The organism is Rhodanobacter sp. K2T2 (genome assembly GCF_013408815.1).
In the GTDB taxonomy this organism is placed as follows: Bacteria; Pseudomonadota; Gammaproteobacteria; order Xanthomonadales; family Rhodanobacteraceae; genus Rhodanobacter.
This window is the reverse complement of sequence record NZ_JACCCA010000011.1, coordinates 115,343-171,673: the sequence shown is the minus strand read 5'-3', so window position 1 is coordinate 171,673 and position 56,331 is coordinate 115,343. Positions and strand designations below refer to the sequence as shown.

52 protein-coding genes, 2 tRNA genes and 1 other RNA gene (1 of these 55 running past the window's edge) are annotated in these 56,331 nt (G+C 63.3%); 31 read left to right on the top strand and 24 right to left on the bottom strand.

Going from position 1 to position 56,331, the window contains the following annotated elements:
* Positions 1-241 precede the first annotated feature (241 nt).
* Positions 242-1,255, bottom strand: coding sequence for an alpha/beta hydrolase (locus HDE78_RS17245; protein WP_179481753.1), 1,014 nt, complete (start codon positions 1,253-1,255; stop codon positions 242-244).
* Between the two features lie 444 nt (positions 1,256-1,699).
* Positions 1,700-2,128, bottom strand: a complete 429-nt coding sequence (locus HDE78_RS17240) for a hypothetical protein (protein WP_179481752.1) — start codon at positions 2,126-2,128, stop codon at positions 1,700-1,702.
* Positions 2,129-2,257: 129 nt separating this feature from the next.
* Between HDE78_RS17240 and HDE78_RS17235 the strand changes: the two genes are divergently transcribed.
* Genes HDE78_RS17235 through HDE78_RS17220 form a run of 4 tightly spaced genes read left to right on the top strand, consistent with a single transcriptional unit; the run spans position 2,258 to position 6,401 of the window.
* Complete coding sequence (locus tag HDE78_RS17235; RefSeq protein WP_179481750.1) at positions 2,258-2,998, top strand: DUF3348 domain-containing protein; 741 nt, start codon at positions 2,258-2,260, stop codon at positions 2,996-2,998.
* A 13-nt stretch (positions 2,999-3,011) separates the two neighbouring features.
* Positions 3,012-5,108, top strand: coding sequence for a DUF802 domain-containing protein (locus HDE78_RS17230; protein ID WP_179481748.1), 2,097 nt, complete (start codon positions 3,012-3,014; stop codon positions 5,106-5,108).
* The gene (locus HDE78_RS17225) at positions 5,105-5,752 is read left to right on the top strand and encodes an OmpA family protein (protein ID WP_179481746.1); all 648 of its coding nucleotides are present in this window, start codon (positions 5,105-5,107) and stop codon (positions 5,750-5,752) included. Before HDE78_RS17230 ends, HDE78_RS17225 begins: the two co-directional genes overlap by 4 nt.
* Complete coding sequence (locus tag HDE78_RS17220; RefSeq protein ID WP_179481744.1) at positions 5,745-6,401, top strand: DUF2894 domain-containing protein; 657 nt, start codon at positions 5,745-5,747, stop codon at positions 6,399-6,401. The genes HDE78_RS17225 and HDE78_RS17220 overlap by 8 nt, the downstream gene beginning before the upstream one ends.
* Before the next feature lie 18 nt (positions 6,402-6,419).
* On the opposite strand, the gene HDE78_RS17215 is transcribed toward HDE78_RS17220, so the two are convergent.
* The 4 genes from HDE78_RS17215 to HDE78_RS17200 form a co-directional block, all read right to left on the bottom strand.
* The gene (locus tag HDE78_RS17215; RefSeq protein ID WP_179481742.1) at positions 6,420-7,460 is read right to left on the bottom strand and encodes a C13 family peptidase; all 1,041 of its coding nucleotides are present in this window, start codon (positions 7,458-7,460) and stop codon (positions 6,420-6,422) included.
* 23 nt (positions 7,461-7,483) lie between these two features.
* Positions 7,484-8,170 (bottom strand): acireductone synthase, encoded by a 687-nt coding sequence (gene mtnC / locus HDE78_RS17210; RefSeq protein ID WP_179481740.1) that lies wholly within the window; start codon positions 8,168-8,170, stop codon positions 7,484-7,486.
* Between the two features lie 97 nt (positions 8,171-8,267).
* Positions 8,268-8,831, bottom strand: coding sequence for an acireductone dioxygenase (locus HDE78_RS17205; RefSeq protein ID WP_179481738.1), 564 nt, complete (start codon positions 8,829-8,831; stop codon positions 8,268-8,270).
* Positions 8,828-9,478, bottom strand: a complete 651-nt coding sequence (locus HDE78_RS17200; protein ID WP_179481736.1) for a methylthioribulose 1-phosphate dehydratase — start codon at positions 9,476-9,478, stop codon at positions 8,828-8,830. The genes HDE78_RS17205 and HDE78_RS17200 overlap by 4 nt, the downstream gene beginning before the upstream one ends.
* 161 nt (positions 9,479-9,639) lie before the next feature.
* On the opposite strand from HDE78_RS17200, the gene HDE78_RS17195 reads away from it, so the two are divergent.
* Positions 9,640-9,972, top strand: a complete 333-nt coding sequence (locus tag HDE78_RS17195; protein WP_179481734.1) for a high-potential iron-sulfur protein — start codon at positions 9,640-9,642, stop codon at positions 9,970-9,972.
* Between the two features lie 441 nt (positions 9,973-10,413).
* Here the strand turns inward: HDE78_RS17195 and HDE78_RS17190 are convergent, their stop codons facing one another.
* Positions 10,414-11,874: an amino acid permease gene (locus HDE78_RS17190; RefSeq protein WP_179481732.1), complete on the bottom strand. Its 1,461-nt coding sequence runs from the start codon at positions 11,872-11,874 to the stop codon at positions 10,414-10,416.
* An 88-nt stretch (positions 11,875-11,962) separates the two neighbouring features.
* On the bottom strand, positions 11,963-13,462 hold the full coding sequence (locus HDE78_RS17185; protein ID WP_179481730.1) for an amino acid permease: 1,500 nt from the start codon (positions 13,460-13,462) through the stop codon (positions 11,963-11,965).
* 161 nt (positions 13,463-13,623) lie between these two features.
* Here HDE78_RS17185 and HDE78_RS17180 point away from each other — a divergent pair, with 161 nt between their 5' ends.
* Positions 13,624-14,175, top strand: coding sequence for an NUDIX hydrolase (locus tag HDE78_RS17180; RefSeq protein ID WP_179481728.1), 552 nt, complete (start codon positions 13,624-13,626; stop codon positions 14,173-14,175).
* A gap of 48 nt (positions 14,176-14,223) precedes the next feature.
* Here the strand turns inward: HDE78_RS17180 and HDE78_RS17175 are convergent, their stop codons facing one another.
* The 9 genes from HDE78_RS17175 to HDE78_RS17135 form a co-directional block, all read right to left on the bottom strand.
* Positions 14,224-14,745, bottom strand: coding sequence for a 3-hydroxyanthranilate 3,4-dioxygenase (locus HDE78_RS17175; protein WP_179481726.1), 522 nt, complete (start codon positions 14,743-14,745; stop codon positions 14,224-14,226).
* 120 nt (positions 14,746-14,865) lie between these two features.
* Positions 14,866-15,384: a fasciclin domain-containing protein gene (locus HDE78_RS17170; RefSeq protein ID WP_218862493.1), complete on the bottom strand. Its 519-nt coding sequence runs from the start codon at positions 15,382-15,384 to the stop codon at positions 14,866-14,868.
* Positions 15,385-15,710: 326 nt separating this feature from the next.
* Positions 15,711-17,600 (bottom strand): DNA topoisomerase IV subunit B, encoded by a 1,890-nt coding sequence (parE, locus tag HDE78_RS17165; protein ID WP_179481722.1) that lies wholly within the window; start codon positions 17,598-17,600, stop codon positions 15,711-15,713.
* Positions 17,601-17,687: 87 nt separating this feature from the next.
* A complete protein-coding gene (locus HDE78_RS17160) occupies positions 17,688-19,538 on the bottom strand; it encodes an ABC transporter ATP-binding protein (protein WP_343205660.1) in 1,851 nt (616 codons plus the stop codon).
* 105 nt (positions 19,539-19,643) lie between these two features.
* Positions 19,644-20,357, bottom strand: a complete 714-nt coding sequence (gene msrA / locus HDE78_RS17155; protein ID WP_179481720.1) for a peptide-methionine (S)-S-oxide reductase MsrA — start codon at positions 20,355-20,357, stop codon at positions 19,644-19,646.
* A 208-nt stretch (positions 20,358-20,565) separates the two neighbouring features.
* The gene (locus HDE78_RS17150) at positions 20,566-20,790 is read right to left on the bottom strand and encodes an RNA-binding S4 domain-containing protein (RefSeq protein WP_179481718.1); all 225 of its coding nucleotides are present in this window, start codon (positions 20,788-20,790) and stop codon (positions 20,566-20,568) included.
* 76 nt (positions 20,791-20,866) lie between these two features.
* Entirely contained in the window at positions 20,867-21,319 is a 453-nt protein-coding gene (locus HDE78_RS17145) for a barstar family protein (protein WP_179481716.1), read from the bottom strand.
* Complete coding sequence (locus HDE78_RS17140; RefSeq protein WP_179481714.1) at positions 21,316-21,726, bottom strand: ribonuclease domain-containing protein; 411 nt, start codon at positions 21,724-21,726, stop codon at positions 21,316-21,318. The genes HDE78_RS17145 and HDE78_RS17140 overlap by 4 nt, the downstream gene beginning before the upstream one ends.
* An 84-nt stretch (positions 21,727-21,810) precedes the next feature.
* The gene (locus tag HDE78_RS17135) at positions 21,811-22,659 is read right to left on the bottom strand and encodes a DUF72 domain-containing protein (protein ID WP_179481712.1); all 849 of its coding nucleotides are present in this window, start codon (positions 22,657-22,659) and stop codon (positions 21,811-21,813) included.
* A 151-nt stretch (positions 22,660-22,810) separates the two neighbouring features.
* On the opposite strand from HDE78_RS17135, the gene HDE78_RS17130 reads away from it, so the two are divergent.
* The 3 genes from HDE78_RS17130 (at position 22,811) to HDE78_RS17120 (ending at position 28,027) form a co-directional block, all read left to right on the top strand.
* The gene (locus tag HDE78_RS17130; RefSeq protein ID WP_179481710.1) at positions 22,811-24,505 is read left to right on the top strand and encodes a serine hydrolase; all 1,695 of its coding nucleotides are present in this window, start codon (positions 22,811-22,813) and stop codon (positions 24,503-24,505) included.
* Positions 24,506-24,575: 70 nt separating this feature from the next.
* Positions 24,576-26,216: an alpha/beta hydrolase-fold protein gene (locus HDE78_RS17125; protein WP_179481708.1), complete on the top strand. Its 1,641-nt coding sequence runs from the start codon at positions 24,576-24,578 to the stop codon at positions 26,214-26,216.
* 194 nt (positions 26,217-26,410) lie between these two features.
* Positions 26,411-28,027 carry an alpha/beta hydrolase-fold protein gene (locus tag HDE78_RS17120; RefSeq protein ID WP_255457875.1) on the top strand — a complete coding sequence of 539 codons (1,617 nt, stop codon included), beginning with the start codon at positions 26,411-26,413 and terminating at the stop codon, positions 28,025-28,027.
* 273 nt (positions 28,028-28,300) lie between these two features.
* On the opposite strand, the gene HDE78_RS17115 is transcribed toward HDE78_RS17120, so the two are convergent.
* Positions 28,301-30,724, bottom strand: a complete 2,424-nt coding sequence (locus HDE78_RS17115) for a DUF3772 domain-containing protein (RefSeq protein WP_179481705.1) — start codon at positions 30,722-30,724, stop codon at positions 28,301-28,303.
* A gap of 103 nt (positions 30,725-30,827) precedes the next feature.
* Here HDE78_RS17115 and nfi point away from each other — a divergent pair, with 103 nt between their 5' ends.
* Positions 30,828-31,577: a deoxyribonuclease V gene (nfi, locus tag HDE78_RS17110; protein WP_179481703.1), complete on the top strand. Its 750-nt coding sequence runs from the start codon at positions 30,828-30,830 to the stop codon at positions 31,575-31,577.
* A gap of 157 nt (positions 31,578-31,734) precedes the next feature.
* A complete protein-coding gene (locus HDE78_RS17105; protein WP_179481779.1) occupies positions 31,735-33,576 on the top strand; it encodes an ABC transporter ATP-binding protein in 1,842 nt (613 codons plus the stop codon).
* A 19-nt stretch (positions 33,577-33,595) separates the two neighbouring features.
* On the opposite strand, the gene HDE78_RS17100 is transcribed toward HDE78_RS17105, so the two are convergent.
* Positions 33,596-34,666, bottom strand: coding sequence for a diguanylate cyclase (locus tag HDE78_RS17100; protein ID WP_179481701.1), 1,071 nt, complete (start codon positions 34,664-34,666; stop codon positions 33,596-33,598).
* A 391-nt stretch (positions 34,667-35,057) separates the two neighbouring features.
* On the opposite strand from HDE78_RS17100, the gene HDE78_RS17095 reads away from it, so the two are divergent.
* From HDE78_RS17095 to HDE78_RS17055, 9 genes are all read left to right on the top strand, one after another.
* Positions 35,058-35,249: a hypothetical protein gene (locus HDE78_RS17095; RefSeq protein WP_179481699.1), complete on the top strand. Its 192-nt coding sequence runs from the start codon at positions 35,058-35,060 to the stop codon at positions 35,247-35,249.
* Between the two features lie 109 nt (positions 35,250-35,358).
* Complete coding sequence (locus HDE78_RS17090) at positions 35,359-35,766, top strand: ketosteroid isomerase-related protein (RefSeq protein ID WP_179481697.1); 408 nt, start codon at positions 35,359-35,361, stop codon at positions 35,764-35,766.
* A 3-nt stretch (positions 35,767-35,769) separates the two neighbouring features.
* On the top strand, positions 35,770-36,387 hold the full coding sequence (locus HDE78_RS17085; RefSeq protein ID WP_179481695.1) for a GNAT family N-acetyltransferase: 618 nt from the start codon (positions 35,770-35,772) through the stop codon (positions 36,385-36,387).
* A 32-nt stretch (positions 36,388-36,419) separates the two neighbouring features.
* On the top strand, positions 36,420-37,748 hold the full coding sequence (gene folC, locus HDE78_RS17080) for a bifunctional tetrahydrofolate synthase/dihydrofolate synthase (protein WP_179481693.1): 1,329 nt from the start codon (positions 36,420-36,422) through the stop codon (positions 37,746-37,748).
* A gap of 70 nt (positions 37,749-37,818) precedes the next feature.
* Positions 37,819-38,886, top strand: coding sequence for an SPOR domain-containing protein (locus HDE78_RS17075; RefSeq protein ID WP_179481691.1), 1,068 nt, complete (start codon positions 37,819-37,821; stop codon positions 38,884-38,886).
* Positions 38,887-38,946: 60 nt separating this feature from the next.
* Complete coding sequence (locus tag HDE78_RS17070; protein ID WP_179481689.1) at positions 38,947-39,612, top strand: CvpA family protein; 666 nt, start codon at positions 38,947-38,949, stop codon at positions 39,610-39,612.
* A gap of 14 nt (positions 39,613-39,626) precedes the next feature.
* Positions 39,627-41,102, top strand: coding sequence for an amidophosphoribosyltransferase (gene purF, locus HDE78_RS17065; protein WP_179481687.1), 1,476 nt, complete (start codon positions 39,627-39,629; stop codon positions 41,100-41,102).
* 58 nt (positions 41,103-41,160) lie between these two features.
* On the top strand, positions 41,161-41,964 hold the full coding sequence (locus tag HDE78_RS17060) for a ferritin-like domain-containing protein (protein ID WP_179481685.1): 804 nt from the start codon (positions 41,161-41,163) through the stop codon (positions 41,962-41,964).
* Positions 41,965-42,138: 174 nt separating this feature from the next.
* Positions 42,139-42,411 carry a DUF4242 domain-containing protein gene (locus HDE78_RS17055; RefSeq protein WP_179481683.1) on the top strand — a complete coding sequence of 91 codons (273 nt, stop codon included), beginning with the start codon at positions 42,139-42,141 and terminating at the stop codon, positions 42,409-42,411.
* 64 nt (positions 42,412-42,475) lie between these two features.
* Here the strand turns inward: HDE78_RS17055 and HDE78_RS17050 are convergent.
* A tRNA-Pro gene (locus HDE78_RS17050) sits at positions 42,476-42,552 on the bottom strand.
* A gap of 163 nt (positions 42,553-42,715) precedes the next feature.
* Here HDE78_RS17050 and hisS point away from each other — a divergent pair.
* From hisS to HDE78_RS17035, 3 genes are all read left to right on the top strand, one after another.
* A complete protein-coding gene (gene hisS / locus HDE78_RS17045) occupies positions 42,716-44,098 on the top strand; it encodes a histidine--tRNA ligase (RefSeq protein WP_179481681.1) in 1,383 nt (460 codons plus the stop codon).
* Between the two features lie 198 nt (positions 44,099-44,296).
* Positions 44,297-46,213, top strand: a complete 1,917-nt coding sequence (locus HDE78_RS17040) for an aromatic amino acid ammonia-lyase (RefSeq protein ID WP_179481679.1) — start codon at positions 44,297-44,299, stop codon at positions 46,211-46,213.
* 22 nt (positions 46,214-46,235) lie between these two features.
* Complete coding sequence (locus tag HDE78_RS17035) at positions 46,236-46,634, top strand: DUF6165 family protein (RefSeq protein ID WP_179481677.1); 399 nt, start codon at positions 46,236-46,238, stop codon at positions 46,632-46,634.
* A gap of 21 nt (positions 46,635-46,655) precedes the next feature.
* Here the strand turns inward: HDE78_RS17035 and HDE78_RS17030 are convergent, their stop codons facing one another.
* Entirely contained in the window at positions 46,656-47,717 is a 1,062-nt protein-coding gene (locus tag HDE78_RS17030; RefSeq protein ID WP_179481676.1) for a glycosyltransferase family 9 protein, read from the bottom strand.
* Positions 47,718-47,808: 91 nt separating this feature from the next.
* Between HDE78_RS17030 and HDE78_RS17025 the strand changes: the two genes are divergently transcribed.
* The 8 genes from HDE78_RS17025 (at position 47,809) to HDE78_RS16990 (ending at position 53,043) form a co-directional block, all read left to right on the top strand.
* Positions 47,809-48,534, top strand: a complete 726-nt coding sequence (locus tag HDE78_RS17025; RefSeq protein ID WP_179481674.1) for a 3-deoxy-D-manno-octulosonic acid kinase — start codon at positions 47,809-47,811, stop codon at positions 48,532-48,534.
* The gene (locus HDE78_RS17020; protein WP_179481672.1) at positions 48,531-49,289 is read left to right on the top strand and encodes an MBL fold metallo-hydrolase; all 759 of its coding nucleotides are present in this window, start codon (positions 48,531-48,533) and stop codon (positions 49,287-49,289) included. Before HDE78_RS17025 ends, HDE78_RS17020 begins: the two co-directional genes overlap by 4 nt.
* A 285-nt stretch (positions 49,290-49,574) precedes the next feature.
* Positions 49,575-49,664: transfer RNA gene (locus tag HDE78_RS17015), tRNA-Ser, on the top strand.
* A 68-nt stretch (positions 49,665-49,732) separates the two neighbouring features.
* An RNA gene (gene ffs, locus HDE78_RS17010) (signal recognition particle sRNA small type) lies at positions 49,733-49,829 on the top strand.
* A 132-nt stretch (positions 49,830-49,961) separates the two neighbouring features.
* Entirely contained in the window at positions 49,962-51,662 is a 1,701-nt protein-coding gene (dnaX, locus tag HDE78_RS17005; protein WP_179481670.1) for a DNA polymerase III subunit gamma/tau, read from the top strand.
* Positions 51,663-51,685: 23 nt separating this feature from the next.
* Entirely contained in the window at positions 51,686-52,009 is a 324-nt protein-coding gene (locus tag HDE78_RS17000; protein WP_179481668.1) for a YbaB/EbfC family nucleoid-associated protein, read from the top strand.
* Positions 52,010-52,084: 75 nt separating this feature from the next.
* Entirely contained in the window at positions 52,085-52,678 is a 594-nt protein-coding gene (recR, locus tag HDE78_RS16995) for a recombination mediator RecR (RefSeq protein WP_179481666.1), read from the top strand.
* A gap of 20 nt (positions 52,679-52,698) precedes the next feature.
* Positions 52,699-53,043, top strand: coding sequence for a histidine triad nucleotide-binding protein (locus HDE78_RS16990; RefSeq protein ID WP_179481665.1), 345 nt, complete (start codon positions 52,699-52,701; stop codon positions 53,041-53,043).
* A gap of 129 nt (positions 53,044-53,172) precedes the next feature.
* Here HDE78_RS16990 and HDE78_RS16985 read toward each other — a convergent pair whose 3' ends face one another.
* The 3 genes in view from HDE78_RS16985 to HDE78_RS16975 are tightly spaced (at most 45 nt apart) and all read right to left on the bottom strand, a layout consistent with a single transcriptional unit that may run on beyond the window.
* Positions 53,173-53,760: a Slp family lipoprotein gene (locus tag HDE78_RS16985; RefSeq protein WP_179481663.1), complete on the bottom strand. Its 588-nt coding sequence runs from the start codon at positions 53,758-53,760 to the stop codon at positions 53,173-53,175.
* A 45-nt stretch (positions 53,761-53,805) separates the two neighbouring features.
* Complete coding sequence (locus tag HDE78_RS16980) at positions 53,806-55,803, bottom strand: DUF3488 and transglutaminase-like domain-containing protein (RefSeq protein ID WP_255457871.1); 1,998 nt, start codon at positions 55,801-55,803, stop codon at positions 53,806-53,808.
* Positions 55,800-56,331, bottom strand: the 3' portion of a protein-coding gene (locus tag HDE78_RS16975; protein ID WP_179481661.1) for a DUF58 domain-containing protein. Its footprint extends 422 nt past the window's final position; the window shows 532 of its 954 coding nt (coding positions 423-954); the start codon falls outside the window, past its right edge — the gene reads right to left on this strand; it ends in the stop codon at positions 55,800-55,802. Before HDE78_RS16975 ends, HDE78_RS16980 begins: the two co-directional genes overlap by 4 nt.

Sequence of the window (56,331 nt, the reverse complement as noted above, 5' to 3'; positions counted from 1 at the left end):
TTCGGCCCCTCCTCACACCGCAAGCGGGGCCACGCCTAGATCTGCGCAAAAAGCGCGGCTTGCAATCTGGCCACCAGCCCTCCCGAAAACGGACGCTCGCGACCGACTCAAATGGGTCGAAAGCAGACTATTTCCACCAATTAGCACGCAACTTACAGGGTTGCCCAATCTCAGTGCGTAGCCGCGCAGTCAATATGTGGACTGCAACGCGCCTCGTCGATAACGTCATGAATAGCCTGCGCTACCAGCTCCGGCCTTTCCTGGTGGATGTAATGGGTACTGCCGTCAACAATGATTCGGCGACCGCGGGTAGAGGAGGCGCAATAGCAGCATCTTGGGCTTGCCACATCGCAAGCAGGAGGCGATCTTGCAGATCTTGCCCATAGTCAAACTGTTCATGCGTAGCATCCAGAATGATCAGCGGCTTGTTGCCCATCTTCCGTGGCGTTTGTATCGCCAGCTTTTCTGCAGGTGAAATGCCGCCCTCAGCGGGTGGATAGGTATCCAGCAGCTGGCTCAGATTGGCGGCCGCTTCGCCCGGTCGCGCCATTTGCTCGTCGAGCAAGCGATGTAATGCGGGATCGGGATTGGCCGGTTCGTCCAAGCAGTCCCGATGTTTTTGGGGCTGGTGCCTTAATTCTTCGGACTGGGCTAGCGCGAGGCACTTCCTCGCTTGCGCGATGTCGTTTTGATCGTCGGCCAACCAGGCTTTGAGCTGAGAGGGCGTAAGAACGCGTTCGGCATTTTCTTCTGCGCCAACTTGAAAGGGATCAATCAGCACCATCCCGGCGAAGTCATCCGGCCAGCGCGATGCGTACATGCTGACGTAAAGACCACCATCGGAGTGGCCGACCAGCACGATAGGCAGTGGAATGTCGGCTTGGCGCAATAGTTCATGCAAATCCTGAAGCACGTACTCCGCGCTACTAGGATGAGACGAAGGATCGCTGAAGCCCATGCCCGCGCGGTCATAGCTACACACGCGAGTGAAGTGAGCGACGTGCGCCTGCAGGATGCGATAGGTAAGGCTGTCGTCGCCGCCCCCAGCTTCAAGGACTACGGTAGGCGAGCCCTGTCCGATGCACAGTAAATTTACGCGTCGACCATCAGTCAGTCGCACCAACTTTTGCGCTTGTTCGTATGCACTTAAAGGTATTTGCTCGGCAGTCGTAGCTACCGACAATGGCGAAGCAAAGACGCCGATCAAGAGAGCGGTGATTAAGCGATTGCAGCACACCTCAAACCAGCCTTTCATGGCAATACCTCGCTCTCGCAGCAGCCGGCACTTGTTGGCTCAGCGCCGCACAGAAACGACTCTTAGTAGCCTCGGGGTAGAACGCAGACCTCACTTATCAGATCGACGGAGAGGCGACTTTGTCGCTCGAACTTCGCTACGCAACAGAGGATCCGACCCAGACAACAACTTTGGATACGACAACTGACTTGTACCAAGCGGTCCCGTAGATATCGAAAACCTTCGGAAACGGGCCGACTTCGTGGTTTCCAGTCGTCACCTCGACGCAAACGGCTCCGCGCTGAGATTTTGGACAGTCGATCAATCGAACCGAGTCGATTTTATCTAACTTAAGCCACTTGAGATCGTCTCGGCCTTCAGCGCATCTGCCAGTGCACTCGTAAGTGAAATTTTGATTTGAAAATGGACCGTTACCCGCTATTGCATCCACATATAGAGCGACGCTCAACGCGGTTTGCGCATCAGGCGAGGGATAGTAGTTTTTGTTGACTTAACAGAAGCGCAAAGTTTTCTGGAATCGTCCTGCGGTTCGGGCGGATGATACATATCACCCGCTACGCCGTACCGACGCTCGGCCGATAGCGACTCTATGGTTTGTTTCTCATTGAACCCGACTGTGACCCAATCTGCTGCGCAGAGACCGAATTGCGAGCCAGTAGCCATTGCGTGGGTGTAAAACCTAATGGGGTCATCTTCCAAGTTACTCAAACGCGGGCGATCGACGTCGATCATGATTGCGCCCGATTCGCCCAAAAGTCTGTGAGCAAGCTTAGGCAAAGACATCGTTCTAGCCTGATCCGACGTGATTCCTGCAATACAAAATGCAGGAACTAGAACAACTAATAAAAATATTGAGGACGCTAAGCGCTTCATGATCCCTCCTGTACCGATCCATTGATGATGCCCATGAGTTGGCAGGCTGTTGTGGCCTTTGCCCGCGCGCTGACACCCAACCGCCTCCAAGCGGTTAGCGTGTAAAATAACGGTTTTTCAGCCAGAAATATGCCGCAAGCTACTCACCGGACCAGTGTCCGTGGCCCCACGTTTATTCGCTTGCTTGCCCGCCTGACGGACGTTGACGTTCGACCGTCCAGACAATCGTTGTCGGATCGGTTGGGTCAGTGGCTTGACTGGACGCATGCGGTGGCGCTGTCGACGACGATTGATGGCAAGCCGTCCGAGGTGGACGTGGATGCGCCAACCTTTGGCAGCGCGGAAGAGGACGAGTGCGCCCGCGTGCGTCGCTCGTTGGTCAGTGCCATTGTTGGCGATGGCACCTTTGCCATATCGCGCCAGCGCGGGCTTGAACACGTGCTGGCCGAGGACGATGGCGCGCCTGAAACGGTCGATTACTCGGTGTTTCGTCAGCGTTATCTGGCCATTCAGCGGTCGATGCAGGCGGCTACTGGTAATCTGCGCGGCCGTTTGCGCGACATGCTTGCGCAGCAGTCGGTCGACATGGCGCGGCTGGCCGACGTCGATGCAGTCATGGAGCGTGTGCTGAGTCCGCGCGAGCAGGCGTTGCTGGCTCGCGTGCCCGTGCTGCTCGGCGATCGTTTCGAACGCTTGCGTCAGGCCGAGCAGAAGGCGCTGGCCGAGGCGCAGGTGTCGGAAGTTGTCCCGGCGACAACGCCTGGCGCATGGCTGGACGTGTTTCGCCAGGATGTGCAGAGCGTGTTGCTCGCCGAATTGGACGTTCGTTTTCATCCGGTGGAAGGCCTGCTCGCAGCGCTTCGCACCTAATTATTGAGGCGTCATGGTCAGAAATCTGCTTCATCTCGCGGTGTTTTTCGTCGGTCTGGCCGCGGTGTGCTGGATCGGCGCCGGCTACGTCGGAGCCAATCCGCTGGCGACCGCCGTTACGCTGGTGATTGGCGTGTGCTATCTGGCGGGCGCTCTGGAGCTGCATCGTTATCGGCAGGCCACGTTCACGCTGACGCGCGCGGTAACGGATCTGTCCTCCGCACCGGCCAGCCTGAGCGACTGGCTCGGCGGTTTGCATCCGAGCCTGCGCAACGCGACGCGCCTGCGCATCGAGGGTGAGCGCGTGGCCTTGCCGGTGCCGGTGCTGACGTCGTATCTGGTGGGCTTGCTCGTGCTGCTCGGCATGCTGGGCACGTTGCTGGGCATGATGGCGACGCTTCGGGGCACCGGCATGGCGCTGGAAAGCGCGACGGATCTGCAGGCGATCCGCGGCTCGCTCGCCGCGCCGGTCAAGGGGCTGGGATTTGCGTTCGGCACCTCGATCGCCGGCGTGGCCAGCTCGGCGATGCTCGGGCTGCTGTCGGCGCTTTGCCGGCGCGAGCGGCTGCAGGCGGTGCAGGTGCTGGACGCGAATATCGCGACGACCTTGCGCATTCATTCGCAGAGCCATCAGCGCGAGGAGTCGTTCAAGTTGCTGCAGCAGCAGACCGAACTGATGCCGGTTCTGGTCGATCGTCTGCAGACGATGATGGCGACCATCGAACAACACAGCGTGGCCACCAGCGAGCGGCAGGTGGCCAGCCATGAAGCCTTCCACGCGAGTTCCGAGGCTACCTATACGCGCCTTGCCAGCGCCGTGCAGGCGTCGTTGCAGGAGAGCGTGGCCGCGAGTGCTGCTGCGGTCGGGACGGCGCTGCAGCCAGCGGTGGAAGCCACCATGGCCGGTCTCGCACGCGAAACGGCATCGCTGCACGAGACGGTGACGCAGGCCGTGGCGCGTCAGTTGGATGGCGTGTCGACCGGCTTGGAGACGACCACCGCGACCATGGCCGCGGTCTGGAACGAGGCACTGGCGCAGCAGCAGCGGACGAACGAGGCGCTGGCCGAGGATTTGCGCCGCTCACTGCAGCAATTCAGCGAGACCTTCGAGCAACGCTCGGCCGGCTTGCTGGAAGGCGTCGCTGCACGCCTCGACGCCACGGCGGACGGCGCGGCGAGCGCGTGGAACGATGCGCTGTCGCGGCAGGATGCCGTCAACGCCGATCTGGCGACCCGCCATCAGCAGGCGTTGAGTGCGGCAGCGGCGACGTTCGATGAACACGCCACGTCGCTGGTCCAGCGCGTGCATCAGTCGCATGCGGACTTGCAGACGTTGCTGGAATCGCGGGACAAGAATCGTTTGACGACCTGGACGGATGCGTTCGCTGCGATGACCGCGGTGCTGAGCAACCAGTGGGAGCAGACGGGCGAGCAGGCCGCAACCCGGCAGCAGGCGATTTGCGACACGCTGGCGAAGACCGCGCACGACATCTCGGCACAGACCCAGGCACACGCCAGCGACACGATCGCCGAAATTTCCCGGCTCGTGCAAGCCGCGTCCGAAGCGCCCAGGGCCGCTGCCGAAGTCGTCGCGGAGATGCGCCAGAAACTCTCCGACAGCATGGTCCGCGATACCGCCATGCTGGAGGAACGTAGCCGCCTGATGGCCACACTCGATACCCTGCTCGATGCGGTGAACCACGCGTCCACCGAGCAACGCGTGGCTGTCGATGCGCTGGTGACCACCTCGGCGGATCTGCTGGATCGTGTCGGCACGCGCTTCACCGACCATATCGAGGCGGAAACCGGCAAGCTCGGTGCCGTCGCTGCGCAGGTCACCGGCAGTGCCGTCGAGGTGGCCAGCCTGGGCGAAGTCTTCGGTGCGGCCGTGCAGACGTTCGGCGAGTCGAACGGCCTGCTGATGGAGCACCTGCAGCGCATCGAAGCGGCGCTGGACAAGTCGCTCGCGCGCAGCGACGAGCAGCTCGCCTATTACGTCGCGCAGGCGAGGGAAGTGATCGATCTGAGCATGCTGTCGCAGAAGCAGATCATCGAGGAAATGCAGCAGCTCGCCGGCCAGCGGGCGCTCGCCGGGGCCGAAGCGACATGAGCGACGAAGTGGATGGCGTCGAGGAGTCGACGGCGCCGATCTGGGCGGCCTTCGGCGACCTGATGTCGGTGCTGCTGGGTGTGTTCGTGCTGATCCTGGTGGGCGTGATCGGCGTGCAGCTGCAGCTGTCGAACAAGCTGGATGAAGCGGTCAAACAGCAGCAGGCCGAGGCGAAGCGCAGCATGACTCTGGAGCAGGCGCTGGCGGTTCCGCTGGCCGCTGGCCGGGTGACCCTCGTCAACGGGCGCATCGGTATCCGCGGCAGCGTGTTGTTCGCGCTGAACTCCGATCAGCTGCAGCCCGAGGGGCATGAGGTATTGAGGAGCCTGGCGGCCCCGCTGGCCGACTACCTCAAGTCGCGCGACGAGATTCTGATGGTTAGCGGTTTCACCGATGACCGGCAAGTGCGCGACGGCAACCGGCAATTCGCCGACAACTGGGAGCTGTCCGCCGAGCGCGCGCTGACCGTGACGCGAGCCTTGATCGCCGATGGTTTGCCGGCCTCGTCGGTCTTTGCCGCGGCGTTCGGTGCCGAGCAGCCGGTAGGCTCGAATGCCGACGACGAGGGACGGGCGAAGAACCGGCGCGTGGAAATTTCGCCGATCCCGAAGCAGCCGACGGCAGCCGTGGCGGCTCATGAGTGATAGCGCATCACGCATCCGCAAGATCCTCGACGCGTGGCGGCAGCAGAACGCCGATCGCCTGAGTCCGTGGCGATTTCATTTCATCGAAGTGCTGGAGCAGCGTGCGGCAGGCCATGACGGTGCGACGCGGCAGCTGCTGGATAAGCGGCTGACCAAGCTTGTCGAGGCGTATGCGGCGGATCTCGACAATGCGGCATCCTGCGCTGGCGATGCCGACGGCGTGTCCGCGCCATCGGCGCCGGCTCGTGGCGCGTTAGGCGAATTGCTCGATGACATCGCCAACCGTGCAGCCACTCGTGTTGACGATCTCGCCACGACTGACGCGACGCCTGGGACCACCGCATTGCCAACGCTGGAGGCGCTAGATGAGTTCAGAAACATCTGGTCCGAGGTGCGCATCGAGAGCCAGATACGCCAGTCGCTGGAGCAGGTGCCTGCCGATGCCGGACCGCTCAACTCGGGCAGCCTGGTGCATCGGTCGCTCACCCTCATGCACGAGCTTTCGCCAGGCTATCTGCAGCATTTTCTGTCCTACATCGACACGCTGTCGTGGATGGAACAGATGAGCGATGGCGGCGCTCCTTCACCCAAGGACGGGGCGCGGGTGCCGTCAAAGCGCACGCGTGCCAAAGCTCCGCGGGCACCGTAAAGCCAAGCGAGCTTCGAGCTACTGCGCCAGCGCCGTCGTGCTGGCTGGCGCCGGCGCCGCCGGCTTGAATGGCACGGCGGGGCCCGGCGTGAAACCCTGGCGCCACAGCGCGAGCTGTTCGGCGATGCCGCTGCCGACATCGATCTGAGGCTCTGATGGCGTGAGTTTGTCGCGCTGCTCCCACTGGCTGATTTCACCGCTGGCCTGTTTGAAGGCGGCGATGAAATCGGGTGTCTGGTTCAGCGCATCCACCAGCCAGGCCTTGCCGAAGTAAGTGGCGTCCGAATCGCTGCCGCAGCCGAACGAGCTGCGGTCGGTGCGGGCCGCGGTGATCACCAGCGTACCGGCGCCGTGCAGGGGCGGCACGAAGCCGCCCGAATAGCAGGCGCTGACCACCAGCACCTTCCATTTGAAGGGCCGTTTGGCCAGGATGCCGGCAAGGTCCGGTGCGCCGATCTGGTCCAGCGCCAGCGGGTCCATATCCACCAGCAGGTTGTGATCCTCGTCGCCGTGGCTGGTGATGTAGAGCATCAGCACGTCCTGATCGGGCTTCATCACTTTGGCCACCCCATCGAGCGCCGCTTCGAGATTGCTCCAGCTGGCCAGCGGGTGGCTGGACAAGGTATCGGGATTGTTCTCCAGCACCAGCGTGTGCGCGGTGGGGCCGAAGCGCTGCGGGAAAAGCTGCGCGGCGTATTCGGCCTCATTGCGGAACACGTCTTCGCCACCGTCGCCGGCAAAGGTCACCAGGTAGAGATTCGTTTTGCCGGCGACGCGCGGGGTGAGTTTGGCCAGCGCATCGGCGACCATCTTCGGCTGCGCATACATCACCTGCTCGGGTGACGGGCCGCTGCTCGGCCAGTCGGCGTCGTTGTTTTCATCCGGGTCGTCGTCGGCCGACGATGATGACGCCGGTTCGCCGCTGCTGGAACCGGTCGCCGTGGCAGTCGTCGAACCGGATTGCCCGTTACCTAAGTTGAGGGCGGAATGACGCGGCAGCCACAGCATCACGAGGACGCCGGCAGCGAACGCGAGGACGGTGATCAGTGCAGTTCGCATGGCAGGGCTCGTACGCGGTGGCGTCAGGGTTGGATGGCGTTGAAATCGCGATACGCCGCATGGCGCGGCGCGTTCGGCCAGGCCAGCGGTTCGCGGATTAGCCACGCGGTCTGCAAGCCGGCCGTCTGCGCGGCGTCGAGCTCTTCCACGATATCCGACAGAAACAGGATCTGATGCGGCGGCAGGCTGATGGCTTCAGCGATCTTCGTGTAAGAGTCGGCCTCGCGCTTGTGGCCGGTTTCGGTGTCGAAGTAGCCGGAAAAGAGCGGCGTCAGATCGCCGGCTTCGCTGAAACCGAACAGCAGCTTCTGCGCCGGCACGGAGCCGGACGAGTAGACGTAGAGCGAAAGGCCGCTGGCCTGCCACGCCCGCAAACGAGCGGCGACTTCGGGGTACATGTGGGACTGGTAATCGCCGGCCTCGTAGCCGTCTTTCCAGATCATGCCCTGCAGCGCCTTGAGCGCGGTCGACTTGCGGTCCTCGTCGACCCAATGGATCAGCAGTTCGATGATCTCTTGCCGGCTGGCCTCGACCAGGCCGGCCTCTTTCGCCGCCTCGTGCAGCCAGTGCTGCACCTCGGGCGTGTCGCCGTGCGTTTCGATGAAGGCGGGCAGGCGCTCGCGGGCATAGGGAAACAGCACATCACGAACGAAGCTGATCGAGCTGGTGGTGCCCTCGATGTCGGTGACGATGGCGCGGATATCGGTCATGGTTTGGCGTTGCCTGGAAAAGGCGCCCAGCATAAACGACCGGGCGATCTGGCCGGTCAACGTTCGGCTTGGCCGTGTCAGCGACGGCGGGTTCTATTCAGCGAGTTGCTGGCGAGTAGGGCTGCATCCGCGGGAAACGCTCGGCAATACCGTCGCCGGTGAAGTTGGCGACCCAGCCTTCCTTGTTGGTGAAGAAGCGAATGGCCACGAAGTAGGGCGCTTCGCTCATGTCGAACCAGTGGCGCGTGCCGTCGGGGACGCCGATCAGGTCGCCGGATTCGCACAGCACGTCGTAGATCTTGCCGTCGATGTGCAGGGTGAACTGGCCGGCGCCGGCGACGAAGAAGCGCACTTCGTCCTCGCTGTGGGTGTGCTCGCTGAGAAACTTCTGCCGCAGCATGGCGCGATCGGGATGATCGGGCGTGAGGCTGATCACATCGACGGCCTGGTAGCCGGTTTCCGCCATCAGCCGATCGATATCCGTTTTATAGGCGGCAATGACCTCGTCCTGGCTGGCGCCGGGCGAAATCGGCTGGCTGGCCTCCCACTGTTCGAAGCGGATGCCGACCTTGCCCAGCTCGCGGGCGATGGCGGCGTAATCGCGGTGCAGCGCGAGCTCGGCGTCGGGATGACTTTCGTCGAAGATGCGTAGTTGGCTCATGATGCCCTCAACCTTTTCAGATCCAGTTCGCAGCCCAGCAGGAATTCGAGTGCTTCCAGATGGCGGTGCGTTTCCTTCATGTCGCGGCCCCAAGTATAGATGCCGTGGCCGTCGATCAAATACGCGTGCAGCGGTTTGCCGCTGTCGATCCAGGCGTCGACCTTATCGACCAGCTCAGGCATGTGCTGGGTGTTGGGGAATACCGGTATCTCCAGCAGGCTTTCGTGCGTGGTGTAGCCGGTAATCGCTTTCTGCAGCTCCCAGCCCTGCAGGCGGATGACGCCATCGTCGGCGTACAGGCGCGAGGCGACGCTCTGCGTGCGCGAGTGCGTATGCAGCACGGCGCCCATCTCGGGCCAGCGACGGTAGATTTGCGTATGCAGCGCGGTCTCTGCGCTCGGTTTCGCATCGGTGCCGACGGCATTGCCGTGCATGTCGATCAACATGATGTCGTCGCGACCGAGCTTGCCCTTGTCGCGGCCGGAGATGGTGATCGCCGCGTAGTCGGCGTCGATGCGGGCGGAAAAATTGCTGCTGGTCGCCGGCGTCCAGCCCAGCGCTGCGAGCTCGCGCGCGGTGTTCGCGATCGAGTCTGCGCGCGCCTCGAACAGGCTGGTCGATATCGTAGCGGGTAGCTGCTGGCTCATGGGATTTGGACGTCCAAATGGAAGATCATCATATCACGCACAAACGCCCGCCCAGTCTTGAATGAGAGCCATTCTCGCCAGTCACGAATGATTGACGAAACAGGCGTACTATCGCCGCAATCCACCGCAAAGGGCGTGGGATACATGACGGAGGCTTGCCCATGTCAAATGAGAAGAACATCGAATCACGGCGTCGTTTTTTGAAGGTTGCTGCCGGTACCACGGCCGCGGTGGCCATCATGGGTGGCCTGCCGCGCTTCGCGCGCGCCGCCGACCTGCCGCCGGTCAGTGTGGACGATCCCACGGCCAAGGCGCTGGGCTATGTGGAAGATGGCAGCAAGGCGACCGATCCGAAACACAAGGCGGGCGACAACTGCTCCAACTGCCAGTTCTACTCCGGCAGTGCGACGGGTCGTGGACCGTGCCAGCTGTTCCCGGGCAAGTCGGTCAACGCGAAGGGCTGGTGCGTTTCGCATAACCCGAAAGCGGGCTGACCTTCGCAACGTATCTTCGATGCGCGCAGGGTAGAGCGTGAAATAAAAAGGCCGGCATCTTGCCGGCCTTTTTGCATGGCGGATCGCGCAAAACACATCGGCGCAAACTCAGCCTGCAGAATTCAGTCATCGCGATAAAAGTGCTGCCCGACGCACCAAGCTGAGGAGCTGACCCCACTCGATGCGCCGGGCGGCGATCCGAAGGCCCACTGCCAAGTGATATCCCCGGACTGGGGATGATACTCCCGAGCAGCACGAATGGGCGGCTGGTACGAAAATTTCTCTCGAAAAAATCTCGTTAAGTACTTTTAAAACAAAGACTTACGAAAAAATTCTCAGTTAGCGTTGAGACTTTCAGCGACTCAGCGTGAGGAAGCATGCGTGGCCAGGAAATGCAATTATCGGCGGCAATTCGGCATTTTTCTAGCCATTCGGCGAAATTCAGGTCTTTGAGCTCAGCGCCTGCTCTTGGCGCAGATGGCTGTGCCGGCGCCCGTAGCCGAAGTAGATGGCCATGCCGACGACCGTCCAGATGCCCAGCAGCAGCCACTGGTACCAGTTCTCCCAGTACAGCAGTGCCAGGCAGCTGAGCACGCCGAGCACGCAGGTCACCGGTGCCCAAGGCACACGGAAGGTACGCGGCAAATCGGGCCGCGTCTTGCGCAGAATCAGCACGCCGGCGCAGACCGCGACGAAGGCGATCAGAGTACCCATGGACACTAGGTCACCGAGCACGTCGAGTGGGAACACCGCCGCCAGCGCGGCGATGCCCACGCCGGTAATGACCGTGTTGATATGCGGCGTGTGATATTTCGGATGGATCTTGGCGAACACCGGCGGCAGCAGACCGTCGCGAGCCATGATCATGAAGATGCGCGGCTGCGCGATGATCATCACCAGGATCACCGACGACAGGCCGATCAAGGCACCGATCTCCACGGCCCAGCGCAGAATAAACAGCTGCGGATGTGCGCGCACGGCGGTGACCACCGGCTCGGCCGTGTCGAGCTGGTCGAAGCGCAGCAGGCCGGTGATCACGGCAGCGATGCCGATATACAGAATCGTGCAGATCGCCAGCGAGGCGAGCGTGGCGATCGGTAGATCGCGCTGCGGGTTCTTCGCCTCCTGCGCCGCCGTGGACGTTGCCTCGAAACCGATATAGGCAAAGAACACCAGCGTAGCGGCGCGCATGATGCCGGCCCAGCCGTATTTTTCCGGCCCCTGGCTGGCTGGAATGAACGGATGCCAGAGCGCGGGGTTCACGTAATGCCAGCCGGCAGCGATCACCAGCACGATCAGCGCGACCTTGAAAATTACCATCACCAGATTGGCGCCGCTGGACTCCCGGATGCCGACGTAGCAAAGCCAGGTCAGCGCCATCACGATGGCGACGGCAGGGAGATTGAACAGTGCTCCCGTGGTCACCAGATGCCCGTCGGTATAGGCAAGCGGCGCATTGGTCAGCACGGCCGGAAGATGGATGCCGAAATGGTCGAGCAGGCTCACGAAGTATCCCGTCCAGCTCACCGCTACCGCGGATGCCGATACGCCGTATTCCAGCACCATGTTCCAGCCGATGAACCACGCCACCAGCTCGCCCAGCGTGGCGTAGGCGTAGGAATACGAGCTGCCCGACATGGGAATCAGCGTGGCGAACTCGGCGTAGCACAGCGCAGTAAAGCTGCAGCAGATCGCCGCGATGACGAAGGCAAGAATGATTGCCGGGCCCGCATGCTCGGCCGCGGCCTGACCGGTAATCACGAAGATGCCGCCGCCAATCACTGCGCCGATGCCCAGCGCCGTCAGTCCCCAGGGTCCCAGCGTTCGCTTCAGCGCCGGGCCGTGTTGGCCATCGTCGGTTTGCGAAAAATCGGTCTTGCGCGCGAGTAACTGTTTAAGCATCGAGTCGCCTTGCCAGCATGAGGTGGGACGGTTCGTGGTGCATCGGTAAAACGAAGGGCCGGGAGAGGGCCGGCCCTTCGATCGCGTATCAGGCGCGGCTGCTGGGGCCGCGCATCTTGCTGTGCCAGTGGCCATAGCCGAAGTAGATCGCCATGCCGATGGCGGTCCAGCCGACGATCAGCGGCCAGTTGACCTGGAACGACTGCCAGAACAGGTAGAGGCAGATCAACGAACCCAGCCCGCTGACCAGCCAAACGCCGACCATGCCGCCCGGTACGCGAAACGCTCGCGGCAGTTCGGGGCGGGTATAGCGCAACGTCAGCACGCCGATGCAGACCGTGGTGAAGGCCAGCAGCGTGCCCATCGATACCAGCTCGCCGAGAATGCTCACGGGAAACAGGCCGGCAGTGACGGCGGCAACCACGCCCGAAACGATCGTCGCGACGGAAGGCGAGCGGCGAACGGGGTGGACCCGTCCCATCGCCACCGGCAGCAGGCCGTCTTTGGACATGCTGAAAAAGATGCGCGACGTGCCCAGCAGCATCACCAGGATCACCGAGGAAAGGCCGGCCAGCGCCCCGAACGAGACGATCGCTTTCAGCCACAGCAGCTGCGGGTAGAAGCTGAGCGCGGTGGCGACCGGTTCCGGCGTGCCCAGGGCGCGATACGGCGCAATGCCTGTCAGCGTCAGCGCCATGGCGATGTACAGCACGGTGCAGATCGCCAGGGAGCCGAGGATGCCGATCGGCATGTCACGCTGCGGATTTTTCGCTTCTCCGGCGGCGGTCGATACCGCATCGAAACCCACGTACGAGAAGAACACCAGAACTGCCGCGCGGAAGATGCCGCTGGTGCCGAACTGCCCCGGGCCTTCCGCCGGCGGAATGAACGGATGCCAGTTGGCCGGGTTGATGAAACGGAACGCGAAGATGAGGAAAAGAAAAATCACGATCAGCTTGATCGACACGATGATCGCGTTGACGAAGGACGACTGCCGGATGCCGATGTAGCACAGCCAGGTCAGGCCGCCCACGATGGCCATGGCCGGAAGATTGATCAGCGTGCCGGTACCGACGATGCTATGACCGGCAAACTTGAACGGCGCCGAGGCCAGCGACTCGGGCAGAGCCAGCGACATGCCCGTCCAGTGTCCGATGATCGAAAGGCACTCGTTGAAATACCCCGACCAGCCGGCCGCCACCGTGGCGACGGCGAACATGTATTCCAGCACCAGGTTCCAACCGATGAACCAGGCCACGATCTCGCCGAGCGTGGCATAGGAATACGCGTAGGCGCTGCCGGAAACCGGAATCATCGCCGCGAACTCGGCGTAGCACAGGCCTGCGAAGGCGCAGGCGATGCCCGCGACGATAAAGCTGATCATCACCGCCGGGCCGGCATGCTCGGCCGCCGCCTGTCCGGTGATCACGAAGATACCCGCACCGATAACCGCGCCGATGCCCAGGGTGACCAGATGCCGCGCGGTGAGCACGCGCTTGAGCGAAGGCTCGCCGGTGACGCTGTCGAAAGCCGCATCGATCTGCGGCGTCGCACTGATGGGATGCTTCGCGAAAAGTTGTTTGAGCATGCGTGGGTCCCCTGAGAGAGTGGCGGCTTTTGCTGGCAGGCACAGGCTGCTGCGTGGGCCTTGCCGCTCGTTTGTGTCAATCTGGAACCATAGCCGAGCCATCGTGGGGGTACAAGCTGCGCTGCGGCTATGATCTGCTCTGGTTTTAAGCTAATCCCGCCATGACCTTCCGTTCGCCCGACACCGCTCCCCTCTTTCGAAATTACGCGGCAAGCTATCCCGAGCACGCATGGCTGGCGCAACAATTTGTCGATTTTTCGCTCGGCGGTTTCGAGACGTTTGAGCGAACCCACAGTGCAGGCCACTTCACCGGCTCGGCGTGGCTGGTCAGCGCGGACGGCGAGCGCGTGCTGTTGACTCATCACCGCAAGCTCGGTCGCTGGCTGCAGTTAGGTGGGCATGCCGATGGTGATACCGACTTGGCCAACGTGGCCCTGCGCGAGGCCGAGGAAGAATCCGGATTGACCGATCTGGTGGTCGAGCCGGCTATTTTCGATCTCGACCGTCACCGTATTCCCGCACGCGGCGATGAGCCGGAGCACTGGCATTACGACGTGCGTTACGTGGTGCGCGCCACAGGCAGCGAACAGTTTGCGATCAGCGAGGAGTCGCTGGCGCTGGCGTGGAAATCGATCCTCGACATCGCGAACGATGCGTCGGCCGATGACTCGCTGCGGCGAATGGCAGGCAAGTGGCTGGCGCGCGGTAAATAGAGTCAGCCGCGCGATAGGTTTGTCGCGTACGGCGGCATCAGCTTTATCTCAGCCGTATTTGGCTGGTGCCGGATTCAGATGGCCGCACTGGCCGCAGGTGCGCGCGTCGCGCGAACGGTAGAAACGATCGAACACCGGCGGAAAATCCTGCTCGATGTCGCCGAGCACGAAAAATTCTTCGTAGAGCTTGTGATTGCAGTTTTCGCAGAACCACAGCAGCCCGTCTTGTTCGTGCGGCAGGCGCTTGCGCTCGATCACCAGGCCGATGGATGCGGGCATGCGCTGCGGCGAATGCGGCGTGCGCGGCGGCAGATAGAAAAGTTCGCCGGCGCGAATTGGAATATCGCGTGCGCGGCCGTCGTCCTGCACTTTCAGCACCATCTCGCCCTCAAGCTGATAGAAGAACTCCGGGCCTTCGTCGTAGTGATAGTCGGTGCGGGCGTTGGGGCCGCCGACGATCATGACGATGAAGTCGCCATCGACGATGCACTTGTTGCCTACCGGTAGCTTGAGCAGGTGGCGGTTGTCGTCGATCCAGCGCTGCAGATCGAGAGGTGGCAGCAAGGACATGGGTGTCGCTCGGTAATAACCAGTCGTCACCTTAGCCCGGTCGAGCGCACAAAAAAAGCCGCCCCGATGAGGGAGTCGGGGCGCTGGTGAAACACTCGCGTTTTAAAACGGCGATGCGGATTACGGCATCAAAACCTTGTCGATGACGTGGATCTCACCGTTGGACTGCTTCACGTTGGCGATGGTGACGTGGGCGACGTTGCCCTTGTCGTCGGTAATGGCCACGCCCTGCGCATCCTTGCTGAACGTCAGCGAGTCGCCTTCGACGGTCTTTACCGAAGCCTTGCCGCCGCCTTTCTTGATCAGCTTGAGCAGGTCGGCCGAGGTCACATTGCCGGGCACCACGTGGTACGTGAGGATCTTGGTCAGATCCGCCTTGTTTTCCGGCTTCAGCAGGGTGTCGACGGTGCCGGCAGGCAGTGCAGCGAACGCTTCATTGGTCGGCGCGAACACGGTGAACGGGCCGGCGCCCGAGAGCGTATCGACCAGGCCGGCAGCCTTGACGGCGGCAACCAGGGTGGTGTGATCCTTCGAGTTCACCGCGTTTTCGATGATGTTCTTGTTCGGGTACATCGGTGCTCCGCCCACTTCGACGGTCTTGCCCATGCTCATGTTGCTCATCGAGTCGGCCATCGCCATCGGCGCCACGGCGACAGTGGCAAAAGCCAGCGAGAGTCCAAGGGCGATACCACGCAGACGCTGATTCTTGTTCATGTGTAACTCCAGATTTTCCGCTTCGCGGATTGGAAGCGTGAGGAGATACGGCGCGAGTCGTGGGTCGGATGCACGGGACCACGAACAAAACCGATGCGGCGTCAGGGTGTGCGTCAACGCCGCATGTCTGTATCTGCCGGATAACGCGGGATCGCGACCGGTGGTAATGAGGACGCGGGGCTCGTTCGAACCACGAAGCGATTCGACACACGGCGGGCCGCATTGAAAAACGCAGCCGCCGTTTGGCTGGCTCAGACTTCCAGCGTCGCCAGGTCGCCTTTCTCTTCCAGCCAGGCCTTGCGATCGCCGGCGCGTTTTTTTGCCAGCAGCATGTCCATCAGTTTGGAGGTGCCGTCCTCATCGCCGATGGTCAGCTGCACCAGCCGACGCGTATCGGGATGGATGGTCGATTCGCGTAGCTGCGGCGGATTCATTTCGCCCAGGCCCTTGAAACGCGTGGTGTTGACCGCGCCCTTCATTTTTTCGCGTTCGATCCGCTGCAGCATCGCTTCCTTCTCGCTCTCGTCGAGGCAGTAGAACACCTGCTTGCCCACGTCGACGCGGAACAGCGGCGGCATCGCCACGAAGACGTGGCCTTCGCTGACCAGGGTTGGGAAGTGCTTGAGGAAAAGTGCAGTCAACAAAGTTGCGATATGCAGGCCGTCCGAATCGGCGTCGGCCAGAATGATCACCTTGCCGTAGCGCAGCCCCGAGAGATCGTTCTTGCCTGGATCGCAGCCGATGGCGATGGCGAGGTTGTGCACCTCTTCCGACGCCAGCACCGAACCGGACTCGACTTCCCAGGTGTTGAGGATCTTGCCGCGCAGCGGCAGGATCGCCTGGAACTCCTTGTCGCGCGCCTGCTTGGCGCTGCCGCCGGCGGAGTCGCCCTCGACCAGAAACAGTTCGGTGCGGGTGAGGTCGGTCGCGGTGCAGTCGGCCAGTTTGCCGGGCAGCTGCGGGCCCTGGGTGATCTTTTTGCGGACAATCTGCTTGGCCGCTTTCAAGCGCGCGCTGGCGCGTTCGATCGCCAGCTGCGCGATCCGCTCGCCCATGTCGACGTGCTGGTTGAGCCACAGGCTGAAGGCGTCGTGGATGACGTTTTCGATCATGCCGGCGGTTTGGCGTGACGACAGTCGCTCCTTGGTCTGGCCGGCGAACTGCGGATCCTGCAAGCGTGCAGAAAGCACAAACGCCAGCCGTTCCCATACGTCTTCCGGCGCCAGCTTCACGCCACGCGGCAGCAGGTTGCGGATGTCGCAGAACTCGCGGATGGCCGTGGTCAGGCCGGTGCGCAGGCCGTTCACATGCGTGCCGCCCTGCGCGGTGGGGATCAGGTTGACGTAGCTTTCCTGCACCAGTTCGCCTTCCGGCAGCCAGGCCAGCGCGACCTCCATGCCTTCGACATCGCGCGCCATGTGATGCACGAACAGCTCGCTGGGCAGGGCCTCGGCGCCGTCGAGTTCGCCGCGCAAATAGTCGCGCAGGCCGTCCTCGTAGTACCAGTCGTTGACTTCGCCGCTGGCAACGTCGGTGAGCTTGACGCTGAGGCCGGCGCACAGCACGGCCTTGGCCCGCAGCAGATGCCGCAGCCGCGCCAGCGACACCTTCGGCGAATCGAAATACTTGGCCTCGGGCCAGAAATGCAGGGTGGTGCCGGTGCGCTTCTTCGGCACGGAGCCGACGATCTCCAGCGGGCTGACCTTGTCGCCGTGCTCGAAGGCCATGCGGTATTCGTTGCCATCGCGGCGGATCGATACCTCGACGCGATCGGACAGCGCATTGACCACCGACACGCCGACGCCGTGCAGGCCGCCGGAGAAGTTGTAGTTCTTGCCGCTGAATTTTCCGCCGGCGTGCAGTCGCGTCATGATCAGCTCGACGCCAGACACGCCTTCTTCCGGATGGATGTCCACCGGCATGCCGCGGCCGTCGTCGCTCACCTCGACCGAGCCGTCCGCATGCAGCACCACTTCGATACTGCGCGCGTGGCCGGCCAGGGCTTCATCCACCGAGTTGTCGACCACTTCCTGCACCAGATGGTTCGGGCGGGTGGTATCGGTATACATGCCGGGTCGGCGTTTGACCGGGTCGAGACCGGAGAGGACTTCAATATCGGCGGCGTTGTAGCGACTGCTCATGCGTGTGTTTCAACCGGGGTGGGACGTCTAGCGGACAGCGAAGCATGGGGCGCGGGGGCGGGCAGGGTCAAGCTGCAGGGGTGTTTTCTAGCGGTAGCCTTGCGCCTGCAGCGAAAACAGGTGAGCGTAGTGGCCGGCCTGCGCCATCAGCTGCTCGTGGCTGCCGCGTTCCTTGATGCGGCCGTCCTGGATCACGATGATCTGGTCGGCCATCCGCACTGTCGAGAAGCGGTGCGAGATCAGGATCGCGATGCGGCCGCCGGACAGTTCGCGGAAATGCTCGAAGATGGTGGCTTCGGCTTCGGCGTCCATCGCCGCGGTGGGCTCGTCCAGCACTAGGATGTCCGCGCGCGAGCGCATGAAGGCACGCGCCAGCGCGATCTTCTGCCACTGTCCGCCGGACAGCTCGCGGCCGTCGCGAAACCACTTGCCGAGCTGGGTATCGAAGCCGGCCGGCAAGGTGTCGATGAATTCGCTGGCCATGCCCTTGTCGCTCGCTTCGCGCCAGCGCTCGGCGTTTTCGAACGCGGTCACGTCGCCGACGCCGACGTTCTCGCCGACGCGCATCTGGTAGCGCGCAAAGTCCTGGAATATCACCCCGACACGCTGCAGCAGTACGCCTTCATCCCAGTCGCGCAGGTCGTTGCCGTCGAGCAGCACGCGGCCGCTGTCGGGCGAGTACAGCCGCGTCAGCAGCTTGATCAAGGTGGTCTTGCCGGAGCCGTTCTGGCCGACCAGCGCCAGCGACTCGCCGGGTTTGATGTGCAGGTCGATATCCTGCAGCGCCGGCTCGGTCGCGCCGGGATAGGTGAAGCTGACCCGCTCGAAGCGAATGCCGTCGCTCGGTTGGGCGCCGACCTGCACGGTGCCGGTGGATGGCGGCACCGGAGTTTCGAGGTACTCGTAGAGTGTCGACAGATAGAGGTTGTCCTCATACATGCCGCCGATCGCCGACAGCATCGCCGACACCGCCGACTGACCCTGCCGGAACAGCATCAGGTACATCGTCATCTGGCCCAGCGTGATGCGCCCGACCACCGTGCTCATGGCAATCCACACATAGGCGGCATAAAGCGTCAGCGTGCCGAGCAGGCCCAGCCCGAAACCCCAGCTGTCGCGACGAATGGTCAGGTCGCGGTCGTCGCGATAAAGCGTGTCGAAGATGTTGCGATAACGATCGAGCAGCAGTGGCCCGAGGCCGTAGAGCTTCACTTCCTTGGCGTGGTCTTCGCGCGCCAGCACCGTTTCCAGATACAGCTGCATGCGCGTCTCGGGCGAGCGCCAGCGGAACAGGCGAAACGCATCGCCGGAAAATTTGGTTTCGGAAATAAAAGACGGCAAACCGGCCAGCAGCAGGACCAGCACCGCCCACGGCGAAAAATGGAACAGCAATGTGCCGTAGCTGATCAGCGATATCGCGTTCTGCCCAAGGCCGAACGTGCGCGTGACCAGCGACAGCGGCCGCGTCGAGGCTTCGCGCCGCGCGCGGGTGAGTTTGTCGTAGAACTCCGAATCCTCGAAATGGGCCAGCTCCAGCGTCAGCGCCTTTTCGAGAATCATGACGTTGACGCGCTGGCCCAGCAGCGCGCGCAGTAGCGACTGGCATACCGAGAGCCCACGCTGAGCGCCGGCCAGCAAGGCCACCAGCAAACCTTCGAGGAGTACCCAGCGGATCACCGGCCACCACGGCGCACTGCCGTTGGCTGCCCATTGGCGACTTGCTTGGACCACGGCGTCGACGATGTGTGCACCCACATACGCCACGCCGGCCGGCAACAGACCGGCGATCAGCGTGAGCAAGGCCAGCGCGATGGTCAGCGGCCGGCTGGTGCTCCAGACCAACTGGAGCGCGCGGCCGCTGTAACGAAACACGCCCAGAAAACTGCGCGTGAGTTCATTCGATTCAGTCGCTGACGAAGAGGTGGCGTGAGGCGTCACGAGGGGAGAGTCTTCCAGCCAGCCGCGCGGCGCGCGCAGAAGTCCAGAGATGGGGATCGTGACGCCTCACGCAAGTCGAACCTATCGTGACGCGTTGCCAATGACTCAGTGCAGCTGAACTTCGACGACCTGTTGCTCGTCCTTGTAGATCGTCGGATAGAGCTTTTTCAGCTTCGAGACCATCGGCGCATCGTTGTAGGCGATGTACGGATTGTCCGGATGCAGCTGCGCATAATTCTGGTGGTAGGCCTCGGCCGGATAGAACGCCTTCAGCGGCACCACCTGCGTCACGATCGATCCGTGGAAGGTTTTGGCCGCGGTCAGTTGCGCGATATAGCTGCTGGCGATTTTCTGCTGCTCCGGGCTGTTGTAGAAGATTGCCGAGCGGTACTGCGTGCCGCTGTCCGGCCCCTGCCGGTTCAGCTCGGTCGGATCGACCGGCACCGAGAAATACACCTGCAGCAGCTGGCCGTAGCTGATCTGGCTGGGATCGAACTCCACGCGGATCGACTCGGCGTGGCCGGTATCGCCATCGCTCACCTGGTCGTAGTGCGCGGTGTTGGCCGCGCCGCCGGAGTAGCCAGCCTCGACCTTTTGCACGCCTTTGACGTGCTCGAACACGGACTGCATGCCCCAGAAGCAGCCGCCGGCCAGCACGGCGATCTGGTCTTTCGACGCCGCGGTTTTCGGGGCATCGATGGTGGGTGCGGGAACAACGCCGGCATCGCTGGCCGCAGACGCGGACTGGCAGGCGCTCAGGCCGGCCATCATCAGGGCGGCGGCCAGGGGCAGGGCTTTGAACAGGGTGCGACGATTCATGGTGGCCTCGCTAGCGGTAAGGATGCGGCAGGTCGCGATGCATCCAGTTACGTGGTGACGACGGCAGCGGATGCAGCGGGAAGGTGCCTGGCCTTCGTTTCTTACGGCTCTGGCCCGGCGTTCCTGCAGCATCCGGATGCCCCGGATACACGTTATTCGCTCACCGGCCGGCGCGGGTTACCCTTCCGGCCTCGATCGTCGCCGCGCTTCAGCGGGCGTCCGCCAGCACGTGGATTTCCATGTCGTCGATGGTGACGACCTGACCCGCACGGATCTTGCAGGTCTTGCGCAGTTCCATCGTGCCGTCGACCAGCACGGCGCCGCTGGCCACAATCGCCTTGCCGGCACCGCCGCTGTCGCAGATGCCGGTGAGTTTGAGCAGCATGTTGAGTTCGACGTAGTCGCCTTCGAGTTCGAAATCCTGGGTTTGCATGATTTTCCGGCTGAGGTGATGAATGCGTGGGTGATGAATGTTTGGAGTGATGAATAAGGTGTTGGAGCGGGAAACGTCAGCCCGCGGCTTCGGTGGCCGCGTCAGGCAACGCGAGAAACGCGAACCACGGCATGTCGTTGTCACTGGCAAAGGTGGCGGCGTCGTCGAGAATACCAAGCAGGATGTCGAAGTCCGCTGCCGCAGAGCGCCGCAAATCGTCGGCGTGGTCGAACAGCAGCACATAGCCCCAGGCCGGCATCCAGCGCAGATCGCGCAGGCTGTCGGCCAGCGCATCCCAGTTGTCGCCAAACGTGGCGGGTAGTTCGAGCGACACGCTCAGCCGTCGCAGTAAATCAGCCTTGCCGTGGCAACCGGAAAGGTCGGTATGGCAAACGCGCAGCTCGTCGCGCGCCGCGGTTCTGGCCAGCCGCGCAAGGTCGTCGCTGCCCACGAAGTAGATTCCGCTCTGCGTCGGCTGCGTGAGGTTCGGGTCGATCTCGCGCGGGCCGTACGAGCGATACAGGCTCATTGGGCCACCTTGAACGCGCGAAAGCTGCGGTAGTGATCGTCGGTGTAGTAATAGATTTGCGGCGGCGTACCGCCGGTGATGATGCGCCGTGCGCCGCGCGTGTCCGCACCGGGTGTTTCCACCGTGTACTCGTGGTAATAGCCGCGCGGCTCCTGCGGCAGCAGGTTTTCGTAGTTGCCGAACACCACGCCGTCCTGCCGATGCGTGAAAGGGCCGCCGCTGGCGATTCGGTCCAGCGTGGCGCTAGCTTCCGCCGGGAGAAAGCTGGGCAGGCCGGCATCGGTGCTGGCGCTGCGGGTTGTGGGAAAAACGTTCGTTCTTCCGCCGATCGATGTCCCGTGTCCCGACCAGAAGATCGCGGCAGCCGCTAGCGCGATAAGCAGGATCAGTGGCTTGAGTTGGCGCATCGGAATTCACACGCAGGGTTGATAGACCGAAAGCTTAGTCCGTTGGCCGTGCGCGTAGCGACAATCTCTCGCGGCTATCGTGGATCAAGCGGCGTCGACGCGCGCCTGCATCGCCATGGCGGCGGCGGGATTGCGCTCTTTGGCGCTGCTGATAAAGAACACAAACACATCGCGCGCTTTTGCCTTGGCGGTGGGCTGGCCCACATGCGGAAGGTCGTCCGGATCGCCGCCACGTGCCCAGACGCTCGCGCGTTTCGCCCACTGGCCGAGTGCGCTGGCCGAGTAGCCCGTGGCGATATCCGCGTGGCTGCGCATCATCCGCGCGTAGACGAAATCGCCGGTGATATCGGCCATCGACGGATAGGTGGTCGAGTCGGTGAACACCGTGGCCACGTTCTGCGCGCGCGCCAGCTGCAGGTAGGTATCGCACAGAAAGCTCTCGTGCCGCACTTCCAGCACGTGGCGCAACGGGCGCCCGTTCAATGTGCGCGGCAGCGCGTCGAGAAAGGCATCGAGATCGTCGCGATCGAATGTGCGTGAGGGTGGCAGCTGCCACAGGATCGGTCCGAGCCGTGCACCGAATTCGTCCAGGCCGCCGCTGATGAAACGCTTCGCAGCGGCGGTCGACTCGGCCAGCCGTCTACCTTGGGTTACCGTCTTGGGCGCCTTCAGCGAAAACACGAAGTCCTCCGGCGTCTCGGCGGCCCACTTCGCGTAGACGGCTGGCGTCTGCGCCCGGTAGAAGGTGCCGTTGATCTCGATGGCGCGCAGCTGCCGGCTGGCGTATTCCAGCTCACGTCGCTGCACGAGACCCTCGGGATAAAAATTCTTGCGCCAGGGTGCAAACGTCCAGCCGCCGATGCCGACGCGAATCGGCGAGGTCCCGGCAGCGGGTGCCGGGCTGGCGAATAGATCGTCGGTGGTCGATGGCATCGGGGGCAACGTCCTACGGGTAGGAAATATGGTAACCGGCTAAGACGATGCCGGGTCGCTGTCGGGGGTGGCGTGAAGAACCATGACTTCCAGCGCTGGCTTCGCGCCTGCTTTGCCGCGATAGTTGGTCGATTGACCTGAAGGAATCGATATGCCAAAGACCTTTTCCCGCCCATCGCTTTCTCTCGGGACGGTAAGTCTTTTCGTGCTGCTGGCGCTGGCTGGATCCGCCAGCGCGCAGACCTCGCCCGCACCGGCTCTCGCCGACGCCGGAGCGGCCTCGTCAAATACTCAAGACTCCGCGGCATTGCCGACTCAGTTGCAGGATTTCGGCGCCTACGTCGAGAGCGCGCGCAAGACCTTCGACGTGCCGGGCATCGCCGTGGCCATCGTCAAGGACGGCAAGGTGGTGATGGAGCAGGGCTTCGGCCTGCGCGAGGTTGGCAAGCCGGACAAGGTCGATGCGCACACGCTGTTCGCCATCGCGTCCAATACCAAGGCGTTCACCGCCGCGGCGCTGCAGCAGCTGGCCGAACAGGGCAAGCTGAAGATGGACGATCGAGTGATCGATCACCTGCCGTGGTTCCGCATGTCCGATCCTTACGTTACGCACGAGATGCGCATCCGCGACCTGCTGGCGCATCGCAGCGGCCTGAGTCTGGGCGCGGGCGATCTGCTGTACTGGCCGCCGACCTCCTACACCACGAAAGAGGTCGTCGAGCACCTGCGCTACGTGCCGATCAAGAACGGCTTTCGCAGCGGTTACGCCTACGACAACATCCTGTTCGCCGTGGCCACCCTGGTGATCGAACAGGCGTCGGGCCAGAGCTACGCCGACTATGTGCGCACCCACCTGTTCCAGCCGGTCGGCATGGACGAGTCGCTGATCGACAAGACCTATCTCAAGCCGGGGATGGACGTGGCGACCGGCCACGCGCGGGCCAATTTCAAGAATCTGGAGCCGGTGCCGCCGATGGCCTGGTTGAACGATCCGGGCGCGGGCGGCATCTACGCCAGCGTGCACGATCTGGCCAAGTGGATGAACGTGCAGCTGGCCGGCGGCGTGTTGCCGGGTTCGAGAAAAGACGGCAAGCCGGTGCGGTTGTTCTCCGAGGACAGCCAGCAGCAGATGTGGTCGATGCTCACGCCGATCACCATCAACAAACCGCCGATCCCCGAGCTGGCGCCGCTGACGCCGCACTTCTACGGCTACGGCGAGAGCTGGTTCCTGTCCGATTACCGCAATCAGCGGCTGGTCTGGCATACCGGTGGCTGGCCGGGCATGGTGTCGCGCGTCACCCTGGTGCCCGAGCTGCATCTGGGCGTGGTGGTGCTGACCAATCAGGAATCCGGCGCGGCGTTCAACGCGGTGACCTACCGGGCGCTCGATGCCTACCTCAACCCGACGCAGAAGACGAACTGGGTAGCGGTTTACGACAAGGCGGTGAAGCAGGCCGAGTCGAAGGCCGACGGCAGCTTCGCCGCCCATGAAAAGGCGCGCGACAAGAGCAGCAAGCCGTCGCTGCCGCTGGCGCAATATGCCGGCATCTATCGCGACCCCTGGTATGGCGACGTGATCATTAGCAACGAAGGCGGCAAGCTGCGCTTGCGCTTCAGCAAGACCGCTCAGCTGATCGGTACCTTGTCGCCGTGGCAGCACGACACGTTCACCGTGCGCTGGGACGATCGCGACCTGAATGCCGATGCCTTCATCAGCTTCAGCCTCGATATGGACGGCCATATCCGCGAGGCGCGGATGGAGCCTATCTCGCCGCTGACGGATTTCAGTTTCGACTTCCAGGACCTGCGGCTGGCGCCGGTGAAGCCGGCTATGGCGAACGAGTAAGACGCTGGACGCCACGCTGCGGTGGCGAGTGAAATTCCGCTTGTCTGTCCTTCTTTTTCGGAGATGATCCATGCGTTATCGCCATGTTGCTGCTGCCGTGTTGCTGTCCGCGTTTCTTGTCGGTTCGGCCGATGCGCAGACCGACGCGCTCCCCGCGCACCGCTTTTTCCACGTGCAGTTAGACAGCTCGGCGTCGGCCACGCCGACCTCCGGCAGGCTGCTGCTGTTCGCCGTCGAGGCCAAGGCGGCCGAGGCCGACGCGAAGACCGAATCCGACGGCAAGAGCAGCACCGTCGATGACGTGGACGCCAATCCCTTCAGCGCCACGCAGACCTCGGTGGCCGCGCGCGAGATCAGCCGCTGGACGCCCGGTCAGATCAACGATATCGACGCCGACCAGCTGGCTTTCCCCGCCGGCTTTTCCCAGCTGCCGCCGGGCGACTATTACGTGCAGGCGGTGCTCGATACCGAGCATAGTTACAACTACCTCGGGCGCGGCGCGGGCGATCTGGTCAGCAACGTGGTGAAGCTGCATCTGCCGGTTGCCAGCATCCCGACGCTGGCGCTGAGCAAGGCGCTGCCGGCGCGCGATCCGTGGAAGCTGTCGGCGTCTGCGCCTGCGGCCGCCCGTGATGCGTTGCCGGAGGCGCGCCAGCACGCCACGGCGATCCAGTTCGTGAGTCCCTCGCTGAGCGCCTTCTGGGGCCGCCCCATCACCATGCGCGGTCAGGTGCTGACGCCGCCGGGCTACGATGCGAAGGCCGGCAAGCGCTATCCCACCGTGTATTACACGCAGGGCTTCGGCGGCAACAACGATCGCGTTGCCGGTCCTCTGACGACGGTGTATGCGGCGATGAAGCAGGGCGAGATGCCGCCGATGATCTGGGTATTTCTCGACGAGTCCAGCCCCACCGGCACGCACGAGTTCGCCGACTCGGTCAACAACGGGCCGTGGGGACAGGCGCTCACGACCGAGCTGATTCCGCAGCTGGAAACGCAGTACCGGATGGATGCCAAGCCGAGCGGGCGCTTCCTCAACGGCCACTCCTCCGGCGGCTGGGCCACGCTGTGGCTGCAGACGCGCTACCCGAAAATTTTCGGCGGTACGTGGTCGACGTCGCCCGACCCGAGCGATTTCCACGATTTCACCGGCATCGATCTGTACGCGCCGCATGCCAACGTCTATCGCAAGCCGGACGGCTCGGCCTATCCGCTGGTGCGCGATCACGGCAAGGTGCTGGGCACGTTCGAACAGTTCGCCAAGCTTGAGCGCGTGCTCGGCACCTATGGCGGCCAGCTCGGTTCGTTCGAGTGGGTGTTTTCGCCGCGCGGCAAGAACGGCCTGCCGCTGCCGATGTTCGATCGCGACACCGGCGATATCGACCCCGCCGTCGTTGACTACTGGCGCGATCACTACGACATCAGCTGGCGGCTGCAGCACAACTGGCCGCAGCTGAAACCCGATCTGGACGGTAAGATCCATCTGATCGTCGGCACGGCCGATACGTTCTATCTCGACGGCGCCGCGCACAAGCTGCAGGCGACGCTGGACGGGCTGCATGCCAGATCGGATTTTCGTTTCCTGCCCAACCGCACGCATATGGATCTGTACGTACAGGGCAAGGATCGACAAGGCTTGCTGAAACAGATCAGCTGGGAGATGTATGCGCAGGCGCGGCCTGACTCGCCGCTCAAGCCACCGGCCCATTGAGACTGCCGCCGCAAAATGCGCCGACCCGCGAGGGCTCTGCTGACGCGAAGATGACTCGGCGCCCGTTATCCTGAGGTTTCTCGTATCCCAACGTGCGACATGCCGCGTTGAGTAGATGGAAATCATTGGAAAAGCTTGGCATGCGCAAGTCGGTATGGATCGCTCTGACGTTGTCCCTGGTGGTCGTACTGGCCATGCTCGCGTCGGCCCTGGCGCTGCGCTGGCATGCCGGGGTGACCCCGCCGATCTTCAAGGTGGAACTGGACGGGGCGGCGACGCAGCCGGTGTCCGGCCGGTTGCTGTTGTTCGCTACCGAAGCCACGGCGGCGCGCAAGGCAGCCAAAAATGGCAAGGTCGAAAGCGTCGACGCCGATCCGCTCTACCCCATGCGCACGGCGGTGGCGTCGCGTGAAGTGAGCCGGCTGGCGCCGCGGCAAAGCGTCACCATCGACACGGACAATCAGGCGTTTCCCAGGAGCTTCTCGAGCCTGCCGCCGGGCGAATACCTCTTGCAGGCCGTGCTCGATCTGGATCACAACTACAATTACAGCGGACGCAGCGCCGGCGATCTGGTCAGCCCGGTGATCAGCGTGCATCTGCCCGCCATCACGCCCTCGACGCTCAGGCTGGTGCGCGTGCAGTCCGAGCCGTACCCGTGGCAGATGACGTCGGCGCCCGATCTGCAGGCAGCCGCGCCGGACGCGCGTGCGCATACCAAGCCGATCGATAGGGTGAGCACGGTGCTATCCGCGTTCTGGGGCCGGCCCATCCATATGCGCGGCTGGGTGCTGACGCCGCCGGGTTATGAAACCAGCGGTAACGCCCATTTTCCCACGGTCTATTACACCCACGGCTTCGGCGGCAGCGAGGAGCGGCTGATCAACACCCTGGTTGGCGTACATCTGGATATGGTCAAGGGACAGATGCCGCCGATGATCTGGGTTTTTCTGGATGAGTCCGGCCCCACCGGCACGCATGAATTTGCCGACTCGGTCAATAACGGACCGTGGGGCAAGGCGCTGACAACCGAGCTGATTCCCGCGCTCGAATCGCATTACCGCATGGATGCGAAAGCATCAGGACGGTTTCTCACCGGCCACTCGTCCGGCGGCTGGGCAACGCTGTGGCTGCAGATCAATTACCCGAAACTATTTGGCGGTACCTGGTCGACGTCGCCGGACCCGGTGGACTTTCATGATTTCTCAGGCGTCAATTTGTACGCGCCGCACGCCAACGTCTATCGTCGGCCGGACGGCACGCTGTGGCCGCTGGAGCGGCTGAACGGAAAAGTGCAGGGGACCTTCGAGGATTCGGTCAGGCTGGAGCGCGTGCTGGGTGCGTACGGTGGCCAGATGTCGTCTTACGAATGGGTGTTTTCGCCGCGCAACGACGATGGTCGGCCGGCCCTGCTGTTCGATCGGGACACCGGCACGGTCGATCCGGCAGTCGCCGCGTACTGGCGGGATCACTACGACATTGCCCATCGGCTGCAGGCCGACTGGCCAAAGCTCGAGCCCGACCTCGAAGGCAAAATCCACGTGATGGTCGGTACCGCCGACACGTACTATCTGGACGGCGCGGTGCACAGACTGCAGGCGGTGCTGGACGGGCTGCACGCCAAAACCGACTTTCGCTATCTGCCCGGGAAAACGCACGCGGATTTGTATATGCACGGCGACGACCCGCGCGCCCTGCTCAAGCAGATCAGCTGGGAAATGTACGCCCAGGCGCGACCTGACTCCTCGATTAAAGCGCCGGCGCAGGCGCTGATGGTCGCACCTGCGTCCACCGTGGCACAGCACGTCGACTGAGGCGTGGCGAACGGCCGCCGGCTGATTAAGAGCCTGTTCAACGTCTCCGCATGGCCCTTTGGATTGCCTAACCGTGGTCGTTTTGATAGATCGCATGGCGGGTGCGACCCCAAACCCTTTGCGAATGCGGTGCGCACGTCGCGGTAGCGTAGGCAGGGAATGATAGAGCTGCCGTCGGGCGTAGCGGTCGTCACGCACAATCTCCACGGTGAGTGGCGGGATTTTCTTCAAATTCCACGAGCGAAGGTGGCGTCGAGCAGGCCTTCGTTTCTCTCAATCCTTGTCGTCGTGGTTGTCGTCGCCGACCTGTGGAGAGGGAAGCGTGCGTACCACCATGCTTTGCGGGCTGGTCATCGGCAGTTTGGCGTCGCGCAGACGTTCGAGTGTTTCGAACAGCAGATCGCTTTTCACCGCGCTGACGTCGCGCGGACTGTTGACATAGGCCGTGCAGTCGAAGGTCATGGTGCCCGCATCGAGATTGTCCAGCCGCACCACGGGTGCCGGCGTCGCCAGGGTCGAAGCATGCGCATTGAGCACATCGAGAATGATTTCACGCGCCCTGCCGGCATCGGTATCCAGCGGCATAGGCAGCGTGATGTGTACGCGGCCCTGCGCGTTGGCGAGAGTCACGTTGCGCACGTTCTGGGTGATGAACTGCGAGTTCGGCACGATCATGGTCGAACGATCGCCCATCTGAATTTCGGTGGCGCGCACGTTGATGCGGCGGATGTCGCCTTCCACGCCACCGATACTGACCCAGTCGCCCACCTTCACCGGGCGCTCGGCCAGCAGAATCAGGCCGGAGATGAAGTTCTGCACGATCGCCTGCAGGCCGAAACCGATACCGACCGAAAGGGCGCTGGCCATCCAGGTGATGCTGGTCAGATTGACCTTCAGCTCGACCAGGGTCAGTACGAAAATGAGCACGCCGCCGACGTAGCCGATCAGGGTGAGCACCGAGTTCTGCATGCCCAGATCGAACGAGGTTTTCGGCAGCAGCTGTTCGCTCAGCCAGCGCTTGACGATGCGCAACACCACCCAGCCGGTACCGAATACCAGCAGTGCCGCAAAAATATTGCCCGGGACAATTTTCAGCTCGCCCAGCGAACCTCCCGACGACAGCAGCGCGCCGGCACGATCGGCCAGTTCCGATGGGCCCGCGCCGAAGGGCGCCAGCACGAACGCAATAGACATCAGCAACAAAATCGCGCGGGTGATGCCGGACAGCACCGTGCCGATCTGTTCGAGCGCTCTGGCAGGCATGCCGAAGCTGGCCTGCAGGCGTTTCCCGGTGCGCCCCTTGGGCGCAAAAATCGTGTCGAAAATATCGTCGACCAGGTGCATCACCAGATACAGCGCCGTGAGGATCACGCCGACCCATAGCATCTGCCGCGCCATGAAAAAAGCGAACGCGATATAGCCCGATGCAACGCCGAGCAAGGTGAGGCCGACGGAAACGAAGGCCGCCGCCACAATCAGTCCTACCCAGACCGGCCGCTGGCTCGGTTCTTCACCCGAGGCCAGCATGACGCGGCGTGACTTGCCCAGCCGAATCAGCGCATCGGCAAACAGCACGGCAATCAAGGTGGCGACAAACCCGCGCGTCGCCACGGTGGCCGGCAGGCTCAAACCGATGGCGCTGATCACGCTTTCCAGCAGGCCCAGTAGAAACGCCGCGGCACCCAACAGCCAGGGGAACAGGCGCAGGCGCTGCGCAGCGTCATCAGATAGCGAAGGCAATCGCCATGACGGTCGCTGCGTCGACAATATGGCGCGGCCAAGGCCGGTAAGAAACGCCGCGAACGTCACTAGGCGCGCCAGCTTCTGGCCCAGGTCGGCAAGGTCGTCGCTGAGGGTGTCGTTCCAGTTCAGCGCCTCGTACGCAAAATGCGCTGCCAGTCCGACGGTCAGGGTGTAGGCCAGAGCGATCGTCACGGCCAGCGCGCTGCGGCGCAGACGCCCCGCGGGCATGCTGCTTGTGGTCAGGTGCACCAGCGTTCTTTCGATCAGCCAGCGCACCACCGTCATCAGCAGCACGGCAAAGATCAGGCACAGGATGAACGGGGTGCGGTTGGGCAGCTGCCACGCCGTGGATACGGCATCGGCGACATTGCTTTTCAAGAGTTTCGCACGCGCCAGATCGTCGGGGAACGCCTGTGCCGGATCGGCCCAGAACGCACCGCTGAACGGCGTGGCCGTTCGCGATGCCAGCGAGGCCTGGAATTGATCGCGGCGCATATCGGACACATGCGCGGCCAGCTGCGTCGCTTCGGTACTGAGTGAATTGGCCTGTTTGATCTGGCCGTCCAGTTCGTTCTTGGCCTTGGTCAGCTGCCGCCTTTGGGCGCTGAGTTCCGACGATTCCGGCGGTGCACCCTTGGCTGGTGCGGGGCCAAGCACGTCCAGACGCGTCTGCAGGCTGGCATCCTGTGGTGCCAGACTGGTGGCAAGCTGTTCGGCTTTCTGCTGCACGGCGAGTGCGCTGGTGCGCAGATCGTTCAGTGGCGTGTCCGGTTTTTTCGCATCGACCGAACTCTTGATGTTGTCCAGTTCGCTGCGTAGCTGGGTCAGCGTCTGCACCGGCGTCAGCGCAGGCTGGGCGGCGGACGCGCTGCTGGCCGGCGCATCCTGCGCCACGGCGATGCTGCCTGAAAAGGTCAGCAGAAGAATGAAAAGATAGCGAAGCGAGTTGGGCATCCGGCGATGATCCGGTCCTGGCCGCGGTCGGTCAACCGAAATGACGGTCGTGAGGCGCTCGCTTTGACGCCGCGTTCAGACTCGTTTGCTCAGTCTCGCGGATATGACCGAGCAAGACGACGATGCGTCGAGCCCACACGGCTGGCCACAGCCACACTTCGACACCGGCGAAACGCTGGCCTGGGACGGCGACGTCGCGCGCGCCCGCGCGCTCCAAACCGAACTTGCGCATCGCGTGCGTCTTGAGGACGACTATCCGCCGTTGCGCCTGCTAGCCGGCGTCGACGTGGGCTTTGAGGAGGACGGTGCGATCACAAGGGCCGCCGCCGTGCTGATCAATGCGCAAACCCTGCAGCCGCTGGCGGAGGTCATTGCCCGACGGCCGACGCGGATGCCGTATATCCCGGGGCTGCTGTCGTTTCGCGAGCTGCCCGCGGTACTCCATGCGTTGGCCGAACTGCCGCAGCCGCCGGACCTGATTTTCGTTGACGGTCTTGGCGTGGCGCATCCGCGCGGTCTGGGCATCGCGGCGCATCTGGGCGTGATCACCGGTTTGCCCACCATCGGCGTGGCCAAATCAATTCTGGTCGGGCATCACGCCGAACTGGGACCGCTGCGCGGGGATCGCACCGATCTTATCTATCGCGGTAAACGCATTGGCACCGTGTTGCGCAGCAAGGATCGGATCAAGCCGCTGATCGTTTCGCCCGGGCATCGTGTGAGTCAGGCAAGCGCGCCGGATCTCGTGCTGGCCTGCTGCACGCGCTACAAATTGCCCGAGCCGACGCGATTGGCCGATAGGCTGGCATCGCGGCGCGATCGATCGGGACAGCAGGTTTTGCCATTGGGCTGATAGTTGGGTTCGATCCTGCCCGCGCAATGCCAACTTGCCGCCGAAGTTCGCGCGTGGCATCGCCGCGTGATTTTCGGGGCGTCGACCCCATATCCGTCACTTCTGCAGTGGAGCGCTTCCAGCACAATGGGCGCCTGCAGCCTATGGAGCTTTCATGATTTTTCGCTGGTTCGAATCCCTGATCGATGCGTTCAAAGAGCCCTCCGACGGCATGCCGCCGAAGCCGGTGTGGCGTTTTTACGCGTTCTATCTGCGCCAGGTGTGGCCGGTGTTTCTGGCTGCGATCGTCGTCGGTTTCGGTGTGGCGATCGTCGAGGTCTCGCTGTTCGGCTTCATCGGCAGCATTGTCGATATGACCAAGGGCCTGCCGGGACCGGATTTTTTCCGCTTGCACGGGCATGAGCTGATCTTGATGGGCCTGGTGGCGTTGGTCGCACGGCCTGTATTGAGCAGCCTGCACGACTTGCTGGTGAATCAGGCCATCGTGCCTAGCCTGACCAATCGCATTCGCTGGCAGAACCATCGTTACGTGATCCGGCAGAGCCTTGGCTTCTTCCAGAACGATTTTGCCGGACGCATTGCCAATCGCATCATGCAGACCGGCTCCAGCCTGCGCGAGTCGGCGGTGCAGATCGTGGACGCGCTCTGGTACGTGACCATCTACACCGGCAGCGCGATCGTGCTGTTCGCCAAGGCCGACACGTGGCTTGCGGTGCCGCTGTTGGTCTGGCTGCTCGCCTATATCGGCCTGATGGCGTATTTCATTCCGCGCATCAAGCAGCGGTCCTGGCTGGCGTCCGAGGCGCGCTCGAAGATGATGGGTCGTATTGTCGACGGCTACAGCAACATCCTCACGCTGAAACTCTTTGCGCATACCCGGCGCGAGGAGGCTTACGTCGCCGATGCGATGGGCGAGCAGACCGGCAAGCTGCGCCACATGACCCGGCTTACCACGGCGATGGATGCCAGCATCACCATCCTCAACGGGTTTCTGATCGTGGGTACGACCGGGCTGGCGATCTGGCTGTGGAGCGAAGGCAAGGTCACCGTCGGTGCGATCGCGCTGTCGACCGGGCTGGTGATCCGCATCAACAACATGTCCGGCTGGATCATGTGGGTGGTCAACGGCATTTTCGAAAACGTGGGTACGGTGCAGGACGGCATCACCACGATTTCGCAGCCGCGCGCGGTGCAGGATAACGAGGGCGCGAAGCCGCTGGCGGTGACGCGCGGCGACGTGCGCTTCGAGGACATCCACTTTCACTACGGCAAGCAGGGCGGTGTAATTGCGGGCCTGAATCTCGCCGTGCGTGCCGGTGAAAAGATCGGCGTGGTCGGGCCGTCCGGCGCGGGCAAGTCGACGCTGGTCAACGTGTTGCTACGCCTCTACGACCTGGAGAGCGGTCGCATTCTGATCGACGATCAGGACATTGCGCAGGTGTCGCAGGAGAGCCTGCGCTCGCAGATTGGCGTGGTCACCCAGGATACCTCGCTGCTGCACCGCTCGATCCGCGACAACATCCTGTATGGACGTCCAGATGCGAGCGAGGCGCAGGTGCTCGAGGCGGTTCGCAAAGCGCGCGCCGATGAATTCATTCCGCAGCTGGTCGATGGCGAAGGCCGTTTCGGTTATGACGCGCTGGTGGGCGAGCGCGGCGTCAAACTCAGCGGCGGTCAGCGTCAGCGCATCGCCATTGCGCGCGTGCTGCTGAAGGACGCGCCGATCCTGGTGCTGGACGAAGCCACCTCCGCGCTCGATTCCGAAGCCGAAGCGGCGATCCAGGACAGCCTGGATATTTTGATGCAGGGCAAGACCGTGATCGCCATCGCGCACCGGTTGTCCACCATCGCGCGAATGGACCGGCTGGTGGTGCTGGACAAAGGACGCATCGTCGAAACCGGTACGCATGCCGAGCTGATTGCCCAACGCGGCCTGTATGCCCGACTGTGGCAGCGCCAGACCGGTGGTTTCGTGGCGGCCGAGGACGCTCTGGTCTGAGCGTTTAAGGCGTCGCTGTTTACGAGTCCAGCATGAGCCGATTGCGTCCGCTTTCCTTGGCGGCATAAAGCAGTTTGTCGGCTCGCCTGTAGAGGTTTTCAGGCGTGTCGTCCGCATGCGCTATGGCGAGCCCTAGACTCAGTGTGATCGGCGTCATCACCGGCAGCATCGGCGTAGTCAGTCGTATCGATTCGCACAGCGCTGAGGCATCTGCGATATCGAACTGGGGAAGCAGCAGGGCGAATTCCTCGCCGCCGCAGCGTGCGGCCATCGCGCCCTCGCCAAGCGCTTGCTGGAGCATCAGCGCCAACTCGATCAACACTTGATCGCCGGCGGGGTGGCCAAACGTGTCGTTGATTTTTTTGAAATAATCGATATCGCACATGGCTAGCGCGAGCGGGCTGCCGAGCGCCTTCGAGCGCGCCAGCTCGGCGTCCAGCTGGGCGTTGAAGGCGCGCCGGTTGGCCAGGCCGGTGAGTGGGTCGGCGCGCGTCTGTGCGATCAGCTGGGCATTCTGCAATTCCAGCGCGTCGCGATGTTCCTGCAGCCGCTGCTCGTACCATTCGCGCTCGCTCAGCTGATGGCGCAGCTCCCGCGTGCTGAGGCGAAGCTCCATCAGCGCGCTGGCCTGACGTGACAGGGCGCTAAGCGCCGATTTCTGAAACGAAGTGAGCCTCCGCGGTTCGTGATCCATTACACACAACGCCCCGAGCGCATGGCCGTCGCTGCTGGTCAGCGGCGCGCCGGCGTAGAAGCGGATATTCGTTTCGCCCGTGACCAGCGGATTGTCGAAGAAGCGCGGATCTCTTTCTGCATCCTCCACCACCATCAGCTCGCTGGGCTGCAACATGGCGTGGGCGCAAAACGAGTCGCTTCGCGGCGTTTGCGATACCTCAAGGCCCAGCTTGGCTTTGAACCACTGGCGATCCTCGTCAACAAGGGTAACGGCCCCCATCGGTGCCCCACAAATGCCGGCGAGGATGTTTAGCAAGTCGTCGTAGGCGTCCTCAGCCAGCGTATCGAGAATGCGGTAGCGCTTCAGGGCAGCGATACGCTCGTTTTCATTGAGAGGAATGTCTGGCTTGATCATGAGCAACACAAACGGGGCAGTAGGTTTCTTTTGAGACTAGCGTATGTCGTCATTGGTTCAATACGGTGTGCGCCATCGTGATGACGAGTGTCACTGCCGATGACTGACGGCTGCCTCTGCTTTCGCCGGGATGGAAGATGGATTATTTCTCCACGTACCACGGTGGTGCCGGAGAACTTCCATGAAAACCCTCATTGCTCATCCGATCTTCAATAAGCCCCTGGCCATGCTGGGCGCCAGCTTTATCACGGCGTCGATCACGTTCGCCCTCTGGCAGGCCAGCTTGCTGTTGCCGGGCTGATCGACGCCATTTCGGTGATCTCGCGAACAAACCGCTTTTCTTCATCCATCAAGGCGCCATACGCAACGGGTACGGTGCAGGAGAACACGCATGAACGTATTCAATAACGGCGGCAGCGACACTCGCGTCAACGACCTGTTCGGCAAGCTGGAAAAGTATGTGCCGCTGATGTTTGCCCTGCTGATCGCGTTTCTCGCTGGCAAGGCGCTGAAGAAAATGTTCTGGACCGCGTTCGGCATGTATATGGCCTTGCACTACAGCGGTATCCATCTGTTCGGCTGAGTGCGCCGAACGGCGCGCCTGGTCGGATGCCCGCAGAACGCAAGCCGCGTCTTACCTGAGTCTCTCGATGCTTTAAGCTGTTCGTCCGACCAAGACGGAGGCTGAAAGCATGTCCGATACCAAGGCGCTGATCGAGCACTATTACGACGCGTTCAATCGCGCCGACTGGGAAGCGATGCTGGCCTGCCTCACCGATGATGTGGCGCACGATCTCAACCAGGGGCCACGTGAGCAGGGACTCGACGCGTTTCGCGCGTTTCTCGGGCGCATGCAGGGCAGCTACAGCGAGCAGCTGCAGAAGATCGTGGTCATGGCATCCGCCGACGGTCTGCGCGCCGCGGCCGAGTACGAAGTGCACGGGGTTTATCTGGCCGACGACGAGGGGCTTCCCCCGGCGAAAAACCAGCGCTACGTGTTGCCGGGCGGCGCGTTCTTCGACATTCGGGATGGTCGTATTTCCCGCGTCAGCAACTATTACAACCTCAATGACTGGATCGCCCAGGTTACAGGCGGCTGACCCATGGCCGTTAGCGTGACTACGTGCGTGGGTGAAGCCGTCGCGCCCTACCTGGATGACTTGTCGCGCTTGCGCACTGCCGTGTTTCGCGACTATCCGTATCTGTATGAAGGGGATGCCGCATACGAGCGTGATTATCTCTCCGCTTACGCGCGTTCGCCGCGCAGCCTATTCGTGCTGGCGTTCGATGGCGAAAGGGTGGTTGGCGCTTCCAGCGGCCTCCCTTTGGCCGATGACGGCGACCCGTTCCAGCGGCCGTTTCGCGAGCAAGGCATGGCGGTGGACGAGGTTTTCTACTTTGGCGAATCGGTGCTGTTGAACGCGTATCGCGGTCAGGGCCTCGGCCATCGATTTTTCGACGAGCGCGAGGCGCATGCGCGTCGGCTTGGCGGATTTCGCTGCACGGCGTTCTGCGCGGTCGAGCGTGACGCCGACGATCCTCGGCGCCCGCCGCACTATCGATCCAATGACGCGTTCTGGCGCAAGCGCGGCTATCGGCGGCAGGAGACGATGTTCTGCCATCTGGATTGGACAGAGATCGGGGATATCACGCCGACTTTGCACCGTCTTCGTTTCTGGCTTCGGCCGCTGGATGATCGAAGCACGCGGCCGGAAGGCTAAACTGTACGCAGGCTTTCCATAAAGATCGTTGCATGACCCGCACTCTCGCCGAATGGCTGTCGTATCAGGAACAGGTCAACCTGCGCAGCATCGAGCTGGGGCTCGATCGGGTGCGCGCGGTATGGCAGCGGATGGGCGCGGTGGCGCCGGCGCGTCGGGTGATCACGGTCGGTGGCACCAATGGCAAAGGCTCGACGGTAGCATTTCTTGAAGCGATGCTGAGGGCGGCCGGCATGCGCGTCGGAAGCTTCACGTCGCCGCATTTGATGCATTACAACGAACGCGTGCGCATCGACGGGGTGGATGCCGATGATGCGACGTTGACGGCATCGTTCGAGCGCATCGAATCGGCGCGTCTGGCGCTTACGCACGACGGCGCAAAGCAAACGGAAATCCCGCTGACCTATTTCGAATTCGGCACGCTGGCCGCATTCGATATTTTTTCCCGCGCCGATTTGGACGTGGCCATTCTCGAGGTGGGTTTGGGCGGACGCCTCGATGCGGTGAACATCGTCGATGCCGACGTCGCCATCGTGACGACGGTGGACCTCGATCACATGGACTGGTTGGGTCCCGACCGCGACAGTATCGGCCGCGAGAAGGCGGGCATCGCGCGGGCCGGGCATCCGGTCATCGTCGGCGAGATCGATCCGCCGGCGGGCCTTCTTGATGCGCTGGCGGGCATCGGAGCGAACGTGCAGCGCGCGGGCATCGATTTCTCGACGCAGCGTCTGGACACCGGTTGGCGCTGGCAGCACCGCGATGGTCTGGCGATGGTCTTGCCCGATCCGGCGCTGGCGGCCCCGGTTCAATATGCGAACGCGGCGGCGGCGATTGCAGCGCTGTATGCCCTGTTCGCCGATGACGTATCGCTGCCGTCGAAGGATTTTTTCGCGGCGGTGAGTCTGGCCCTGCGATCGGTTCGCGTGCCTGCCCGACTGCAGTCGCTGGGTGGCAATCCGGTCTTGCTGGTGGATGTAGGCCACAATCCGCAGGCGGCACGGGCGCTGGCGCAGTGGCTGGATGCACAGCCGCGAGCCCGCGTGCATGCGGTGTACGGTGCGCTGGCCGATAAAGATGTGAATGGTGTGCTAACGGCGCTGGGCCGGCGTATCGATCACTGGCACCTGGCCGGCCTGGATGCCGATACGCCCCGCGGCCTGTCGGCGGAAGAGCTGGTAAAGCGGCTCGATCTGGCGCTACCGCAGGCGTCGTTCGACGCGCATGCCAATGTAGCGAGCGCACTGTCGGCAGCTCGGGGGCTTGCGCAGCCGGGCGAGCGCATTCTGGCGTTCGGCTCGTTTTTCGTGGCCAGCGCCGTGATGGCGGCGGCGCTGGATAAACCCGCGTTAGCCGATTGAACGTGGTGGGCGACGCGGGCAGGTATAATCGCCGTGTTTCGTATTGCGTTTGCCGCTTTGGAGCCACGTCTTGAAAACACGCCTGCTGGGTGCCGCCGTCCTGCTAGCACTGCTGGTTCTGTTCGTACCGATGCTTTTTTCCAGCAAGCCGCCGGCTCCCGGCGGTGATCAGGCGGTAAGCCTGGCGATTCCGCCCGCACCGGATCGGGATCTCCAGACCAAAACCATGAGCCTCAACCCCGACGCCGCCGTTGGCGCGCCGAGCAGTGCGGCTTCCACAGCGCAAACGAGCGCGTCGAAGGTGCCGCCTGGAGCGAGTGGCCAGCTGCCTACCGTGGATATCGGCTCACGCCGACCGCGCGACGTGGAAACCGACCCGCTGGCCGGCAAAAAGCCGGCGCCGACCACGGTCATCACGGGTTCCGGCGCCAGCTCGACCGAGCCGGTGATTCCGATGCAGAACCGGGCGCCGGCCAGCGTGCCGGCGGCGAAGCCGGCTGCCGTGAGCGCCGCGGCGCAAAAAGCGCCGAAGACCGCGCTGGCGAATGATGCGGCTCCGGTCGGTGGGCGCGGCAGTTACAAGATCAACCTCAGCGCCTATGCCAGTGCAGCGGGTGCAGCCAGCCTGCAGCGCCGCGTACAGGCACTGGGTTATCCGGTAAGCAGCCACGCGATCACCCAGGGCGGGCAGCCGCGCACGGTGGTGATCGCCGGGCCGTTCGAAACGCGCACGGCCGCCGAAGCCGCGCGTCTGAAGATCACCCAGTCGGTGCCGGGTGTGCCGGCGCGGCTGCAGCAGGATGCCAGCGAGGAGAGCGCTACCGCCGCCGCGGCACCTGTTTCCGCTTCGGCGAGTAAAGCGGCTGTGGCCGCCGCTGTGCCGGCCACGACAAAGTCCCGGGCCGGCGGTTTTGCCGTGCAGCTGGCCGCGATGAGCAACCAAGGCGACGCGACTGCGCTGCGCGACAAACTGCGTGGCGCCGGCTTCGATGGCTTCGTGGATTCGGTGCAGGCCGGCGGCAAGCAGCTGTGGCGTGTGCGCGCCGGTCCGCAGACGCAGCGTGCCGATGCGGAGCGTATTCGCGACCAGATCAAGGCCAAGCTCGGTATCGCGGGCAATATCGTTCCGGTTCCCTGAGCTTTGTCGTTGCTTTGGGTGGTTGCAGTCAACTAATGCGTCATCAGCTCAGGTGAAGGGATGAACTGGACCGACTGCATCATTCTCGGCGTACTGGCCCTTTCTGTATTGATCGGCTTGTTCCGCGGGCTGATCGCCGAGGTGCTGTCGCTGGTGATCTGGGTGGCGGCATTCTGGGCGACCGCGCTTTTCGGTCCGATAGTGACGGCGCAGCTGGCGCATTCGATCAGTTCAGTGCCGCTGCGCACCTTTGTCGGCTACGGCGTCTGTTTTGTGGTGGTACTGATACTGGGCGCGATCATCCGATTTACGGTGAGGCGGTTGATCTGGAGCGCAGGCCTGTCCGGCGTCGACCGCCTGTTCGGCACGCTGTTCGGGTTTGTCCGTGGCGTGCTGATCGTTTCGGTGCTGGTCTTTCTGGTCGACCTGACCGGGTTCACCAAGGAATCGTGGTGGCGGGAGTCGACGCTGGCACCGCAGTTTCAGGGCTTGGCGTCCTGGTTGGGGCAGGCGGTTCCGACCAGCATTCCCGCCAGCCTGCGCGATCGCGTTCACCCCGAAGCCATGCTCGATAAGATTCACCCGTCCGAAATGCTCGATCACATGCCCGACTTGTCCAAGCTGCCGCACGTCCCCACTTTCGGCTCGCCCCTGAGCCCCTCGTCAGCACGCACAGCGTTACCGGCCCCCGCGACCAGCGTGGCCCCATCCTCTACGAATTACTGAAGCAGGCTACGACCATGTGCGGAATCATCGGTATCGTCGGTATCACCGAAGTCGCCTCGGCCCTTTACGACGGGTTGACCGTGTTGCAGCACCGCGGCCAGGACGCTGCGGGCATCGCCACCGTGGACGGTTCGCGCCTGCGCCTGCACAAGGGCAACGGGCTGGTGCGCGACGTGTTCGGCCAGGCGGCCATGGCCGAACTGCGCGGGCGCATCGGTATCGGCCACTGCCGCTATCCGACGGCGGGCTCCGAAGGTTCGTCCGAAGCGCAGCCGTTCTACGTCAATTCGCCCTACGGCATCGCGTTTGCGCACAACGGCAATCTGGTCAACACCGAATCGCTGCGCCGCGAGATGTTCGAGGACGATCGCCGGCACATCAACACCGATTCGGATTCCGAAGTGCTGCTCAACGTGCTGGCGCACGAGCTGCAGATCCAGGACCGCATGCGTCTGACGCCGGATCATATTTTCAAGGCGGTGGCCGGCGTGCACGCGCGCGCCAGTGGCGGCTACGCCTGCATCGCGCTGGTGCTGGGCTATGGCTTGATCGCATTCCGTGATCCTCACGGCATCCGTCCGCTGGTGCTGGGCGAGCGTGTCACCGCTACCGGCACCGAATATGCGGTGGCTTCCGAATCGGTCGCGTTCGACGTGCTGGGCTTCAAACGCGTGCGTGACATTCTGCCGGGCGAGGCGGTAATCATCACCGACGGCGGTCAGCTGTATTCGCGTCGTTGTTCCGAGGGCGCCGTGCATGCGCCGTGCATCTTCGAATACGTCTATCTGGCGCGGCCCGATTCGATGATCGAGGACGTGTCGGTGTACAAGGCGCGCCTGCGCATGGGTGAAAAGCTGGCCGAAAAGATCCTGCGCGAGCGGCCCGATCACGGCATCGACGCGGTGATACCGATTCCCGATACCGCGCGCACCGTTGCCAGCGCGCTGGCCGGTGCGCTGGGCGTGCCGTTCCGCGAGGGCTTCGTCAAGAACAGCTATATCGGCCGCACCTTCATCATGCCCGGGCAGGGCGAGCGCGTGAAATCGGTGCGCCGCAAGCTCAATGCGATCGACCTGGAATTCCGCAAGAAGAACGTGCTGCTGGTGGACGACTCCATCGTGCGCGGCACCACGTCGAAGCAGATCATCCAGATGGCTCGCGACGCCGGCGCCAAGAGCGTGTACTTCGCCTCGGCCGCGCCGCCGGTGCGCTACCCCAATGTCTACGGCATCGATATGCCCTCGGTTTCCGAACTGGTCGCAGCCGGCCGCACCGAGAAGGAAGTGGAACAGACGCTGGGCGCCGACTGGCTGATCTATCAGAACCTCGAGGATCTGATCTGGGCCGTGCAGGACGGCAACGAAGACCTCAAGCACTTCGACACCTCGTGTTTTTCCGGCGAATACGTCACCGGCCTCGACGATCGTTATCTCGAGCAGATCCAGATGCTGCGCTCGGACGACGCCAAGGCGGCGCGACGTACCGCGTGATGCTCGGCATCCTCTTCCGTCGGGGAGAGGATCGAGAAGGGCGCTTGCGAAAATTTCCATGACCGATCTCCACGCCGCCGCCAAGCGCTGCCTCGATGCGGCCGACCCGGCTGAAAAGCTTTGCCTGAGCCGCACCACCTGGGAGTCATTGCTGGCCGGTCAGCTGCGCGCGGATCCTTCATCGCGTGCGCCCGAACCGATCGGTGCACCGGGTCGTCCGGCCAAACCTCGGCTGGTCAACGCGCGCCAGGTGCCGCAGCGTGGACTCGGGAGCCCCGAAGGCCGTGCCGCGTTGGTGCATGCCGTTGCGCATATCGAATTCAACGCCATCAACCTGGCTTGGGACGCGGTGTACCGCTTTCGCGGCAAGCCTGATGCGTACTACCGCGACTGGGCCAGCTGCGCCAATGACGAGGCGCGGCATTTCGCCATGCTCGCCGGCCGGCTCGCCGAGCTCGGTCATGCCTATGGCGATTTCGACGCGCACGACGGCCTGTGGGCCATGGCCGAGAAAACCGCGGATAACGATACCGCCCGCATGGCGCTGGTGCCGCGCGTACTTGAAGCGCGCGGGCTGGATGTGACGCCGGGGATGATCGATCGCCTGCGCCACCTCGGCGACACCCGCACGGTCGCCATCCTCGAAGTGATCTTGCGTGAGGAAGTCGCCCACGTCGCTGCCGGTACGCGCTGGTACCGCTATTGCTGCGAACGTGACGGTGTCGATCCCGCCGAGCATTTTTTCGAATTGTTGCGCGAATACATGGGCGTCAGCCTGCGCGGCCCGTTCAATCTGCCCGCGCGACGCGAGGCGGGTTTCGACGAGCATGAACTCGACCAGCTGCTGGCCTTGATGCCGTAGCTTCGCCTTGCGGCGAGGCGGTGAGGTGGGATTGCAACGCTGCACTGCAGCTTTTTTCAGGCGTGGCGGGCGAGTACGTTCAAACGGCCAGTCCGATGCCTCGCACGCATACCCGCGTTGGCGAAGTCGGCGTATCTCGCGGCACCTCCGCCATCTATCGTGGAATCCAGACCCATGCCAAAATTTCTGATCGAGCGCGAAATCCCTGGGGCCGGCCAGCTAAACGCCGCCGAACTGAAAGGTATTTCGCAGACGTCCTGCGGGGTGCTGCAGGCGATGGGTCCCAGCATTCAGTGGGTGCAGAGCTACGTGACCGACGACAAGATCTACTGCGTCTACATCGCGCCGGACGAAGCGACCGTGCGTGAACACGCCAGGCAGGGCGGCTTTCCGGCCAACAAGGTTACGCCGATTCACGCCATCATCGATCCGGCCACGGCAGAGTAAGCTGGCGAGAGGCAAGCGGCGGCCATAAAAAAGCCGGCGCTGGGCCGGCTCGATCATCGAATTTTGGTCGGGGAGACAGGATTCGAACCTGCGACTTCTACGTCCCGAACGTAGCGCTCTACCAGGCTGAGCTACACCCCGTGGTAAGCCGCGTATCTTAATGGCGCTCGGCAACCTTGGCAACAGCCGGCGACGCCAAGGTGTACAGGATCGCTTCGGAACGGACTCTGCCTTCTGTTAATCTTGACGGCTGCCGCCGCGCGCGTTGCGCGGCATGCGTTCCCTATTGTCAGCAGAGGATTTCATGGCGCTTACCCCGGCCCGCACCATGCCCGGCGTGCTCGAGCTGCTGCCGCTCGACCAGATCGCATTTCAGCGCATGCTCGACGTGATCCGTCGCAATTACGAGCGTTTCGGCTTTCTGCCGATCGAAACGCCGGTGATCGAGTACTCCGACGTGCTGCTCACCAAGACCGGTGGCGAGACCGAGCGACAGGTGTACTTCGTGCAGTCTACCGGCGCGCTGAATGCGGCCGACAAAGAAGGCATGCCCGAGCTGGCGCTGCGCTTCGACCTCACCGTACCGCTGGCGCGTTATGTGTCCGAGCATGAGCGCGAGCTAAGCTTTCCGTTTCGCCGCTATCAGATGCAGCGCGTCTACCGCGGCGAGCGCGCGCAGCGCGGTCGCTTCCGCGAGTTCTACCAGTGCGATATCGATGTGATCGGCAAAGACGCGCTGTCGGTACGTTACGACGCCGAGATTCCGGCGGTGATCTACAGCGTATTCCGCGAGCTGAACATCGGTGCGTTCACCATCCAGCTCAACAACCGCAAGCTGATGCGCGGTTATTTCGAGAGCCTGGGCATCGTCGACAGCGAGCAGCAGATGCTGGTGCTGCGCGAGGTGGACAAGCTGGACAAGCGCGGCGCCGATTACGTGCGCGATACGCTGACCGGCGAGACCTTCAATCTGAGCGCCGACGTGGCGCAAAAGATTCTTGCCTTCGTGCAGATTCGTTCGACCTCGCTGAAAAATGCCTTCGAGCATCTCGATGCGCTAGGTGCCGGGCCGGAAGCGCTGGAGCAGGGGCGCGCGGAGCTGAAAGAGGTGCTGGGTTTGATCCATGCCTTCGGCGTGCCGGAGACGCATTTCGTACTGAACCTGTCGATCGCCCGCGGCCTCGACTATTACACCGGCACCGTTTACGAAACCACGCTCAACGATCATCCGCAGATCGGTTCGATCTGCTCGGGCGGCCGTTATGAAAATCTCGCCGGCCAGTACACCAAGTCGCACTTGCCGGGCGTCGGCATTTCGATCGGACTGACGCGGCTCTACTGGCAGCTGCGCGACGCCGGTTTGATCGATACCGCCAAGAGCACGGTCGATGTGCTGGTGACGCAGATGGACGAGGCGCAGTTGCCGGCGTATCTCGCGTTGGCCGGTGAGCTGCGCGCTGCAGGCATCGCCACCGAAGTGGTGCTGGAAGGTGGCAAGCTCGGCAAGCAGTTCAAATACGCCGATCGCGCAGGCATCCGCTTCGTGATCGTGCTGGGCGAAGACGAGATTGCCAAAGGCGTGGTCACGGTGAAGGATCTGCGCCGTGAAGACCAGTTCGAAGTGGCGCGCAGCGAGCTTGTCAAGACGCTGCGGGTGGAACTGGAGCAGGCCGCGGCGATGGGTTGAGTTTCGCTTTCCAATTCCGCGAGAAAAGGCAGTTATTTGCAACAGCAGTGTCGTAGGTTGGGGTGAGCGAAGCGAGCCCCAACGCTTTGCGGATGTTGAGGTATTTGTTGGGGTTTGCTTCGCTCACTCCAACCTAACTTGTTATCACCGCGGGCCGAGCGGCCGGCGGTTACCGTATTCGATTTTTGTGAGGCAGCTTTGAGCCACTCCGACACCATTCTTCTCGATGGCAACCATCTCAGCCGCGCGCAGCTGGTCGCCGTCGCGCGTTCCGGCAACAAGGTTTCACTGGACCCTGCCGGGCTCAAGCGCGTACAGCGCGCCGCGGATTTTCTGGCTGAAAAGGTCAGCTGCGGTGAGCCGACCTATGGCGTCACGACCGGCTTCGGCAGCAACGCCGACAAGCTGCTCGGCGCGCATCGTCTGCGCGACGAGCTGCCCGGGGCGGCTCTGATCAAACGCGGGCCGCATGACACCGAAGGCACGCTTCTCGAAGAGTTGCAGCACAACCTGATCATCACCCATGCGGTTTGCGTGGGTAAGCCGTTCAGCGAGGAAGTGGTGCGGGCGATGCTGCTGATCCGCATCAACACGCTGATGCGCGGTCATTCGGGCATTCGGGTCAGCACGCTGGAAGCGCTGACCGCGATGCTCAACGCCGGCGTGGTGCCGGTGGTGCCGGAAAAAGGTTCGGTCGGCGCCAGCGGCGACCTCGCGCCACTGTCGCATCTGGCGATCGTGCTGCTGGGCGGCGGCGAGGCGTTTTACCAGGGCGAACGCGTGTCTGGTGCCGAGGCGCTGAAGCGCGCCGGGCTTTCGCCGATCCGCCTGTCCTTCAAGGAAGGTCTTGCGCTAAACAACGGCACCGCGCAAATGCTGGCAACTGCCGCGCTGGCGCTGGACACGCTGGAACAATTGCTGGACACCGCCGATCTCGCTGCGTCGATGACGCTCGACGCGTTCGCCGGCCGCAGCGGGGCATTGCGACCGGAAGTGCACGCGCTGCGCCCGCATCCGGGGCAGGTGGAAACCGCGGCCAACGTGCGCGAGCTGCTGGTCGGCTCCACGCTGGTCGATATTCCGTATCACCTGGTACCGCGCTTCAAACCGTGGAGCGCCGAAGCCTGGAGCGAGCCGGACGATCAGGCGCTGAGCTTCGATATCGGCTGGGACTGGGTGCCGGCCAACCAGCGGCACGGTCGCGAGGCGTTCTACAGCCGTTTTCTGCCGTTCAAGGGCGGCAAAAAGCATCAGCCGCAGGACGCCTACAGCCTGCGCTGCATGCCACAGGTGCACGGTGCCGTGCGCGACGCGTGGGCGCAGGCGTGTCGGGTGATCGATATCGAATTGAACTCGGTCACCGACAACCCGCTGATCTTCCCCGATGCGGAAGATGCGCAGTTCATCGAGGATCAGGTGATCTCGGCCGGCCACTTCCACGGCATGCCGCTGGCGCTGGCGATGAGCTACGTCAAGGCGGCGATTCCCGTGCTGGCGTCGATTTCCGAGCGGCGCCTCAACAAGCTGGTCGACCCGGCCACCAACGACGGGCTGCCGGCGTTTCTGACCGGCAACGAGGACGGCACGGATTCCGGCTTCATGATCGTGCAGTACACGGCGGCGGCACTGGTCAACGACCTGGCCACCCGCGCGCATCCGGCCAGCGTATATTCGATACCGACCAGTTCGAACGCCGAAGACCATGTCTCGATGGGCGCCAACGAAGCGCGCCACGTGCTGGAAATGACCGAAGACCTCAGCCACGTGCTGGCCCTGGAGATCTACACCGCCGCGCAGGCGCTCGATTTCCGTCAGGCCATGTTGAACGCCGCGCGCAGGCTGGCCGCGCGCGCAGGCTGGCAGGCGATTGCGGAAAAGATTGCCAATGCGCCGCGCGAAGGTCATGCACACTACCCGCAGTTTGTGGCCGAGGTGCAGCAGCTCACGTCCGCGCTGGCCGAGGTGGGTGATTTCCACGCGGGAACGCGCGTGCGCGAGGCCCATGCCGTGCTGCGTCAACATATCGATTTCATGCATCGCGATCGAGCGATGGATGGCGAGGTACGCACCGTGTGCGAGCTGGTCCAGCAAGGCGCGTTTCGCCGATCGCACTGAATCCCTACTGCGGAGTTTTTCCATGAGCCTTATCCAGACCCCGGTGTCCTACGGCGAGCTGATCGACAAGATCACCATTCTCGAAATCAAGTCGCGCCGCATCACCGACGACGCCAAGCTGGCCAACGTACGCAACGAGTTGGACATGCTCAACGCGACGTGGGCGAACGACTCGGCGTCACAGATCGATATTGCCGACGAGCGCGAGCGCCTGCACACGGTCAACGAGACGCTGTGGGATATCGAGGACGCGATCCGCATGAAGGAGCGTGCGCAGGCCTTCGATCAGGAGTTCATCGAGCTGGCGCGCGCGGTGTATTTCCGCAACGACGAGCGTGCCGCGTTTAAGCGCGAGATCAATCTCAAATTGGGTTCGGAGCTGGTCGAAGAGAAGTCGTACCAGCATTATCGCGCGGTCTAACGGCGTATCCGAGCCGTGCCATCAGCTCAGGCCTAGGTCTAGCGCGGCCGCGTCGAAGCGCTCGATCACGTCGTCCACGCCGATCAGGTCCATCACGCCGGGCCGCTCGATCTTGCTGCCCCAGGCCAGTTCGCTGGCGGATTTGCCGAAGTATTTTTGCGCCGCCGCGTCATATTTGTCGACGCACCAGCGCCGGTCCGAATACGGGCCGGAGCGATCTGGATTGCTCGCGGCGTGCAGGCCGAGCACCTTCGTGCCGACGGCATTGGCCATATGCATCGGGCCCGAGTCCGGGGTCAGCACCAGCTGCGCCCGAGCCAGCATGGCCATCAGGCGTTTGAGCGTGTCCTTGCCGGTCAGGTCCAGCGGCGCGCGCCGGCAAGCGGCCAGTACGGCGTCGGCCATCTCACGTTCACCGGATGACGGGCCGCCGATCAGGGCTACACGCCAGCCGCACGCGGCAGCGTAGTCCATGACGGCGGCGTAGCGCTCGGGACGCCAGTTGCGCAGCGCGTGGCTGGAGGTCGGGCTGATCAGCAAGGTTGGCGTGTCGCCGGGCAATACCTCGGCCGCCCAGGCGTGCGCCTCGTCTGGAACGGGAATATCCCAACGCACCTTCGTCTGTTTCAAACCCAGTGGCTCGACGAAGCTGCCCAGTGCGTCGAGGACATGCTCGCCGCGGCGCGCGGGAATGCGCCGGTTGATCACCAGACCGTGCAGATCTTTCGAGCGCGCCGCGTCGTAGCCGATGCGCTGCGGAGCCTTGATCCCCAGACTCAGCAGGTTCGATCGCATCGCTACCTGCATCTGCAGCAGCGCATCGAAGCGCCGCCCGTGCAAAGCGCGATGGACCTCGCGCATGCCGGCCCAGCCCGCGCTTTTGTCGAACGTGACGAACTCCACGCCGGGCAGGTCGCCGACCAGCTTGCGCTCGAGCTTGCCGACGACCCACGTCAGTGACGTTTGCGGCCACGCCTGCTGCAGCGTGCGCACCAGCGGCACAACATGCGTGACGTCACCGATGGCCGAGGTACGCAGCAGACAGATAGATGATGGCGTGGAGAGGGCGGAGGAGGCGGTCATCGGGCTTGAATTGGGCGGACGTGGGCTAGAATCGGAGGCTGACATGGGCGCGCATGCAAGGCGTCACAGACCGACGCCACCAGGCAGGATGATGCAGGAACGAACGCTCAAAGATACAGCCGATGTGATCCTGTTCGATGCCGATGTATCGCCGGCGATCGATGCCGACTGGTTTTCCGCCGACTACTGGCGCGCGCGCGGCGCGCTGCACGAGCAATCCGGCGGGCGCGGTGGCGTCGCGGTGATCGGTACGCCGGCGGGCGACTGCGTGCTGCGGCATTATCGTCGCGGCGGCATGGTGGCTGCACTGCTCGGCGACCGTTACCTGTGGACAGGCGCGGACCGAACGCGCGCGTTTGCCGAGTTTCGCCTGCTCGGCGACATTGCGCGGCTCGGTCTGCCCGGGCCGCAGGCGGTGGCCGCGCGTTATCGGCGCCGGGGCTTTTACTATTGCGCCGACCTGATGACGCGTCGTATTGCCGATGCGCGCACGCTGGCCGAATGCCTCGCCGCCGGGCAACTCGATGGGGGGATGGCGGCTCAGGTCGGCGTGCTGATCGCACGATTCCATCGGGCAGGCATCTGGCACGCCGACTTGAACGCACACAATATGCTGGTGACGCCAGCGCAGCTGTATCTGATCGACTTCGATCGCGGTGAGCTGCGCGTGCCCGCCGAGGCGTGGCGGCTTGCCAATCTGCAGCGTCTGCGGCGTTCGCTGGTAAAGCTCGGCGCCGCCGTGCCGAGCGATGCGGCATTCGATCAGGCCATCTGGCAGCCCCTGCTGCAGGCCTATCAGCGTACATTTGGCGCATGAACTGGCATCTGCATTTTCTCGGCGTCGGCGCCGCGCATGCGGTCGAACTGGGCTCCTCGTCGGCGGTGATCGAGCGTGACGGCGAGCCGCTGTTGCTGATCGACTGCGGCCCCGACACGCTGGACCGCTATCAGGCAGCTTACGGCAAGCCGCCACATGCACTCTTCATCACGCATACCCATATGGATCATGTGGCGGGGCTGGAGCGGTTGTTTTTTCGGCTGTGGTTCGACGAGAGCCTGCGCGGCAATACCAAGGTTTTCCTGCATGCCGCGCTGCTGCCGTGGCTGCAGGCGCGCGTGGCGGACTATCCGGGCGCGCTGGCCGAAGGTGGCGTCAATTACTGGGAGGCTTTCCGGCTGGTTCCCTGTACGCGGGGATTCTGGTTGGAGGGGCTGTGGTTCGACGTGTTCGCCACGCGGCATCATGCGCCGGGGACCTCGTATGGTGTCGCGCTGGACGGCAGCTTTGTCTATACGGGCGACACGCGGCCGATTCCCGAGGTGTTGGGCCGGTATGCCGGCGGGCCGGAGCTGATCGCGCACGATTGCGGTCTGATCGGCAATCCTTCGCACACGGGCGTGGACGATCTCGAACGCGAATACACCGCTTCGCTGCGCGCGCAGTGCCTGCTTTACCACTACGGCAGCGCCGCCGATGGGGCTGCGCTCGCTTCCCGCGGATTCCTTGTTGTGGGCACCGACGAACGCGTAGCGCTGGCTCAGCCCGCCCCGCCGAGGGCCGATGCCGGTTGAATCATGTGAGGTTTGCTTGCCTGTAATGGCCCCGGACGTTATCCTTCCGCTTCTTTGTCGGGCTGGATGTCCGGGCGAAGAGGTTGCAAGGAGAGGTGTCCGAGTGGTTGAAGGAGCACGCCTGGAAAGTGTGTATACGGTCAAACGTATCGCGGGTTCGACAAATTCGTCTGGAACGAATTTGGACAGCCGCAGGCTGGCCCCGAACGTAGTGAGGGGTGAGGCTCAGGATGAGCCGAACATATCCCGCTCGTAAAGGTTGCAATCGTTTTAGTTACATCAAGTGGAGAGGTGTCCGAGTGGTTGAAGGAGCACGCCTGGAAAGTGTGTATACGGTCAAACGTATCGCGGGTTCGAATCCCGCTCTCTCCGCCAATTTTTGAGAAGTGAAGTGCGACGAACTTCAGGTTCGGCGCATGTAGAAGTAACGTCTATGGTGGCCCCGTCGGTCCCCCCGCGACGATAGTTCGCAAACTCCGCCAGGTCCGGAAGGAAGCAACGGTAGCGAATGATTCGGGTGCCGGGGTGTGGCTGGCGGGGCCGCCGCCTTTTGGGCCGCCTCGCAGCCCGTGCGACACCCAGGGTGCAGAATGCCTGCCACTGCACGGCGACAGCTACTGACTTGCCATCGCCGACTTGGCACAATCCCCCTTTGCCCCCACGTTGGTAGCCATGTCCTATCAGGTACTCGCACGCAAATGGCGCCCGCGCAAGTTCTCCGAACTGGTCGGCCAGGAGCACGTGGTGCGCGCGCTCACCAATGCGCTCGATACCGGCCGCATGCACCACGCCTATCTGTTCACCGGCACGCGTGGCGTCGGCAAGACCACGATCGCGCGCATCTTCGCCAAGTCGCTGAACTGCGAACGCGGGCAGTCGGCGGACCCTTGCGGCGAATGCTCGGTCTGCACCTCGGTCGATGAGGGTCGCTTCGTCGACCTGCTGGAAATCGACGCGGCCAGCAACACTGGCGTGGACGACGTACGCGAGGTCATCGAAAACGCGCAGTACGCGCCCTCGCGCGGACGTTTCAAGGTGTACCTGGTCGACGAGGTGCACATGCTTTCGCGCAATGCGTTCAACGCGTTGCTGAAGACGCTGGAAGAACCGCCGCCGCACGTGAAGTTTCTGCTCGCCACCACCGACCCGCAGAAGCTGCCGGTGACGGTGCTGTCGCGCTGCCTGAAGTTCAACCTCAAGCGGCTGTTGCCGGAACAGATTTCCGGCCAGATGCGGCACATTCTGGGTGCTGAAAACATTGCCTACGACGACAGCGCCATCGGCGAACTGGCGCGTGCGGCCGACGGCTCGCTGCGCGATGGTTTGTCGCTGCTCGATCAGGCGATTGCCTATGGCGGGGGTGCGCTGCATGCCGACGATGTGCGCACGATGCTCGGCAGCGTGGCGCGCGGTCAGGTGCTCGGCGTGCTCGACGCGCTGGCCGCGGGCGATGGCGAACGGCTGCTGGCCGAATGCACGCAGATCGCCTCGTACTCCCCGGACTTCGGCGGCGTGCTCGACGATCTGGCCAGCGTGCTGCATCGCCTGCAGCTGATCCAGCTGATTCCCGGTTACAAGCCCGAAGAGGGTGGTGCCGACGATAGCGCGCTGGTGTCGCTGGCCGAGCGCATGACGCCGGAAGACGTGCAGCTGTATTACCAGATAGCTACTTCGGGCCGGCGCGATTTGTCGATGGCTCCGGACGCGCGCACCGGCTTCGAGATGGCGATGCTGCGCATGTTGGCGTTTCGGCCTGACGATGGTGGTACGTCGGCAACGCGTGCCGAGCGGCCCGCGGCAGCGGTGTCGTCACCGGTCGTGGCGCCCCCGCGTGCCGCCGGTGCGTCCGCGTCGCCGCCGCGCTCCGCACCGGCTGCACCATCGCCGGCGGAAGTCGGGCCTGCGCCGGTCGCGCGCGCGGAGCCGTTGGCAGCTTCTGCGCCAGTATCCGTCGCGCCCATCGCCACCGACGATCAAGGGCTGCCGCATTGGGAAAGCCTGATCGAGCGCGCCAATCTGCGCGGTCCGTTCGGACTGCTGGCGCAGAATGCGCTGCTGCGCGAGCGCGACGGCAATACGCTGGTACTGGCTCTGCAGCCGGCGCATATGAGCCTGGCGGTGGAGCCTATGGTCAGCCAGATGGAAGAACGCATCGGCCACGCGCTCGGCGAGCGCATTCGTTTGCGCTTTGTAAGCATTACCGCGGACGTCATCGCAGAAACACCGGCGGCACGCGCGGCGCAGGCGCGCGACACGGCGCAGTCCGAGGCGGAGCGGTCGATCGAAGGCGATCCACTGGTGCAGTCGCTCAAGCGCGAATTCGGCGCCCGCGTGGTGCCGCAGTCCGTCAAGCCCTTTAGCCCAAACCCCTGAATAACGACGTTGGAGTATCACCCATGAAAGGTCAGATCGGTCAGCTGATGCAACAGGCGCAGCGCATGCAGGAAGACATGAAGCGCGCGCAGGAAGAGATTGCCCAACTCGAGGTTACCGGCAGCGCCGGCGGCGGTCTGGTCAGCATCGTGATGACCGGCGCGCATGAAGTGCGTCGCGTGCAGATCGATCGGCAGACCTTCGCCGATGATCCGGAAATGGCCGAGGATCTGGTCGCTGCGGCGATCAACGACGCAGTGAACAAGGTCGCCGAAGTCAGCAAGAACAAGCTCGGCGGCGTGACGGCAGGGATGAATCTGCCGGCCGGCTTCAAGATGCCGTTCTGATTTTTCGGCCATCGATTCCCTATCGAGCTGCGATCGTTCGAGCCCGACGTATCCATTGATTGACTACGCGCATTCATGAGCAAGCTGCTGAATGATTTGATCGAAGCACTGCGCTGTCTGCCCGGCGTAGGCAATAAGAGCGCGCAGCGTATGGCCTTCCATTTGCTGGAGCGCGAACGCGAGCGCGGGCTGAAATTGGCTGCGACGCTGGAGCAGGCGATGCAGCGCATCGGCCGCTGTACGCAGTGCCGAAACTTCAGCGAGGACCCGCTGTGCCCACTGTGTGCCAGCAGCAGCCGCGACCGTCAGGTGCTGTGCGTGGTGGAGTCGCCGACGGATCTGGCCGCGATCGAACAGGCCACCGGCTTTCGCGGTCAGTACTTTGTGCTGATGGGCCGGCTGTCGCCGCTGGACGGTCTGGGACCGGAGGAGCTCGGCCTGGCGCAGCTCACCCAGCGCCTCGGCGAGGGCGAGATCGAAGAAATGATCATCGCCACCAATCCCACGGTGGAAGGCGAGGCGACCGCGCACTATCTCGCCCAGCTGGCGCGGGCGGGCGGGGTGCGTCCGACGCGCCTCGCCCACGGCGTGCCGCTTGGCGGTGAACTGGAATATGTCGATCGCGGCACGCTCGCGCACGCCTTTGGCAGCCGACAGCTGCTGGATTGAACCCACCAAGGAACCCGGCCATGAGCGACACCATTTTCAGCAAAATCATCCGGCGCGAAATTCCCGCGGACATCGTCTTCGAGAGCGACGACGTGCTGGCTTTTCGCGACGTGAACCCCCAGGCCCCGGTGCACGTGTTGTTTATTCCGAAAAAACCGTTCGCCACGCTCAACGATGTCTCAGTGTCAGACTCCGAACTACTGGGCAAACTGCTGCTCGCTGCTGCCGCTTACGCTAAGCAGGAGGGTTTTGCCGAGCAGGGCTATCGGACGGTGATCAACTGCAATGAGGATGGGGGACAGACGGTGTTTCATCTGCACGTGCATTTGCTCGCTGGGCGTCACATGCATTGGCCGCCGGGTTGAACTGCTGCCGAGCCGAGTGGGGCGATTCAACGCTCGCCGAAATGGCTCCTGCATTTCCCGCGTAATGATCATACATGGCAATGAAAAACGCCGGCATCGAGCCGGCGTTTTTAATTGAGCGAGACGCGTTCAGTGGTGGACTGGGCGCACCACGATGACGCGCGGGCCGCCCCAGCCGTAGCCACCCCAGCCACCGCCCCAGTAGCCACCGTAGTAACCCGGGCCCCAAGGGCCACCCCAGAACGGGTCGTAGTAGCCCGGGTAGCCGTAATTGGCCACGCGCTTGGGCCACAGGTAAACCACGTCGGCCTCGACGCGCGGATAGGCGTAGTCGAAGTTGCCGACCTTCTGCGATACGGTGCCGTGCAACGTGCCGGTGATGGTCAGCTCGCGGCCGCGAGTGAATACTTCCGGATCGTAGAAGCCGGTACGGCAGGCGACGAAACGCCCCTGGTTGTCGCCATCATTGGCGCCGCGTGTCGGGCGCGCCTCGCTGTCCAACGGCCGCGACAGAATATAGAAACAGGTTTCCTGCGGACCCGGTTCGGTTTTGATGATCTCGCCACCCCAGCGTACGCGGGTGCCGCCAGCGCCGCCCTGCTGGGCGCTGGCCGTGGTGATGTTGGTGTAGTTGCCTTGCAGCGGCTGCGGCACCGTCACGCAACCGCCCAGCAGGGCGATGGCAGCGACAAGAGCGAGCGGACGATAGAGTGACATGGCGGCATCTCCGGAAGGACGACGGCATACGCCGTCAGATTGGGTTCATTTGACCACGCTAACGACTCGAAAATCCCTCACCGCGCGCTGGAAGGCGCGCAGCGGTTCAGGTGCCGGTATGTCATTTGCATAACGTAGTTCAAGGTAATGCGTCATCAGCGTCGCAAGTTCATCACGTTGGTGCGGCAGCGCGCGTGCAGCGCGGCTCAGGTAATGTTGCGGACCTTCACTAGGCCGCCGCACTATTCCCTTTCGCGCCAGCGTTTTTTCCAGCTCGCGCAATGCTTCGCGCAGCTCGTCGCGTGGCTTTCTACGCAGCAGCGCCCAACCCAGTCCGATGGCGATAAAAACCACGCTGCCGATCGCCAGCAGCAAACCTAGCGTCGCCGTATCCATGTCGCGCACGCCAAACGGAGTGAGCAAGCCGCGCTGACGCAGCGAGTCGAAGCCGATAACGCCTTGATCCCACCAGCGGTTGACGATGTCCCAGCGATTGCGCACGCCCTGCAGCCAATCGTTGCGATACCAGGAAAGCTGATCGCCGGCCGCCGCTGCCGCGCCCAATGAGACACGTTCCGGACGCACCGCGCCGGTGGGGTCGACACGCACCCAGCCGCGACCTTCCAGCCACACCTCGCTCCACGCGTGCGCGTCGGAGTTGCGCACCAACAGATAGTTACCTAGCTTGTTCCAAAAGCCGCCCTGATAACCGGTGACCACGCGCGCAGGAATGCCCGCATCGCGCATCAGCATCGTAAAGGCCGAGGAGTAGTGCTCGCAAAAACCTTCGTGTGTAAAGAAAAGAAAATCATCGATCGAATCGCGGCCCAGCGATGCCGGCGCCAGCGTGTAGCGAAAGCCGCCGTCGTGAAAAAGCGATAAAGCCGCCTGCACGATGGCAGCATCGTTATGGCCGAATTGCTGCCGCCACTGCGTCGCCAACGCGAGCGTGCGCGGATTGAAACCGATCGGCCGCTGCAGCCCGAGCCGGCGTGCGCGATCGTCCAGCTCGGGTTGCAGGCGATAGCGCAGGGCCGAACGTAGCGTGTAGCTGAGTTGGTCGTTGACCGGTTTGTCGGCCACTATTTCGTGGTCCGACAATAACTGCGCCTGCGCCGGTGCATTCAGCGCCACATCGAGAGCGGGCAGCACCCGCTGATGCGTGGGCACGAGGCTGATGCTGTAACCGATTGTGGTGGCGGCCTCGATCGGTGTCGCCGATTGATTCTCGCCGCGCCGAACAAACGGGCGGCGCCAGCTGCGGCCGTCGAACTCCCACATGACGTAGGCACGAAAGTAGCGCAGGTCCGGCGGCGGCACCTCGCGGTCGAACGTCACACGCAGGGCGGGGCGATCGTCGGTCAGCAGATCGGTGAAGTTGCCCGGTGACATGCTGTCGCTCAAGCCGGTGTGAGCCTCGTCCGGTGTGGGCGCGCCCCACAGCGGCTCGCTCAAACGCGGCACCAGCAGAAAGGCGAGCAGCGCCATCGGCAGCGCCGCAGCCAGCAATCCCAGCCCGGGCAGCAGCGTGTGCGGCAGACTGGTTTGTTGCTGCGCCGGCTCCAGCGCACGCAGCGTCGCCAGCGCCGGCAGTAGACCGATCGCCACCACGAAGGTGACGACCAGACCCTGGTCGATCAGCAGCGCACTCATCAGTGCGAAGCAGGCAAAGCCGGCGCCGACGCGTATGTCGCGCGGTGTTTCCGTCTCCAGCAACTTCAGGACAAGCAGGCCAACAGCCAGTGCCGTGCCCGGTTCACGCCCAAAGATGTTGCCGTAGCTGATGATCACCGCCAGGGTGAGCAAGGCCAGCACGGGTATCTTCAGCCACGCCGGCACGCGACCCGTCTGTTGTCGCCGCTGCCACCAGCGCCAGCCGAGGATCAACGCCAACCCGATGCTCAGCCACCACGGCAGATGCGAAGCGTGTACCACCAGCACCAGCGCAACGGTGATGCTGAGCAGGTCGAATGTACGGTTGTCGATCGCCGGCTCGACGGATTTCTTGCGTCGTATCCAGGACGTCAGGTCGACGGCCATCATGGCAATTGCGCCAGCGTGCTCATGCAGTTGGCATAGTGCAGTGGGCCGCTGCTGGCGGCAATTTCGGTGCCCGGCACCCATAGGCTGTAGCTGCGTCGTTCGGCCTGCGCCTCGCCGATCCAGCGCGCCAGCCGGGCGATCCGCGACTCGCTGTCCATGCTCGTGAGCAGCCGCCAGTCGAGCTGCCACTGCGGGCGGCTCTGCGGCTGCTCGAAGTCCTTGACCAGCAGATTGTCGTGATGCGCGCTGGCCTTCCACGCGATGTGGCGTTGCGGGTCGCCCGGGCGGTACTCGCGCAACGCCGCCAGTTCATCACCGCGGTAGAGCCGCATGTGCCGCGCATCGTCCGCCGGCGCTCGCGGCGGGGGACCGGACAATTCCGATCGCGGCCACACCAGCACGGATTGATCCGGATGCAGCCAGCTCCACGCGCGAAACAGCCCCAGCGGCCAGGTCGTCCAAAGGCGGATGCGCGGCAGCGGCAGCCAGCCGCGATCAAAGGTCTGCAGGGTCAGCTTCACGGCCGCG

Excerpts from the sequence above, each read along its gene's own strand:
- HDE78_RS17145 (WP_179481716.1), bottom strand. The coding sequence starts at position 21,319 with ATGAGCCTGTATCGCTCGTACGGCCCGCGCGAGATCGACCCGAACCTC.
- folC (WP_179481693.1), top strand. The coding sequence starts at position 36,420 with ATGACCCGCACTCTCGCCGAATGGCTGTCGTATCAGGAACAGGTCAAC.
- HDE78_RS17000 (WP_179481668.1), top strand. The coding sequence starts at position 51,686 with ATGAAAGGTCAGATCGGTCAGCTGATGCAACAGGCGCAGCGCATGCAG.
- hisS (WP_179481681.1), top strand. The coding sequence starts at position 42,716 with ATGGCGCTTACCCCGGCCCGCACCATGCCCGGCGTGCTCGAGCTGCTG.
- nfi (WP_179481703.1), top strand. The coding sequence starts at position 30,828 with ATGACCGAGCAAGACGACGATGCGTCGAGCCCACACGGCTGGCCACAG.
- HDE78_RS17060 (WP_179481685.1), top strand. The coding sequence starts at position 41,161 with ATGACCGATCTCCACGCCGCCGCCAAGCGCTGCCTCGATGCGGCCGAC.
- dnaX (WP_179481670.1), top strand. The coding sequence starts at position 49,962 with ATGTCCTATCAGGTACTCGCACGCAAATGGCGCCCGCGCAAGTTCTCC.
- HDE78_RS17190 (WP_179481732.1), bottom strand. The coding sequence starts at position 11,874 with ATGCTTAAACAGTTACTCGCGCGCAAGACCGATTTTTCGCAAACCGAC.
- HDE78_RS17175 (WP_179481726.1), bottom strand. The coding sequence starts at position 14,745 with ATGTCCTTGCTGCCACCTCTCGATCTGCAGCGCTGGATCGACGACAAC.
- HDE78_RS17025 (WP_179481674.1), top strand. The coding sequence starts at position 47,809 with ATGCAGGAACGAACGCTCAAAGATACAGCCGATGTGATCCTGTTCGAT.
- HDE78_RS17240 (WP_179481752.1), bottom strand. The coding sequence starts at position 2,128 with ATGAAGCGCTTAGCGTCCTCAATATTTTTATTAGTTGTTCTAGTTCCT.
- HDE78_RS17225 (WP_179481746.1), top strand. The coding sequence starts at position 5,105 with ATGAGCGACGAAGTGGATGGCGTCGAGGAGTCGACGGCGCCGATCTGG.
- HDE78_RS17170 (WP_218862493.1), bottom strand. The coding sequence starts at position 15,384 with ATGGCGATGGCCGACTCGATGAGCAACATGAGCATGGGCAAGACCGTC.
- HDE78_RS17215 (WP_179481742.1), bottom strand. The coding sequence starts at position 7,460 with ATGCGAACTGCACTGATCACCGTCCTCGCGTTCGCTGCCGGCGTCCTC.
- HDE78_RS17135 (WP_179481712.1), bottom strand. The coding sequence starts at position 22,659 with ATGCCATCGACCACCGACGATCTATTCGCCAGCCCGGCACCCGCTGCC.
- HDE78_RS17185 (WP_179481730.1), bottom strand. The coding sequence starts at position 13,462 with ATGCTCAAACAACTTTTCGCGAAGCATCCCATCAGTGCGACGCCGCAG.
- HDE78_RS17085 (WP_179481695.1), top strand. The coding sequence starts at position 35,770 with ATGGCCGTTAGCGTGACTACGTGCGTGGGTGAAGCCGTCGCGCCCTAC.
- HDE78_RS17035 (WP_179481677.1), top strand. The coding sequence starts at position 46,236 with ATGAGCCTTATCCAGACCCCGGTGTCCTACGGCGAGCTGATCGACAAG.
- HDE78_RS17220 (WP_179481744.1), top strand. The coding sequence starts at position 5,745 with ATGAGTGATAGCGCATCACGCATCCGCAAGATCCTCGACGCGTGGCGG.
- HDE78_RS17235 (WP_179481750.1), top strand. The coding sequence starts at position 2,258 with ATGCCGCAAGCTACTCACCGGACCAGTGTCCGTGGCCCCACGTTTATT.
- HDE78_RS16990 (WP_179481665.1), top strand. The coding sequence starts at position 52,699 with ATGAGCGACACCATTTTCAGCAAAATCATCCGGCGCGAAATTCCCGCG.
- HDE78_RS17230 (WP_179481748.1), top strand. The coding sequence starts at position 3,012 with ATGGTCAGAAATCTGCTTCATCTCGCGGTGTTTTTCGTCGGTCTGGCC.
- HDE78_RS17055 (WP_179481683.1), top strand. The coding sequence starts at position 42,139 with ATGCCAAAATTTCTGATCGAGCGCGAAATCCCTGGGGCCGGCCAGCTA.
- mtnC (WP_179481740.1), bottom strand. The coding sequence starts at position 8,170 with ATGACCGATATCCGCGCCATCGTCACCGACATCGAGGGCACCACCAGC.
- recR (WP_179481666.1), top strand. The coding sequence starts at position 52,085 with ATGAGCAAGCTGCTGAATGATTTGATCGAAGCACTGCGCTGTCTGCCC.
- parE (WP_179481722.1), bottom strand. The coding sequence starts at position 17,600 with ATGAGCAGTCGCTACAACGCCGCCGATATTGAAGTCCTCTCCGGTCTC.
- HDE78_RS17150 (WP_179481718.1), bottom strand. The coding sequence starts at position 20,790 with ATGCAAACCCAGGATTTCGAACTCGAAGGCGACTACGTCGAACTCAAC.
- HDE78_RS16985 (WP_179481663.1), bottom strand. The coding sequence starts at position 53,760 with ATGTCACTCTATCGTCCGCTCGCTCTTGTCGCTGCCATCGCCCTGCTG.
- HDE78_RS17205 (WP_179481738.1), bottom strand. The coding sequence starts at position 8,831 with ATGAGCCAACTACGCATCTTCGACGAAAGTCATCCCGACGCCGAGCTC.
- HDE78_RS17120 (WP_255457875.1), top strand. The coding sequence starts at position 26,411 with ATGCTCGCGTCGGCCCTGGCGCTGCGCTGGCATGCCGGGGTGACCCCG.
- HDE78_RS17090 (WP_179481697.1), top strand. The coding sequence starts at position 35,359 with ATGTCCGATACCAAGGCGCTGATCGAGCACTATTACGACGCGTTCAAT.
- HDE78_RS17140 (WP_179481714.1), bottom strand. The coding sequence starts at position 21,726 with ATGCGCCAACTCAAGCCACTGATCCTGCTTATCGCGCTAGCGGCTGCC.
- HDE78_RS17200 (WP_179481736.1), bottom strand. The coding sequence starts at position 9,478 with ATGAGCCAGCAGCTACCCGCTACGATATCGACCAGCCTGTTCGAGGCG.
- HDE78_RS17125 (WP_179481708.1), top strand. The coding sequence starts at position 24,576 with ATGCGTTATCGCCATGTTGCTGCTGCCGTGTTGCTGTCCGCGTTTCTT.
- HDE78_RS17245 (WP_179481753.1), bottom strand. The coding sequence starts at position 1,255 with ATGAAAGGCTGGTTTGAGGTGTGCTGCAATCGCTTAATCACCGCTCTC.
- HDE78_RS17100 (WP_179481701.1), bottom strand. The coding sequence starts at position 34,666 with ATGATCAAGCCAGACATTCCTCTCAATGAAAACGAGCGTATCGCTGCC.
- HDE78_RS17020 (WP_179481672.1), top strand. The coding sequence starts at position 48,531 with ATGAACTGGCATCTGCATTTTCTCGGCGTCGGCGCCGCGCATGCGGTC.
- HDE78_RS17070 (WP_179481689.1), top strand. The coding sequence starts at position 38,947 with ATGAACTGGACCGACTGCATCATTCTCGGCGTACTGGCCCTTTCTGTA.
- HDE78_RS17130 (WP_179481710.1), top strand. The coding sequence starts at position 22,811 with ATGCCAAAGACCTTTTCCCGCCCATCGCTTTCTCTCGGGACGGTAAGT.
- purF (WP_179481687.1), top strand. The coding sequence starts at position 39,627 with ATGTGCGGAATCATCGGTATCGTCGGTATCACCGAAGTCGCCTCGGCC.
- HDE78_RS16980 (WP_255457871.1), bottom strand. The coding sequence starts at position 55,803 with ATGATGGCCGTCGACCTGACGTCCTGGATACGACGCAAGAAATCCGTC.
- HDE78_RS17180 (WP_179481728.1), top strand. The coding sequence starts at position 13,624 with ATGACCTTCCGTTCGCCCGACACCGCTCCCCTCTTTCGAAATTACGCG.
- HDE78_RS17195 (WP_179481734.1), top strand. The coding sequence starts at position 9,640 with ATGTCAAATGAGAAGAACATCGAATCACGGCGTCGTTTTTTGAAGGTT.
- HDE78_RS17095 (WP_179481699.1), top strand. The coding sequence starts at position 35,058 with ATGAACGTATTCAATAACGGCGGCAGCGACACTCGCGTCAACGACCTG.
- msrA (WP_179481720.1), bottom strand. The coding sequence starts at position 20,357 with ATGAATCGTCGCACCCTGTTCAAAGCCCTGCCCCTGGCCGCCGCCCTG.
- HDE78_RS17115 (WP_179481705.1), bottom strand. The coding sequence starts at position 30,724 with ATGCCCAACTCGCTTCGCTATCTTTTCATTCTTCTGCTGACCTTTTCA.
- HDE78_RS17030 (WP_179481676.1), bottom strand. The coding sequence starts at position 47,717 with ATGACCGCCTCCTCCGCCCTCTCCACGCCATCATCTATCTGTCTGCTG.